Raw genomic sequence first — 56,075 nt, forward strand, 5'->3', positions numbered from 1 at the left:
AGATTCGGGTAGACCTCCGTCGGGGCCGGTGTCTGTGTCACGTTCCACGCGTACGTCGCTCGTCGGCTTGAGTCGTGTGTTCCGAACCCGCCAGCAGAGTTAACCCCCGACGCGGCGACGTGTGTTCCGATGGTGTTCAAGAAGATCACCCTGATCGGCCGGAGCGCAGAGAGCTTCGACGACGCGACCGACGACGCCGTCGACCGGGCAGAAGAGACGCTCCAGAACGTCCACTGGGTAGAGGTGGACGAGCTCGGCGTCGAGGTCGCCTCCGTCGAGGATCGGGAGTACCAAGCGGAGGTGACGGTCGCCTTCGAGTTGGAGGAGTGAGACGCCGAAAGCAACCGTAATTCGGGCTGCCGTGTCGCGCTTGCTCCGGCTATTCGGTCAGTCGGCGCACGGCTTCGTAGCCTCCCGCCGTGAGAAGTCCAGCGAGTACCGTTGCGCTCACCGCTAGGTCGGACGGGAGGACGCCCAATCCCAACTGGAGGGTGCCGATCGTCACCATCGTGTAGAACCCGACACTGGTCGACGGGCCGTACTGTCGATCGTCGCTCGTCTGCCCGTCACTTCCAACTGGGGTGGTCGGCTCGGTCGAACGACGTGCCGCGAGAACGACGCTCGATAGAACGACGAGACCGGTTGCTGCCTTCATCGCTCCGATGCTCGACATTCCCGACGCCGCGTTCACCACTCCAGCACCGACAACTGACAGCCCAGCTACGAGTACAACTGACATTCGAGCTTGTCGACCGTTAACTATCTCTTTGTTCATGTTTTGCTTTGTTAACGAAAATATATAAAGTTTTCTGACCTGTGCGGGTGGCAGACAGAGTCTACTCGCAGACGTTACACTCGATGCTGACGAGCCCGATAGCAGCACCGACACAGCAGACACACGCGGTTCCTGCGGATGCGGCTGCACCGATGGCCGACGAACAGCTCCCGCAACACCCGATTGTCGCCCCTCCAGCGGCAGCGATCGACCCGACGCAGGAGGTGTTCCAGGTGCAGAACGGCCACGTACCGGGAACCTCATAGTCGGCAGAGACATCCGACACTGCCTCTCTGAGGTCGTCACGAGTCACGGTCTGGTGATTGACTGTCACTTGACCCCGCTCGAACTCGTACCGTGTAAACTTCTGTGCGTTGTCGGTCTGCTCGCCGAACACGGCGAAGGAGTCGTCGTCGCCGTTGGATGTCCAGATGAGACCGCCCTTCCCGGACTCGTACTGTAGCGTGTACGTGTACTGAACGTCGTCCCCGTCGACGACGGTCTTCACGAACGCCTCGCTGTCAGAGGACAAGCCCTCGCGGCTCGGGCGTCGTCGGATCGTCTCGAACTCGTCTGCACCCCGTGCGCGCTGACGGATCGACTTCTTCAGTTCGCCGTCAGTGACGTTCACGATGTCGGCGGTTACGTCACTACCGGAGATCTCGGAGCTCTCTCCGGCTAGCGTGCTGCCCGACCCGACGCCGATGCCCGTGAGACCAACGGCAACCGCCGAGAGAGCACGCCGTCGCGTAGCAGAGGCCTCGGTGTCGTCTTCGCGCTCTGCACTGAGTGCCTCTCAGGCCTCTGAGCAGCCACCACCGTCGGCGACTTGATCGCTCAGTTCCTTCTGATGCGCCTCGACATCGATGTCCTGTTGGCTACTACCAGACATCAGGTCGTTGTGTATCTAGAATTTAATACTCCTGCAAAATCTTCTCTAGTACAACTATGACTAATCCCGATAATCGCGCGGTCATATACTCCTTTCCGAAGGCCGGTGCAACTCGGACGTGGATAAACTGTTATACCCCGCCGGGACGGAGACTGTGGTGTGACAGACGAACTTCGCACCACGATGGAGCGGGTCGGGGAGCGGTTCAACCTCGGTGAGTACGAGATCGACGCCTACCTGGCCGTGCTCGAACACGGTGAGCTGACGGCCAGTGAGATCGCCGCCGAGACGGACATTCCCCAGCCACGAGTGTACGACACGGTCAGGAGCCTCTCGGACCGTGGACTCGTCGAACTCCGGGAGTCACGCCCGATGAAGATCGTCGCCGTCGACCCCGGCGACGCCTTCGGCGACATCCGGTCGTCGCTCGCGGAGATGGTCGACGAGCTGGAGGCACGCTACACTGCGCCGGCCCGGGACACGGAGGCCGTCTCGCTCGTCAAGTCCCGGTCGACGATCCTCCGGTACCTGGAGGAGATCGTCGCCGACGCCGAGTACGAACTGGCCTTGTCGCTCACGCCGGACCTGTTGCGTCGGTTCCGCGACAGCTTAGAGGAACGAGTCGCCGCGGGGGTGAGCGTGGAGCTGCTCGTCACGCCCGCCTCGCGGGCCCCCTCGCCCGAGGAGTTCGACTACGAGTCCGTCGCCACGGAGGCGCGGGCCCGCCGCGGGATCACGACGCCCGTGATCGCCGTCGCCGACGGCGAGTACTCCATCTACGCCACCCAGGACGCGCTGCGGGACGACCGCGACCGCTACGGCGTGATCTTCAACCGGTCGGCCCTCGGCTTCTTGGTGTCCGGCTTCTACGGCACCGTCCTGTGGACGACTGCCGAGACGCTGGCCACGGACGGAGAGTCACGCCCGTTCCCGCGGACCTACGCCTCCATCCGACGGGCAGTCAAAGACGTCCACGAGCTGAGCGGAGAGTTCCACGTCGAGGTACGAGGCCGGGACGTGGCGACTGGCAACGAGATCCACCTGGAGGGTCCCGTGCTCGCCCACGAGTTCGACGCCTCCGAACAGGTGGCCTCCTTCTCCGTCGCCGGCGAGGACGGCGACCCGGTCAGTGTCGGCGGGCTCGTCGCGGCACTCGAAGACGTCGAGGCCCAGGAGATCGTTCTCGACAGGTCCTGACGACGCTCACCACTGTGCGACGAGCTGATCGACGATCCCCTCCTCCTCTTTGTAGTAGTTGCGGTGACACTCGACCTCGCTGGTCACGTCGAAGTCCGTGTAGTTGTCCGGCGCCTCGTACTGGATTCCCACCTCGCCGACCGCCTCCTCCGTCTCCCGCAGCCGGAACACGTTGTTGAGGATACCGTCCTCGTACGAGTGGAAGTTGTCGAGTCGGCCGACCGCGAACTCGATGTGGTCGCCGAACTCCTCGTCGAGCCAGCCGGCGTCCATCGACGGGGAGTCTTTCTCCACCGCCGCGCCGACCAACGAGACGGACGCCAACAGGTCGCGGGCGCCGTACGCCTCCTCCAACGTCTGGAGCGCGTACATCACGGTCCGGCCGCCCAGCGAGTGGGCGATCAGCCGGACGGTCGCGTCGTACTCCCCGGCGTACCACTGACAGAAGTTGGCGAGCTTCTTGCCGTTGCGCTCGGCGATGTCCTTCGCCGACGCCCAGCCGAGGTCGATGCTGTCTCCCTTGTCGGAGTCCCAGGAGTACACCGCCGTCGCACCGTCGTAGCCGGCCGCCCGGAGCGCGTTCGTGCACTCCTGGCCGGCGTCGATCGGCTCGTCGTCGTCGTCGGACGACCGCCACCCGTGGACGAACAGCGTCAGCTCGTCTCCCCACTGTGGCCACGACCCCTCCACGTCGTAGCTCCACTCCGTCTCCCCGTTGATGAGGTCGGCGTCCCCGTCGAAGTGGTCGCGAGTCGACACCCGCGGGAAGTCGTCGGGCGCCGCGACGTTCTCTGCGCCACACCCCTTGTTGCCGGCAGCGGCCGTCCCCGCTCCGCCGACGATCAGCCCGCCGCCGACCGCCGTCGCCGAGGCCGCACGCAGGAACGTCCGCCGCGTCTGTCTCCGTCCGCTGTGCCCCTGTGGGTCGTTGTCGTCACCCATACCCGGTCGAAATCACTGCACACGAATAAAACTAATCCAAAAACGTGAAATAGCCGGTCAGCGAGGCGCCTCGAACGGGGCGGCGGCAGGTGCGGCGAGGACGGCTTCCGCGAGTAGGTCCGCGGCGGCGACGAGGTCAGTCGTGTCGATCACCTCGACGGGGGTGTGCATGTAGCGATTCGGCAGCCCGACGTTGAGCGCGGGCGTGCCGCCGCGGGCGGTGAAGAAGGCGTCCGCGTCCGTCCCGGTGGCGGAGCCAGTCGCCTGGAGTTGGTAGTCGACGCCCGCCGTCTCGGCGGCCTCGCGGGCCAACGACACGAGCGCCGGGTGGTTGGCGGAGCCGCGGGAGACGACCGGACCGTCCGCCAGTTCGACGGGACCGCTCGCGGTCTGGGACACGTCCGGGTTGTCCGTCGCGTGTGTCACGTCCACTGCGACGATCGCGTCCGGGTCGAGATCGTAGCCCACCATCTCTGCCCCCTTCAGGCCGAGCTCCTCTTGCACGGTGGCGACGGCGTACACGGTCGCGTCGGCGTCACGCCGGCTGGCTCGGCGGAGCGTCTCGGCGGCCGTCCAGGTGCCGACCCGGTTGTCGACCCCGCGAGCCGCCAGCCGGTCGTCGGCCAGCTCCGCCGTCGTCGTGGCGAAGGTGACCGGGTCGCCGATCTCCACGAGCTCGCGGGCCGCCTCGCCGCTGTCGACGCCCACGTCCACGAACTGGGCGTCGATCTCCTCGTACTCCTCGTCGCCGTCCCGGAGGTGGATCGCCGTCTGACCGATCACGCCCGCGACCGGCTCGTCGGCGTGGACAGTGACGTGTTGTCCCTTCGACACCGTGCGGTCGGAGCCGCCGACGGCCGTGATTCGGAGGAACCCGTCCTCGGTCACGTCGCGTACCATGAACCCGATCTCGTCGGCGTGGCCCGCGACGGCGATCTCCGTATCGACGCTCGGGTCCCCTTCGTGGACGGCGACGGCGTTGCCGTAGGCGTCCGTCGAAACCTCGTCTGCGAACGACGCGACGTACTCCGTCCAGACCCGGCGACCCGGGCCCTCGAACCCCGACGGGGACGGTGTCTCCAACAGTTCCTCCAAGAACGCGCGTGGGTCGGATTCCATAGATACACTCCGGTAGCCGACAGTTTCAACGACACGGTGTCGGCCGGGCGCCGTGGTGGCTCGCACCACGGCGGTGTTCAAGACCCCTGCACGCGTAGTACGAGTATGGTAGAACTGACACTACTCGAGCTGCACGTGCACGACGGCGTCGACTTCTCCCCGCGCGGCGTGATCGGGGGCGACGACGGGGGCCACAGCGCACTGGCCGACGAGACGAGCGAGACCGACACCGACGCGATGGACGAGACGAGCGAGACCGACACCGACGCGATGGACGAGACGAGCGAGACCGACACCGACGCGATGGACGAGACGAGCGAGACCGACACCGACGCGACGAACCAGCGCTCCAGTCTGCTCCGACGGGGCGCCCGGACGGCAGTCGGGGTCGCGGCGGTCGGCACCGCGGCGTACGTCGTGCGACGGCGCCGCGCCGGGGACGACGAGGAGACGGACGTGGAAGTCGAGATCGAAGAGTCCGAGCCCGTCGCAGAGTAGCTACGACAACGACCCCAACCGGCTGGCGGCGTAGCCGAACACGTTCGTGTAGCCGTTCGCGGACATCAACACCGGGTAGAACTCCTCGTCTGCGGTGAACTCCTGGCCGTCGGCGACGGCGAACGTCTGCCCGGGCGCGACCCGTTCGAAGTTGTGGGCGAGCACTTCGTAGCTGTCGGCCGGCGGCTTCCCGATCTGCTCGACGAGCCGGAACACTCCCACGTCGTCCGTGCCGCGGGAGTGGATACGGTCGTCCGTCGTCGGCTCCGGGAGGACGTTCGTCGCCGACAGGAACGCCCGGATCAGCCAGTAGGCGTTCTCCGCGGCTGCCTCGCTCTTCTGGAGCCCACACTCCACCTCCAGCGTGTGTGCCTGTTCGATGAACCGTCCCTGTGAGAACGGCCCCGACTCGACGAGCTGTGTCACCGGGAGCCGTGGGACGACCGCCTGCGTAATCTCGTCGACGACGGACGTGATGGCGAACGGCTCCGCGTACGACTGTGTGGAGTGGAGCGACAGCGTGGTACACCCTTCCAGCTCCTGGCGCAGCGCCGCCGCCAGCCGCCCCTCGTGGGAGTCCGCGTCCGAGTCGCCGGGGTACGCCCGGTTGAGGTCCTCGTCGACGTACCGCACGTCCCGCTCGGCGGCCGCCTCGTTGGCGACGACGAACTTCACCGGTCGGTCGACGTCCGGCTCGTCGGCCAGGAGTCGGTCGATCGCGCGGCGGCCACACGGCTCGTCGCCGTGAATCCCGCCGACGACCGCGACCGCTGGCGCGCCTTCGCCGAGCTGGTACACCTGCACGCTCGGTTTCTCCGCAGCCCGTCTACTTCAGCTACACGGTCCACGGCAGCCGTCCCCCGACCGGAAGTAGACGACTCCACGTACCACAAAATGACCCGTAGATCGGACATAGAACTGTGTCAAACTGTGTGTATTCGCAGACCTTCCGTGTTAGCCTCGTAACAGAGATCCAAAATGAGTTACCGTTTGCAACAGATTTAATTCCTGGCTGTTCCACTCACCGTGTGCATGTCCGACACACGACGGGAGTTCCTGCGGCTGAGCGGCGGGGCACTGGGCGGGTTGTTCGTCGGTAGTTCGGTGACGGCAGCCGAACGGACGGATCGGTTCGTCGTGACGGGCGAGCAGGTGCCCGGTGACTTGGAGGTCGTCCACGAGATGCCGGGCGTGTCCGTGAGCGTCGTTCGGGGCACCGAGTCGGCGGTATCCGCCTCGAAGGACGTGAAGCAGTACGCGCCGGACGTGGAGATCAGCATCGACGAGCCGACCGCGGAGCCGACCGCGGCGCCCGCGGCCGCCGAACTGGAGGAGCCGTTGGCCGCGCTCCAGTGGGACAAACAGGTCCAGAACCTCGGAGCGGTCCACGAGCGCACCCGGGGTGAGGGGAGCCGCACGGCGATTCTCGACACCGGAATCGACGAGAACCACCCGGACTTCGGCAACCTCAACGAGGACCTGTCGCGCAACTTCGCGGCCGACGACGGCGACCACAGCCCGCCGGGAACGCGCTATCACGGCACACACGTCGGCGGAATCGCGGCTGCGACGGACGACGGCGTCGGGGTCGTCGGCACGGCGCCGGCGACGGACCTGGTCGACCTGCGGGTGTTCGGTCCCTCCGGCGGCGCCTCCTTCGGCGCGATCCTGGCTGCCGTCACCTACGCCGCGAACGTCGGCTGTGACGTCGCCAACCTCTCGCTGGGCGCGTACCCGTTCCCGCGGAAGGGCAACGGGAAGTTCTACGGTGGTGTCCTGAACGAGACGATGACGTACGCCAACGCCCAGGGGACGCTGTTGGTGATCGCCGCCGGCAACGACGGCGCCGACCTCCAGCACGACGGCAAGGTCATGTCTATCCCCGCGGAGGGGGCACAAGGGCTCGCGGTGTCTGCCACCACCTCCGTCGACTTCGATCCGTTCACGGGGACCGCGGACAACCCCGGCACGCAGCCGGCGAGCTACACCAACTACGGCACGAACGCGGTCACGTTGGGGGCCCCCGGCGGGGGCACTCCCCCCGGCGGCGGCGTCAGCGACCTCGTGTACAACGCCATCCCGTTGGCGACCGCCGAGGCGTTCGGCTTCCCGCAGCCGTACGCCTACCTCGCCGGCACCTCGATGGCGGCTCCACAGGTTGCCGGGGCGGCCGCGCTCGTCGCCGCCGAGAACCCGGACTACGACGCCAACCAGGTGGAGGCGGCGCTGAAGCAGGCGGCGTCCGTCCCGTCGGACTTCGACAAGGCGTACTACGGGGCCGGGTTCCTGGACGTCGAGGCCGCACTCGACGGGTAGCTACCGGCTGAACACCGCGGTGTTGCCGCGGGTACGGTACAGTTCCGCGCCCGCCGCCGCCGCGAGTTCGTCCGCGAGCGTCTCCGTGTCCGTCCCGCCGCGGGCAGACCGGAGGAACTTCACTTTCACCAGCTCCGCGTCGCCCAGCTGTCGGTCCAGTTCGTCGGCGACGCTCTCGACCCCCTTCTTGCCGACGCGGATCGTCGCGTCCAGTTCGTGTGCGCGTCGTGCAGTGTCGTCGTCGCTCACGCTCGCCGTACCCCGAGCACCGTGTTGAAGCCTGCGGTCCACGGCCTCACCGATCAGTACGGGTACCGATCCGTCGCTCCACAGTCACACCGGATCACGACGTGGCTCCCCTCCTGGAGTCGCACCCTGGCGTTCGCTCCGGGGACGAGGTAGGCGTCACACCGGTCACAGGCGAAGCGGTCCAACCGACGGGGGAGTGACAGCCGTTCCCGCTGTGCCAGCCGGCGGGCGGTGGCGACGTACGTCCGGCTCCGGTCTACTTCGCCCGCGCGGGTCGCCTCCGCCGCCAGCGCGGCCAGTCGCTCGATCCGTTCGGCCGCGATGCTCGCCATAGCCGGGTCTCGGGGGCGACCGCCCGAAAGCGGTTGCGGTTCGACCACTGCGTTCAAGCCCGCCGCCGCCGACCACGCGGTATGCGACACGCACGCATCCGCGACCCCGCCGGCACCGTCCGCACGGGCGTCTACCACGGCGACAGTGTCGTCGCCGCCGGCCGCGAGTACGACCTCTCGGCCGCGGACGTCGACCTCCTGGCGCCGTGTGAGCCGGAGAAGATCGTCTGTGTCGGCCGCAACTACGTCGCTCACGCCGAAGAACGGTCCGAGGCCGTCCCGGACCGACCGCTGTTGTTCCTGAAGCCCCCCAACTGCGTCGCCTCGCCGGGCGCGACCGTCCCGCTCCCGGCCGGCAAGACGATCGAACACGAGGCCGAGCTCGCGGTCGTGATCGGCCGTGAGGCACGGAACGTCGCCGCCAGCGACGCCGCCGACTACGTCGCCGGCTACACCTGTCTCGACGACCTCTCCAACCGCGACGACCAGGACCGCGAGACCAACTGGGTCCGAGGGAAGGCGTTCGACGGCGCCGCACCCCTGGGACCGTGTGTCGCCGACCCGGAACACGTCCCCGCGGACGCCGCCGTCGAGCTCCGAGTGAACGGTGACCGCCGCCAGTCCGGCTCCCGCGATCAGTTCGTCTTCTCCGTGCCGGCCCTGCTCGCCGAGGTGACGAGCTACCTCACGCTCTCGCCCGGCGACGTGATCTCGACGGGGACACCCGCCGGTGTCGCCCCCGTGACGGACGGCGATACTGTAGCGGTCGACGTGGAAGGTGTCGGAACCTTGGAGCACGGCGTCGCCCGCGTGGACGACTGAGACGCTCGCCGTGAGCCCCCTCGCCCGGCGTCACCTGGAGCCGGAGGGTGTCGCCGGCGGGCGCTCCCCGTCTGCAATCGCCCGGAGGTCCCGTTCGAAGCGAGCGATCGTCTCCTCGCGGCCGGAGGAGGCGAAGAACTCGTGACCGCCGTCGTACAGTCGGACGCGGTCGGCGGGCGCGTGGTCGCCGATTGCGCCCAGTCCGACCACCGTCTCCGACAGCGAGCAGTACACGACGCTCCCGTCGCGGAACGACGGCAGCGTCCGTTGGCCCTCGCGGACGGCACCGAGCCACGCCGGCGACAGCCCGCGGTCGGCCGCCCCCTCCTCGTCGGCCGGCTTCAGGTCGCCGAGCGCCGCCGGATCCGACTCCGACGGGACGATCCGGCGCGAGATCGGGAGCCGGGCGAGGGCCGGCGCCGCCAGCCCGGCCACGCCCGCCCGGTTCAGCCCCCAGAAGGGGCTGGAGTACACCCTTGGCTCCTCACCGGGGACGTGTGCCAGCGCCAGCCCGCCGAGACTGTGTGCCGCCGCCGCGTCCGGCTCGATCCTCTCGTGGATCCGGGTCAGCGGCGCCCGGTAGTCGCGGTCGAACACCGTGCCGTTCTCCGGCACGACGACGGCGTGGACCGCCCAGTCGTCGAACTGCGACACCAGCCAGTCGACCGGCTCGTGACCCGGGCGATTGCCCCACCCGAGCACGAACAGGAGGTCACGCTCCCCGTCGCCGTACGTGTGCCGTCGCACGGCTCACTCCGAGTCGCCGCCGTCGCTCTCTTCGCTGTCGCCGTCGTCGCCGCTGCCGTCACTCACCGTCACCTTCGCCGCCTCGATCACGGTGTCGTCCGTCTCGTAGCCGGGATCGTACACCTCGGCGACGGTGTCTTCGGGCTCCGGCGACGCCACGCGCACCATCACCTCGTGGCGCTCCGGGTCCACCTCCGTCCCAGGCTCCGGCTCGATGGGCGTGACCCCCTCCTCCTCCAGCACGCGGTCGAACGTCTCCAGCGTCGACTCGACACCCGGGCGGATGTCCGCGTCCGCCTCCTGGTCCAGCGCCCGCAGGAGGTTGTTGCGTACGTCTGTCAGCTTCTCCACGAGGTCGGCGGTCGCACGCGTCGCGGCCTGCTCGCGTCGCTTCTCGGCACGATCCTTGTAGTTCTCGAAGTCCGCGCGGGTGCGGGCCAGCGACGACTCCAGCTCCTCTGCCCGCTCGCGGGCGTCGTCCGCGGCCGTCTCCGCCTCCGTGATCCGGTCTTCCACCGCGGTCGCCAGCTCCTCGTCGTGTGCCGCCACGCGGGCGACCAGCTCCGACCGCTCGTCCTGCTCGTCGCCGTCTGCCTCTCGCTCGGTGTCCTGCTCCGTGCCGGCGTTCTCGCTCATACTCGAGTACAGCCGGCGGGGAGACATAAGCGTTGTAAACTCGCTCACTCGGCGACGCCGCCGAAAGCGTCCGTCGCGGCGTCCTCGTCGGCCCGCGACAGCCGCACCTCGAACACCGCTCCCCGGGGGTCGGCGTCCGTGACCGTGATCTCACCGTCGTAGCTGTCGACCAGCACTCCGACGAGGTAGAGCCCGAGCCCGGTCCCGGAGCTCGTCGATCCCTTCTGGCCGCGCTCGAACACCGTCTCCTTCTGTCTGTCCGGGATTCCAGGGCCGTCGTCGGCGACCCGGACGACGGCCGTCTCCTCGTCGACCTCGACGCTCACCTCGACGTGTGGCTCGTCCGTGTCGTTGTGCTGGACGGCGTTGTTGAGGAGGTTCCGGAAGACCGAGTCCAGCATCTCCGTCGCCCAGACGGAGACGGCCGGCGGCTCGGCGTCGATCTCGACGGTCGCGTGCGGGAACGACGACCGAGCGTTCGACAGCGCGTCGACGAGCACACCGTCCAACCGCACCGGCACCGTCTCCAGGTCGTCGCCGGACTCCACGGACATCGTCTCCGTGATGTTGCGCGCGGTGTGAGTCAGCTCGACGACGTGGTCCGCCCGCTCTCGCAGCGTGTCGAGGTGTGTCTGGCCGGCTTCGTCGACGTGCGGCTCCACCAGGTCCAGGTTGCCGCCGATCACCGCCATGTCGTTGCGGATGTCGTGTCGCAGGAGCTGGTTGAGCACCTCCATCCGTTCCGTCCGCCGCTCTAACGACTGTTCGTAGGCGACCCGCTCGGAGACGTCTTGGATCAGCCCGTCGAACACGGCCCCGTCGTCCGTCCCCGTCCGGATCGCCGAGACAGACGCCCAGAACGACTCCCCGTCGAGTCGGCGCAGCTCCACCTCGTGTTCCTCTACGACACCCGTCTCGAGCAGTTCCGCCGAGAACGCCGCTCGGTCGTCCGGGTCGACGTACAGATCGACGGGGGTGTGATCGAGCAACTCCGCCCGCGAGTCGGCACCGAACATCGACACCATCGCGGGGTTCACCTCGTCGAACTGTCCCTCCGGCCCCGGCCGAGAACGGAACAGTCCGACGGGGACGTTCTCGAACAGGTCGCCGTACCGCTCCAGCTCCGTCTCGTACTCCACCTGCTCGGTCACGTCGTGGATGACGGAGAACAACACCGGGCCGTCGGACAACGGAACCGGCGTCGAGTGAACCTCTACGGTCCGACGCTCGCCGGAGGCGAGCTCGTGTTCGAACAGGAAGTAGTTGCGTTCCTCCCAGCGGGCGAGACTCCGTTCGTCGGCCACCGCCTCGTCGGACGCGACGTTGATCGACTGGATGGACGTCCCGATCAGCTCCGAGGCGTCGTAGCCGTAGAACGTCATCGCGGCGTCGTTCGCGTCGACGATCTCTCCCGTCTCCGGGTCGATCAACAGCATCACCGCGTCGTGTCGGGCGAAAGCCGTCTGAAATCGGCCGTCGAACCCCTCCGGGCCGTCGTCCGCCAGAGCCCGGTGACGTCCGAGACTCCGAGCGGCCGTCACCAACGCCCGTTCGTCTGCCGACGTCGGGTCGGCGGCGTAGCCGACGGCGACGCCGTCCGGGCGGTCCGGCGTCTCGGCGTCCGGCTCCGGCTCCCAGAACGGGGCCACGAGCGTCGTAGTCGCCGTGTCGTCGACCCCCTCCGGGGCCGTCTCCGAACGGGCGACTTCCCCGGTCGTGACCGCGTCCGGGACGGCGCCGGCCGTCGACAACGACACCGTCCGACCCGACGGCGACACCGCTCCCGCCGCCGCCAGTTCGACGACGTGATCGCCGCTGACGGCACCGACCCACGCCGCCCGGAACTCGTCGGCGACGAGGTCCCGACAGATCCCTCGCTCCACCGCGAGACCACCGTCCGGGCAGAGGCGTCCGGAGCCGACAGCGCCATCGCGTTCGGGTCCCTGCATCTACTGGCTCCCGGCACCGCCAACGGGTAAAGAATACCGGAAACCCCGACGAACGCCGTTCGAGGCCGGCGAGTCGCCTCAGGGGACGCCGCTCGCCAGGTCCCGGAGGACGGCTCGCGGGTCGTCCGCCTTCGCTACCGCGGAGGCCAGCAGGACGCCGGTGGCACCCAGGTCGGCGGCCGCGGCCACGTCTTCGCCCGTCGACACGCCGGCGCCACAGTAGAGGTCGACCTCGTCGTCGACCGCTTCGACGGCGTCGACGGCGCTCGTGACGATCTCCGGGTCCGCGCTCGCGACGGACACGTCACCGCCGATCAGCGCCGGGGGCTCGACGGCGACCGCGTCCGGGCCCAGCGCCGCCGCCGCGCCGGACTGTCCCGGGTCGTTCGCGCAGACGACCGTCTCCAACCCGGCCGTGCGGGCGGCGTCCAGTCCTCCGTCGATGTCGGCCAGCCTGAGCCGTTCTTCCGAGTGGTTGAGGAGCGTTCCGGTCGCGCCAGTGTCGGCGACTGCGCCGGCGTGGACGCTCCCGGTGTGACTGCCGTGGTCGATGGCGTCGACGTGTTGCCCCCAGGTCTCGACGCCGGTATCGGCGACGCGGTCGAGGTGTGCCGGCTGGGGGGCGACGGCGATCCGGACGCCGGTCTCTTCGGCGACCTCGGCGGCGGCCGTCGCGATCTCGACGGGGTCACAGTCGTACGCCTTCAGATTCACCAAGACGAACATACCCGGTGGCGGAGCGCAGACACAAAGAGCCCACCGATGGCGACCGGTCAGCCGTCGTCTCGCTTCACCACGTCGCCGAGCGTCATCGACCCGGAGGAGTCGGACGACCACTCCTCTTCGTCGGCGCTGTCACCCTCCGTCAGAGAGACCTCGAGCGCCCCCTCCAGCTTCTGTTGGACGTCGTCGCTCGGGAGCACGTCGCCACGCTCCAGCTTGCGGATCAGACTCCGCTTCTCGTTGAGTTCGTTCGCCAGGTCCTCCTGGCTGAGCCCGCGGTCCTCGCGGGCCGATCGAATCCGTTCGTCGTAGTCGCTCGCCACGGTGTCCATCTCGTCGAACATGTCGTGTCGACGCGAGGAGGAAGAAGACGAGGAGCTAGAGGAAGACGACGACCCCGAAGACTCACCGGAGGACGACGAGGTCGAGTACTTCGTGCTCGTGGAGGACGACTCCGTCTGCCGCACCTCCGTCCCGAACTCCGTGCAGTCGTCACACAGCTCCAGCTCGGCACCTTCGACCTTCGTCGTGGTGAGCGAGGGCTTGTCCGCGCCGCACATCTCACACTGGGGCATACTCCGCTGTAGCGGAGGCGACCAGATAAATTGTGCGCCCCCCGCCGAGCGGTCGTGACGGCGATCGTACACGACCCTGCACAGATCCTCCCGTGTAGAGAGCAAGACTTACACCCTCGTGTGTACCGCCTCCGAACGTGACAGAGACAGTCCTGTTGGTCGGCGGCGGCGGCCGGGAGCACGCGGTCGCTCGCGCGCTGGCGGACGACACGGAGCTGTACGCCTGTGCGAGCAACCGCAACCCCGGGATCGCACGGCTCGCGGCCGACACGGCCGAGGTGACGGAGACGGACGCCGACGCGGTCGTCGACTACGCCGAGCGCGTCGGCGCGGACCTGGCCGTGATCGGCCCGGAAGCGGCGTTGGCGGCCGGCGTCGCGGACGCGCTGGACGCCGCAGGCGTGTACGCCTTCGGCCCGCACGCAGAGCAGGCGCGGGTCGAGACGGACAAGCAGTTCCAACGGGAGTTCATGCGCCGGGAGTCGATCCCGGGCTGTCCGGCGTTCGAGACGTTCGACGACGCGGACGACGCCGCCGACTACGTCGCCGAGACGGACCACGACGTGGCCGTCAAGCCGGCCGGCCTCACCGGCGGGAAGGGCGTCCGCGTCACCGGGGACCAGGTCACGACGAGCGAGGCCGTCGACTACGTCCGGAGCGCCGACTACGACGAGTGGGTGATCGAGGAACGACTCGTCGGCGAGGAGTTCACCGTCCAGGCGTTCGTCGCCGACGGCGAGGTTCGGGCGACGCCGGCGGTCCAGGACCACAAGCGCGCCTACGAGGGCGACGAAGGCCCCAACACCGGCGGGATGGGGAGCTACAGCGCCGCCGAGCGGGCGCTCCCGTTCACGACGGACGCCGACTACGAGCGGGCCGTGGAGATCTTGGAGGCCGTCGTCGACGCCATGCCGGCCTACGAGGGCGTGTTGTACGGCCAGTTCATGCTGACCGCAGAGGGGCCGAAGGTGGTGGAGTTCAACGCCCGCTTCGGCGATCCGGAGGCGACCAACACGCTGCCGGTGATGGAGACGCCGCTGATCGACGTGCTCACGGCCGCACGCGACGGGGAGTCGTTGCCGGAGCTGTCGTTCGAGCCGGCTGCGACCGTCTGCAAGTACGCCGTCCCGGAGGGGTACCCGACGGATCCGGACGGGGGGACCAGAGTTGAGGTGGACGAGTCGTCTGCGGGCGAGGCGCTGTTGTTCTACGCCAGCGTCGACGAGCGCGACGACGGGATCTACACCACGACCTCCCGGGCGTTGGCCGTGGTGGGGACGGGCGCGGAGATCGCGGAGGCGGAACGTGTGGCGAGTGACGCACTGGCCGCGGCGGGCGAGGGGCTGCGCTACCGCTCGGACGTGGGGACGGCGGAACTGGTCCAGCAACGGATCGACCACGTGGCGGAGTTGCGTGGGGAGTAGCGAGCAGGCGACACCTCGACACCGTGGCCGGTCGTCGGGCTCGCGGCGGCGGTGTCGCGCGACCGCTGCCCGCCGCGAGTCGTAGAGCGTGCGACGGGGGGCTTGGTCCCGTCCCGGTAGAAAAAGCTACTGTGCGGCGTCGGCCGCGAGTTCTTCCGCGACCGTCTCGGCGTCCAACAGCCGCGGGTCGACAGCTAGATCCGTGATCGGCTGTGCGAACTCCGGGAGCGTCTCGTCGGCGTACACCACCGCTCGAACGTCCGGGTTGCGTTCCTTGGCGACCGGGATCGAGGTGGCCTCGGCCGTGTCCGTGAGCACGTACAACACCGCGTCGTCGATGCCGGCCGCCGTCAGCGACTCACCCGTCGGAACACCGTCGACGTGCGTCACCGCGATCCCCTCGGCCGCGAGCGCGTCACCCAACCCCTCGGCGTCTGGGCCGGCGAGAACCGCGGTCGTCTGTGTCTCGGTCATACCGTCGACTCCGTGGCTCCGGGGTTAAAGCGTGTCGTGAGCCGTTCGCCGACAGACACCGGGAGCAATACACTCGTCGCGGCCGACGAGCGTGCCGTCGGGCTCGACTTCTCCCGCAGGCAGTTGGCGCTCGCTCGACGGCGGGTCGCCGGGAGTCTCGCGCAGGGGGACGAACCCCCCGTTCGTCGACGACAGCTCCGACGCGGTCGGCGCGACCCACTCGCTGATCCACGTCCCCTTGGACGACCACCGGACCGCCCTTGTGGAGTTCGCGCGAGTGCTCCGGCCGGGCGGGACGCTGTTGGTGACGGAGGGCGGCGTGGAGTGGCAGGGGTCGAACCCGACTGGCTCGGCAGCGGGACGGAGGTGCGCTGGTCCATCGCGGGTCGGGAGGCGACGGAACGACACCTCCGCGAGGCCGGGTTCACGCTCCGAGAAGTGTGGGGGATGCCCGACGACACGACAGAGGACAGCACGAAGCCGTTCTTCCTCGCGGAACTCGGGTGAGACGGGCGAGGCTGTCTCGCCCGCGCCGCGTTCACTCGTACTCGATCGTCGCCGGCGGCTTGTGAGTCACGTCGTACACCACACGAGCCACGTTCTCGTTGCTCCCCGTGATCCGCGACTGGATGCGCTGGAGCGTCTCCCACGGCAGATCCTGCGCTCGGGCGGTCATCCCGTCGCGGGACTCCACCGACCGCACCGAGACGATCCAGCCGTGGACGCGGTTGTCACCCTTCACGCCGGTACCCTTCCCGATCACCGCGGCGAACGCCTGCCACGGGTCGTGGTCGGCGGTCTCGTCTTCCACGACGTGACACGCCTCGCGGGCGACCGCCAGCTTCTCCTCGGTCACCTCACCCAGCACGCGGACGGCGAGCCCGGGACCGGGGAACGGCATCCGCTCGGAGACGACTTCGTCCAGTTCTAGTGCGCGAGCGACCTCCCGGACCTCGTCTTTGTACAGGTCCCGGACGGGCTCGACGATCCCGTCGAAGTCGATCGCCTCCGGCAGCCCGCCGACGTTGTGGTGGGACTTGATGTTCCCCTCCGACTCGATCCGGTCGGGGTAGATCGTCCCCTGGACGAGGTAGTCGGCGTCCGTCTCCCGGGCCTCGCGTTCGAACTCTCGGATGAACTGCTCGCCGATGACGTGCCGTTTCTCCTCGGGGTCGGTGACGCCCGACAGCGCGTCGAGGAACCGGTCGCGGGCGTCGACCACCCGCAGCGAGTCCATGTACGAGAACGTCTCTCGGATCTGTTCCGTCTCTCCTTTCCGCATCAGTCCGGTGTCGACGTAGACGGGAGTGAGCTGGTCGCCGACGGCGCGGTACGCCAGCGCCGCCGCGACCGAGGAGTCCACGCCGCCCGACAGCGCGATGATCGCGTTCGCGTCGCCCAGCTCCGACTCGATCTCGGCGGTCGCCTCCGTCAGGAACGACTCTCGGTCGACCATCAGGCCGTCACCTCCGTCTGGTCGTCGACGTCGCCGTCGTGGACCCCGGTTTCCTCGATCACGGTCTCGATCAGGCCGACGAACGGCGGCGACGCCCGGTCCGGTCGCGACCGGAACTCGGGGTGGAACTGTGTCCCGAGGAAGAACGGGTGGTCCTCGTGTTCCAGAATCTCCATCCGACGCCCGGCGCTGCCGGAGAACCGGAGCGATCCGGACTCCAGGTCGTCGATGTACGTCGGATTCACCTCGTATCGGTGGCGGTGACGCTCCGTACACCGGGTGTCACCGTACACCTCGGCCGCGAGTGTGTTCGCCTCGATCTCCGTGACGTGTGCGCCCAGCCGCATCGTCCCACCCATGTCCTCGCGGTCCGTCTGGTCCGGCAGGAGGTCGATCACCGGGTGCGGGGTGTCCTCGTCGATCTCGGCGGAGTGGGCGTCGTCCAAGTCGAGTACGTTCCGGGCGTACTCCACGACGGCCATCTGGAAGCCGAGACACAGTCCGAGGTACGGCACGTCGTGTTCCCGGGCGTAGCGGACGGCCTCGATCTTCCCCTCGGTCCCGCGAGAGCCGAAGCCGCCGGGGACGACCACGCCGTCGGCGTCCCGCAGTCGCTCGGCGTGGCGGTCCAGCATCTCGTCAGAGTCGACCCACGAGACGGAGACGTTGACCCCGCACTTCTGGCCGGCGTGTTTCAGCGCCTCGTGGACGGACATGTACGCGTCCTCCAGGTCGTACTTCCCGACGAGTGCGATCTCGACCTCGCCGGTCCGGTCGCGCGTGACGAGTTCCCGCCAACTGTCGTCGCGCTCGGCGGTCGGCAGCGCCGCCTCGGCCAGCCCCAACTGCTCCATCACGTACTGGTCTAGCCCCTCCTCTTCGACCATCAACGGGACATGGTAGATGTCCTCCACGTCCGGGTTCGAGAAGACGGCGTCCGTCGGCACGTCGCAGAACAGGGCAATCTTCTCGCGAGTGCTGTCCGCCAGCGAGTCGGTACACCGCCCGACGAGCACGTCCGGCTGGAGCCCGATCGACCGCAGTTCCTTCACGGAGTGTTGGGTCGGTTTCGTCTTCTGTTCCCCGTTCTTCGAGTACGGGACGAGCGTGACGTGGGTGAACAGGATGTCCTCGTCGTCCTCCTCGTGGGCGAACTGCCGCAGCGCCTCCAGGTACTGCATCCCCTCGATGTCGCCGACGGTGCCGCCCACCTCCACGATACACACGTCCGTCCCGGCGGCCGCCTCGCGGATGCGCCGCTTGATGTCGTCCGTGACGTGCGGGATGATCTGGACGGTGTCACCGAGGTAGTCGCCGGAGCGCTCCCGTTCGATCACCTCCTCGTACACCTTCCCGGTGGTGACGTTGTGGTCGGAGGTCATGTCGACACCGAGGAACCGCTCGTAGTTCCCCAGATCTAGGTCCACCTCGCCGCCGTCCTTCAACACGTACACTTCCCCGTGTTGGTAGGGGTTCATCGTCCCCGCGTCCACGTTGAGGTACGGGTCGATCTTCACCGCCGTCACGTCGAAGCCGGCGTCGGCGAGCAGCCGCCCGGTGGAGGCCGCGGTGATCCCCTTCCCCAGTCCGGACATCACCCCGCCGGTGACGAAGATGAACTTCCGACCGAGTGACGGGTCGTACCCCGTATCGGGTGTTGGCATACCGACGGTGCGACAGGAATCCAGAAGAACGTTTCGGAGCCGACGGCGCTCGTGCGGGTCCACCGTCGACCGCTGTCGTCCGGCGTCGAGGGCTGGTCGCTCACGCCGTCGGTGAGGGCGCGGTGAGGGAGACTGACCGGGCGTCGTCGGCAGCGTGTCGCGTCGGGCCCGTCACTCCGCGGCCGCCTACCGTCCGTACCATTTAGGTTCACCCCTCCACTCCGCCGAGGTATGGACGTACTCGTCGCCGGTGGAACCGGCTTCGTCGGGTCGTACCTCTGTCGAGAGCTGTCGGACCGCGGGCACGACGTGACGGCCGCCTCGCGGTCGCCCGGAGACGCGGACCTCCCGAGCGGGGTCGGCACCGTCAAACTGGACGTGACCGACGAGACGACGGTTCACGAGATCGTGCCCGGTCACGACGTGGTCGTGAACCTGGTCGCGTTGTCGCCGTTGTTCAAGCCGGACGGCGGTGACCGGATGCACGACGTGATCCACCGCGGCGGAACGGAACACCTGGTCGAGGCGGCCGAACAGTCGGACGTGGAGCGGTTCGTTCAGCTGTCGGCCCTGGGTGCGGACTCGGACGGTGACACGGCGTACATCCGCGCGAAGGGTACTGCCGAGGAACGCCTCCGGGAGTCGTCCGTCCCGGGGGTGATCTACCGCCCGTCCGTCGTCTTCGGCGACGGCGGGGAGTTCGTCGGCTTCACGAAGAAGCTGAAGGGGTGGTTCGCGCCCGGGCTCCCGCTGTACCCCCTGCCCGGCGGCGGGAAGACCCGTTTCCAACCGATCTGGATCGGCGACCTGGCGCCGATGGTGGCCGACGGGGTCGAAGACGCGAGCCACGAGGGAGAGACGTACGAACTCGGGGGGCCGGCGGTGTTGACGCTCCGAGAGGTCACGGAGAAGGTGTACGAGGCCGAGGGTCGGTCGGTCGGCATCGTCCCGCTGCCGATGGGGCTCGCCAAGGTCGGACTGAGCGTGATGGGCGCCGTCGGGGGGCCGATGGGCGCAGACCAGTACCGTTCGCTCCAGTTCGACAACACCACACGCAGCAACGACGTGGGCGCGTTCGGCGTCGAGGAGTCGGAGCTACGCACGCTGGGCGACTACCTGGGGCTGGCCGGCGCGGGCGCCACCGCGGCGCCAGCCTGACCGGGCGAGCACACTCTCGGACTCGAGGAGTCGTTCTCGAACTCGATAACTGGATCCCGCGCGAGCCGCGGGCGAGTGACCGTCGGGAGGCTTGCAGCCAGCCTTCACGTGAACGAAGCGACTGATAACGTCCACTGATACACGAGGTATTTAAACTTCTCCTATTCGTCCGATTCGTGTGAGAGGCTCACGCAGCCGAGCAGTCGACGGAGAATCCGTCGCCGTCTGTCGGTTTCTCGGAACACCGACGGACGGGCGTCGGACACTCGTCGTTCGGTCAACACAATCCTTTTATCTGTGGTCCGACTGGTTCCCCACCAATGGCGGGAGACGCATGAAACTGGCACTGATCGGGTTCGGACAGGCGGGGGGGAAGATCGTCGACCAGTTCGTCGAGTACGACGAACGGCAGGGAACCGACATCGTCCGCGCCGCGGTCGCCGTCAACACGGCGAAGGCGGACCTGATGGGGTTGGAACACATCCCGGAGAACAACCGGGTCCTCATCGGTCAGTCTCGCGTGAAAGGTCACGGCGTGGGCGCAGACAACGAACTCGGCGCGGAGATCGCCGAGGAGGACATCGACGAGGTACAGGGCGCGATCGACTCGATTCCGGTCCACGAGGTGGACGCGTTCTTAGTGGTCGCGGGGCTCGGCGGTGGGACCGGGTCCGGCGGCTCGCCGGTGTTGGCGAAACACCTCAAACGCATCTACACGGAGCCGGTGTACGGGCTGGGGATCCTGCCGGGCTCCGACGAGGGTGGGATCTACACCCTCAACGCCGCACGGTCGTTCCAGACGTTCGTGCGTGAAGTGGACAACCTCCTCGTGTTCGACAACGACGCCTGGCGGAAGACTGGGGAGTCCGTCTCCTCCGGCTACGAGGAGATCAACGAGGAGATCGTCAGGCGGTTCGGCATCCTCTTCGGTGCCGGCGAGATCGAGGAGGGCGGCGAGGTCGCAGAGAGCGTCGTGGACAGCTCCGAGATCATCAACACGTTGTCGGGCGGGGGTGTCTCCACCGTCGGCTACGCCAGCGAGGAGGTGGAGGCACCCTCCAACAACGGCGGTGGCGGAATCCTCTCTCGACTCAAAGGTGACGACGACGACGACGAACTCGACAGCGCACACACCACCAACCGGATCACGTCGTTGGTTCGGAAGGCCGCCCTCGGGCGGCTGACGCTGCCGTGTGAGATCGACGGCGCCGAACGCGCCCTGCTCGTGATGGCCGGTCCGCCACAACACCTCAACCGGAAGGGGATCGAACGCGGACGGAAGTGGCTCGAAGAGCAGACCGGGTCGATGGAGGTCCGGGGCGGTGACTACCCCGTCCGCGGCTCCGGCTTCGTCGCCAGCGTGATCCTCCTGTCGGGCGTGACGAACGTCCCGCGGATCAAGGAGCTCCAGCAGGTGGCGATCGAGGCCCAGGACAACATCGACGAGATCCGTGAGGAGAGCGAAGACAACTTGAACGATCTGATACAGGATGACGACGACGAGCTGGAATCACTCTTCTAGACTGACGGCCGCACTCGCGGTCTGTCTGTTGGTAGCGGCGGCCGTCGCGCCCGCCGCGGCCGTCTCCGTCGCGGAGACGGACGCCCCGGACAGCGCCGCAGTCGGCGAGGAGGTGTCGCTCACGATCACACTGTCTCAGCTGTACCAGGAACCCTCCTTGGAAGAGTGGGAGCTGGCCGGCGAGACGGCGCTGGAGACCCCCACGTGGACGGTAGTCTACTACGATCAGACGGGCTCGAAGGTGGGCCAGGAGTCGTTCGGCGGCCAGACGTTCGACGACGCGAGCGTCGTCGCCGACGACGACATCTCGGAGATAGAGGTACAGCTCACCGGGGTCGTGCCGGAGGTGTCGGAATACACGTACGACCCACAACAGACGTTCACCGCCGCCACGCTCCGGCAGGTGCCGCCGGGTGGCGGCAGCAACCAGCTGGCTACGGTGGAGCCGGCGTACTTCACCGACGCCTCCGACTCAGCCCGGGACGCACTGGACGCGGCGGCGACGGAAGTCGAGGCGGCCGGCAGCCCGCAGGCCGCGAGTGACAAGTTCGACCAGGCCGTCCAGGCGTACGAGAGCGGCGAGTTCGAGCTGGCGACGACGCTGGCCAACGAGGCCGAGAGCCAGGCCGAGCAGGTCCAGAGCAACCAGAACCGCAACCAACTCCTGCTGATGGGCGCCGGGGCGTTGCTCGTCGTCGGGGGCGCCGTGGGCGGCTTCTTCTACTGGCGGTCCCAGCAGGACAGCACGGACCGGCTGGGCTGATCCCGGTTCCGATGGAGGCCCTCGTCCCGTTCGCGGCCGACCGGCCGAAGACCCGTCTCGCGGACGTGCTGTCGTCGGCCGAGCGGCGGTCGTTCGCGGCCGCGATGCTGACCGACGTGCTCGCGGCCGTCCGCGGCGCCGGCCACACGCCGGTCGTCGTGACGACGGCGCCGTTGGAACGCGACGCCGCACAGGTCGTCGACGAACGACCGCTGGGGGAGGCAGTCGACGGCCTGCTGGCCGCCCGTGAGCCGGACCACGACAGCCCGCTGGCGGTGGTGATGGCGGACCTCGCGCTGGCGACGCCGTCGGCACTGACCCGACTGACGGCGCCACCGGACGACGGCCCAGCCGACCTGGTGTTCGCCCCCGGGCTCGGCGGCGGGACGAACGCCGTCGTCGTCAGAGACGCACGCTTCCGGACGGACTACCACGGCGTGTCGATCGGCGACCACCGGGCGCTCGCCCGCGAGCTGGGTGCCAGCGTCAGGGAAGTCGACTCTCGACTGTTGGCCACGGATGTCGACACCCCCGCGGACCTGGCGGAACTGCTCGTCCACGGCGACGGCGCCGCCCGCGACTGGCTGGAGGACGCCGGCTTCGAGCTCGACACGAGCGGCGGCCGGGTGACGGTCGACCGGTAGCCCCACGCGGTCGCCGGGCTCAAGCCGCTCGGACGCCTCTGCGCGACCGTGCAGGTCCGGCTCTGGTTCGCGGACGGCGGTATCAGACTCACCGTCGACGGCGGCGACGCGTGTGTCGGCGAGGTCGACACGAGCGGCGACGCAGGCGTCGACTTCGATCCGACGGCGCTCCCGGGCGTCGAGGCAGACGACCGCACCCCCGGCTACCGCGCGCCGGCGTACCGGTACGCCGCCGTCCGCGACGGCCTGGCCGACCGCCGTGTCGGCTCTGCCGCTACGACCGTCGACGACGACATCGCCGCCGGCTTCCCCGACCTGAGTCCGCTCGCGACCCGGTACGACCTCCGGCCGTACCAACGCGAGGCGCTGTCGGCCTGGCGTGACGACGACTGCCGTGGCGTCGTCGAACTGCCGACCGGCTCCGGCAAGACCGTGATCGGGCTGGCGGCGATCGCAGGCCGGGAGACTGCGACCCTCGTGGTCGTCCCGACGCTGGACCTCCTGGATCAGTGGCGCCGGGAACTGGCGTCGGAGTTCGACGTCGAAGTCGGCCAGTTCGGCGGGGGCGTTCAACAGCAGGCCCCGATCACGGTGGCGACGTACGACTCCGCGTACCTCCGTGCCGACGACGTCGGCGGCGACTTCGGGCTCGTCGTGTTCGACGAGGTCCACCACCTCGGCGGCCAGGGGTTCCGCGACGCCGCCAGACTGGTGGCCGCGCCCGCCCGACTCGGACTGACGGCCACCTTCGAACGCCCGGACGGGGCCCACGAGGTCGTCACGGAGCTGCTCGGACCGGTCGTCGCCCGAGCGAGCGTCGACGACCTCGCCGGCGACTACCTCGCCGAGTACGACGTGCGCCGGATCGAGGTGGCGTTGTCGGCGTCGGAACGCGAGACGTACGAGACCGCACAGGGCACCTTCGTCGACTACGTCCGCGAGAACGGCATCAGCTTCGACTCCGGGAGCGACTACCAGAAGCTCGTGAAACGGTCCGGCCGCGACCCCGCCGCCAGAGAGGCGTTGCTGGCCAAGCAACGAGCCCGCGAGGTGATGATGAACGCCGACGCCAAGCTCCGGGAGCTGGGTCGCATCCTGGAGCGACACGCCGACGACCGGGTCGTCGTGTTCACCGCCCACACCGACCTCGTCTACCGTATCTCCGAGCGGTTCCTGATCCCGGCGATCACCGCCGAGACCGGGGCGAGTGAGCGCCGCGAGATCCTCGACCGGTTCCGGGACGGCACCTACTCCAGAGTCGTCGCCGCGAACGTCTTAGACGAGGGGGTAGACGTGCCCGACGCCTCCGTCGGGGTCGTCCTCTCCGGCTCCGGCTCCTCCCGGGAGTTCACTCAACGGCTCGGCCGACTCCTGCGTCCTGGCGAGTCCGAACACGCCGTGTTGTACGAGCTCGTCGCCGCAGACACGGCCGAAGAACGGGTCGCCGACCGTCGGCGCTGAGCCTCACCCCTCGCCCGCCAGCCGCAGGTTCAGCGAGCCGTCGTTCAGGAACTCCTGGAACGAGACGCTCAGCCGGATCTCCACGCTCGCGGACTCGCCGGCCGGCACCCGCACCTCGCGTCGCACCGTCACCGACTCGTTGCCGACCTCCGCCTCGACTATCACCGCCCTGTCGCCGGCGGTCGGACCCTGGTTCTTCACCGTCACCGGGACGATCAGCCGGCCGTCCGTCCCGTTCGCCACGTCCCACGTCTCGACGACGATGCCGGTCGCCGGCGTCGCCGTCGGCGTCGGCGAGCCCGGCGGGCCGGTCGGTCCGGTCGGCTCCGACGAGGCGGTACAGCCGGCCAGGAGGACGAGCCCGACGACGGCGAGCCCGACGAGGAGTCCACGGCGTTGCACACCACACCGAACACCGGCGGTCGCCGAAAGCCTTGTCACTCCGGGCGGAGGGAACGACCGAAGAGAGTAACCGGAGGACCGAAGCGCCGTCAGTCGAGTCGCGCTTCGATCTCCGTCTGGAGATCCTCGCGGAGCTCTTCGACCTCGACTTCCTCCAAGACGGGGACGAAGAACCCCTCGACGAGCATGTTGCGCGCCTGCTCGGGGTCGATCGACCGAGAGGTCATGTAGAACAGCTCCTCGGCGTCCACCTGCCCCACGGTCGCGGAGTGTGACGCCTCCGTGTCGTGGTTGTTGATGATGAGCTTCGGCGAGGCGTCCGCCTCCGACTCGTCGGACAGCATCAGCGTGTTCTCGCGCTGGTAGGAGTTGGTGTCCCAGGCGCCACGACCGACGTCCTGGACCCCCTCGTAGACGGAGCGGGCCTCGTCGTCCAACACGCCGCGCGTGACGAGGTCGGCGGTGGTGTGTTCGCCGTGGTGCCACACTCGCGCGTTCAGATCGAGGTGCTGGTCGTTGTGACCGAAGAACGCCCCGACGATCTTCGTCTCCGAGGCGTCACCCTCCAGCTCCGTCTCGATGTCCGCACGGGTGAGCCGGGAGCCGAGGTTGCCCTCGATCCAGTCGACGGTGGCGTACGCCTCCGTCACGCCGCGCTTCAGCGAGAAGTTGTACACGTCCTCGTCCAACGTCTGGAGCGAGCCGTACTGGACGTAGGAGTTCTCGCCGGCGGACACCTCGACGAGGTTGCTGAAGTACCGGTCGCCGTCGACTTCGGCGGCTTCGCCGCCTCCGGAGGCGCTTCGCGCCTCACCGTTCTCGATCCGTTCGAGGATCGTGACGGAGCTGTTCTGCTCCGTGACGACCAGCGTCTGGGAGAACAGCGAGCGGCTGTTCATCTCCGCGCGGATCGTCACGTCCTCGGCGTCGACACCCTCGGGGACGTAGACGAACGTGCCCGTGGTGAACAACGCCGCCGACAGCGCCGTGAGGTAGTCGGTCTCCGGGTCCGTGACGGCGCCGAACTCCGCCTCGACGAGCTCGGGGAACTCCTCGATGGCCGTCTGGAAGTCCGTCACCGTCACCTCGTCGGGGCCGACCCGCTCCGTCTCGTCGGACTGGTTGTCCGGGTCGACGAGCGTCTCGTAGTCGAGCGCCTCCAGGTTCGTCCAGCGACGACCCGGGGTCTCGATCACGTCCGGCAGCTCCAGGTCGTCCAACGCGTCCAACGCGTCGAGACGCGTCTGGCGGAGCCACTCCGGCTCGTCGCGTGCGTCCGAAATCTCCCGGACCGTCTCCGGCGAGATCGTGAGTGGGACCTGCGTGCTCATGTTACCCGAGGCTCCCTTCCATCTCCAGCTCCACGAGCCGGTTGAGCTCCACCGCGTACTCGATGGGCAGCTCCTCCGTGATCGGCTCGATGAAGCCGCTCACGATCATCTGCTTGGCGTCGTCGTCGTCGAGACCACGCGACTGGAGGTAGAACACGTCCTCGTCGCCGATCTTGCCGACGGTCGCCTCGTGGGCCACGTCCACCTTCGACTCGTTGATCTCCATGTACGGCATGGTGTCGGAGGTGGACTCGTTGTCGAACATCAGCGCGTCACACTCGACGGCCGTCGAGGAGTTCTCGGCGCCGTCGGCGATGTGGACGAGCCCGCGGTAGTTCGTGCGGCCGCCGTCCTTGCTGATCGACTTCGACTCGATGGTCGACTTCGTCTCCGGCGCGTTGTGGTACACCTTCGCCCCGGTGTCGATGTTCTGCCCCTCGCCCGCGAAGGCGATGGTGATGTGGTTGTCGGAGGCGCCGCGACCCTTCAGCATGGTCGACGGGTACAGCATCGTCGCCTTCGACCCCATCGAACCGGAGATCCACTCCATCCGGCCGTTCTTCTCGGCGATGGCGCGCTTCGTGTTCAGGTTGTACGTGTTCTTCGACCAGTTCTGGACCGTGGAGTACTGGACGTGGGCGTTCTCGCCGACGAACACCTCGACACCACCACAGTGGAGGTTGAACGCCGAGTACTTCGGCGCGGAACAGCCCTCGATGTAGTGCACCTCGGAGTTCTCCTCGGCGACGATGAGCGTGTGCTCGAACTGGCCCATCCCCTCGGAGTTCATCCGGAAGTACGCCTGCACCGGCATCTCCACCGTCGTGTCCTCCGGGACGTAGACGAACGACCCGCCGGACCACACGGCGCCGTGCAGCGCGGCGAACTTGTTGTCGCTGGGCGGCACTGCCTTCGTCATGAAGTGCTCGCGGACGATCTCCTCGTGCTCCTGGACCGCCTTGTCCATGTCACAGAAGATGACGCCCTTGTCCTCCCAGCGCTCCTGCATGTTCTGGTAGACGACCTCCGACTCGTACTGAGCACCGACTCCCGAGAGGGCGTTCTTCTCCGCCTCCGGGATTCCCAGCTTGTCGAAGGTGTCCTGGATCTCCTCCGGGAGATCCTCCCAGTTCTCCGCGCCGCCGCGGGCTTCGACGTCCGGCCGGATGTACGGGACGATCTCGTCCACGTCCACCTCGGAGAGGTCCGGCTGACCCGGCCAGTCCGTCGGCATCGGCATCTCGTGGAACTGCTGGAGCGCACGCAGGCGCCGCTCCAGCATCCAGTCCGGTTCGTCCTTGTCCTCGGAGATGAGCCGGATCGTCTCTTCCGTCAGGCCCTTCTCCGTCTGGAACGCCGACTTCTCCTCCTTCTTGAAGTCGAAACGTGCCTCGGTGTCAGTCTGCTTGAGTTCGTCTTGTTCGGAGCTCATGTGTGTTGATGTGTGTCTCTACGCTCTTGTACCTGTGCCAACCGTTCGTGGTTACGCCGCTTCGTACACTTCCTCACGGACCCAGTCGTACCCCTGGTCTTCCAGCTTCTCTGCGAGTTCCGCTCCGCCGCTCATGGCGACCTCACCGTCCAGCATCACGTGGACGTGGTCGGGGTCGACGTAGTCGAGGATCCGCTGGTAGTGCGTGATCTGGAGGACACCGGTGCCCTGCTCGTCGCGCAGCGCCTCGATCCCCTCGGAGACGTCCTGGAGCCGGTCGATGTCCAGCCCGGAGTCGATCTCGTCGAGCACGGCGATCGACGGCTCCAGCACCGCCGCCTGGAGCACCTCGTTCTGCTTCTTCTCCCCGCCGGAGAAGCCCGCGTTGAGGTACCGCTCGGCGAACTCCGCGTCCATGTCCAACTGCTCCATCTTCTCCTGGAGGAGCTGTTGGAACTCCGCGACGCCGACCTCACCGTCGTCGGCGGGCCCCTCCATCGGGGAGGACTCGTAGCCGGCGGCGTCCTCGTTGGTGTCGTCGCCCTCGGCCGTCTCCTCGTCGGCCTCCTCGTCTTCGAACAGCTCCTCGCGCTCCTCCAGCTTGGCGTTCAGCGCCTGGCGGAGGAAGTTCACCATCGTCACGCCCTCGATCTCCGCGGGGTACTGGAACGCGAGGAAGATCCCGAGTGCGGCCCGCTCGTTCGGCTCCAGATCGAGCAGCTCCCACTCGTAGTCGTCCTCGTCCAGGTCCTCGTCGACGTCCGCGACGTCCGCCTCGTCCAGGTGGAGCGTCACGTCACCCTCGGTGACCTCGTAGGCCGGGTGACCGGCGATCACTTTAGCGGTCGTCGACTTCCCGGAGCCGTTGGGGCCCATCAGGGCGTGGATCTCGCCGCTCGCCACTTCCAAGTCGACGCCACGGAGGATCGACTCCCCCGTCTCGGCCACTTCCGCGTGTACGTTCGACAGTTCTATTGTTGCCATGATTGGTATCCCTCGTACTCTCACAGTGGGCGTTTCCACGCATAATGGTTTCGCATCCGCCCGAGTCCGGTTTCACAGAGGTGAAGATATCTTCCGCTTCTCACAAACGAGGGGGGCTCAGCCCCACTGACCGAGCCCGGTCTGTGTCTGGCCGCTCTCGATCTCGTCCCACGACAGCCCCAGCGACTCGGTGATCCGCTCGATGGGGCCTTTCAGCGTCTTCTCCAGCATCTTGTCGTAGTCCACGTCGAACTCCGGGGGGATCTCGTCGGCGAACTCGTAACAGATCACGTCCGGGTCGCGCTTGAACTCCGTGTAGAGGGCGTCGTCCTGGTCGCCCCCGTTCGGCTCCAGCCCCAGCTCCGACTCGATACGGTCGTAGAAGTCCGGGTGGACGTTGTCGAGGTACAGTCGTTTCGGCTTCGAACCGGACTGGAAGTTGGTGCCCAACAGGAGGTTGGCGTACTTCGCTCCGCGGACCTGGGCGGTGTCCGTCTCGTAGTTGTCGAGACTCTTCCCGATCCCGCCCGGGATGCCGATCTCGTCGACGTCTACGTCGCCCGCCTGGAACGCTTGGATCTCCTCGTGGAGGAACTCCTTCACGTCGTCGAGGTCTTCGCCGGTGACGATCATCTCGATCACGCGCTTCTGAACCCGTTTCGTGATCGGCGCGATGTCCGACCGGGTGTACTCGAACCCCGTGATGTCGATGTCGTCGACGTGTTTCCCCTCCTTCCAGACGATGTGGCCCGCGTAGCGCTTCTTCTTGCCCGCCTGGAAGAACCGCCGGTACAGCTTCTCGAACTCGATCTGGAACCGGTGTTCCTCGGCGTCCAACTCCTCGCTGGCGAACTCGTCGTAGCGGTCGTTGATGTACGACTCGATCTCCTCGCTGGCGTCGATCGCCGCTGCCAGCGTCTGTAACTCCGACTCCGACATTTCCGGGTGGGCCTCCCGGACCGGGTCGGGGACTTCGACCCCAGTTGTTTCCACATCTGAAAGAGATAACATTATAGAATCGGTATCTCCGTACGTAATATCGTAGTCAATTTCGGCGGCCGCCTCCTCCGTGAACTCGATTACGCGCCGGCCCATCGCCGTGATCGCCGCGGCGTTGTCCTTGTCGTACAACCGGAACTGCTCCCACCCCGACACCCCATACAAAGAGTTCATGATTACTTTTATTGAAGATTGTTGTCTGTCGAATTTTTCGTAGGCTTCGGTGTCGGGATCGTGTTCGTTGCGCTGTTGTTTCTTCTGTTCGCGCTCCGTCAGCAGCGCGTCCACCATCTCCCGCATCATCCCGTCCGGTTCCTTCCGGAACCGGGTACCGTTCGGGGCGCGGTACGTCTCCCCGTCGTACGCCTCCGGGTCGTCGACGATCGTCTCCGGGGAGGCGTTGATCGTCACCATACACATCGGGTAGAGGCTCTTCAGGTCGAGCACCGAGACGTTCTCCGCGACCCCGGAGATCGGCTCGAACACGGCCCCGCCCTCGAACTCCTCGCCGGCCTGTTGGCCCTTCGTCGGCAGGACGAACTCCCCGTACGCCTCGTGGAGGACGTACATGTCCACCACGTCGCCGGGGGTGGGGGCGTCCTCCAGCTGACAGCCGACGAACTTCCGGGTGTCGTCCCAGAAGTCGATCAGATTCTGCTGGCGGTCGATCTCGACACACAGCTCCACGTCCCGGAGGTTGTACTCCAGGAGACGCGTCGGGTCGTCCTCCCAGAGGTCGCCGATGTCGCCGGTGTACCGTTCCTTCCCGACGCCCAGTTCCAGCTCCGCGACCGCGTCCAGTCGGTACGAGTCCAACTCGGAGAACTGCGTCCGTTGGTAGGCGTACAACAGGTCGAACACGACACGGCCCTTCACGTCCGGGCCACCCCAGCCCGAGCGCCAGGTCTCCCCGACCCGGGAGGCACGGTCCGGCGCGAGGTCGTAGTCGCTGGCGCCGTTGAGCTCCTCCATCCGGTCGAGAAGGTACGGGGCGTCGAAATCCTCAAAATTCCAACCAGTTGTAACGTCCGGATTAGTCTTTTCCAAGTACGCAATAAATGCGTCCAGCATCGCGTCCTCCGCCGTGAACTGCTCGACACGGACACTCGCCCCTTCGGAGATGAACTCGTAGTCGTCGAAGGAGTCGTCGACGACGCCGTCGCCGACGGGGGCGTCGTACAGCCACAACACGTACTCGTCGCGGTAGGAGTCGTGACTCGTCAGACAGACGATGGGCTCGTCGCCGTCTTCCGGGAAGCCGTTGCGGTCGTCCACCTCGATGTCGAACGTGTTCACCCGGAGGTCGGCGTCCACGTCGGCGGCCTCCAGGTGGTCGGCGGTCACCTGGATCGGGGCGTCCGGGTCGTCGTCGACGCGGCGGGGCTCGACCCTGATCCCGGAGGTGACGCCGTGGTCGATCAGGAAGCGGTTCGGAAACAGAATGTCCGCCTCGTAGGTGGTCCGGAAGTCGTCGCGGATCTGCCCCACGTCCCGGGGGGTGCGGGCGGCGACCTTGGTGACGGGCTCGCCACGGATGCTCTCGAACCGGTCGTTGTCGGGGTCGCCGTGAGGGTGTTCGCGGGTGTCGACGACGACGTCGTACTCGGAGGTGAGGTCGCGGTCGGCGACGTGGTCCGTCGGGACGTAGAAGTACGGCTCCACGCCGACGACGCGGACGTGCTCCAGTTCGTTCTCCGGGGTCCGACCGAACACGTGGACGACCGGGTACTCGTCGCTGCCGCGCCCCTCGACGGAGTAGTCGACGGCGGTCACCATGATCTCGACTGTCGTCTCCGCGCGCGGGTCCGGCACCCGCACGTCGTCGCCCTCGATCACCTCGCTGACGTGTGTCCCGGTCTCCCCGGCGACGGCGACCGCCTCCGCGTCCGGTCGCTCCCCGCCGTCGTCGGAGACGGCGAGGTCGTCGAACGTCGTCTGATCCATGTGTTCGACTCCGTCTGCCGCGGTGAAGAACCCTCCCCTCTCGCCGCCCCGTCCGTCGGTCGGCAGGCACCGCCACGACGGCAAGAGCTTTACCTTGTGACGAATTACCAAACGCTGGAGACATGACCCACTCGACCGACCCCTCTACGGGCGCTCGGACGTCTGAGGCCGCCGAGAGTGACATCGCCGAGTCGATCGAGATGTACGAGGACGACGGTCGAGTCGTCCTCTTCGACGGCGAGAACCCGCTCGCGTGGCTGGAGGCCTCGCGCACGGTCACGCTCACCGACCTCGCTTAGGCTGCCGCAGTCGCGGCACGATCAGTCCCTTTTAACAGTCGCTCGTCGTAGCCTGCACCGTGAGTGACGGCGACGAGGAGACGGCCGGGCCGAACGAGGAGGAGACGGCGGCCGCGACCGGCGACCGCCTCTCCCGGAAGTTCGGCGAGCCCGCGGAGTTCGACCCCGCAGAGCGGTTCGGCGACCCCGAGGGTGAGGCGCCGACGACGGAGCCGCCGGACAGCCCCGCCGACCGACTCCCCGACCCCTCCGAGGTGGACAGCGACGTACAGAACGCCTTCTGGAGGGCAGTGCTGTGGACGAACGTCGCCGTCGCGGGCCTGACTCTCGGCCCGGCGTACGCGGTTCTCGACGGGGGAACCCGGGTCGGCGCCGCCGCGACCGTGATCGGCGGGGTCGCCGGCGTCCGGGTGTACCAGACCGTCCGAGCGTTCGAGCAGCGCGACCGCGACGGCGACGCAGACTACGACACGAGTCCCGACGACGGAGACACGGATGCCACGGACGAGCCGACGCCGTGAGCCGACTCCCACGGGCTTAAACTCGCGGACCGGCACGGCCGGACATGGACGAGACACCGGGTGGCCTCCGTTCCGGGCCAGCCTCGCCGAACGACGGCGACGACACGGTCTCACTGGCGGAGTCGTACACGGAGATGACGGAACTGCTGCTCCCGAACGACACGAACAACCTGGGACGCGCGCTGGGTGGCGCCGTACTCCACTGGATGGACATCTGTGGCGCGATCGCCTCCATGCGGTTCTCCTCGAAGCAGTGTGTGACGGCGTCGATGGACCACGTCGACTTCATCAGCCCCATCGACCTCGGCGAGGTGGCCGTCATCGAGGGGTACGCGTTCGGCACCGGACGGACGAGCATCGACGTGAAGGTGGACGTACGCGCAGAGAACCCCCAGACCGGCGAGGTTCGAGAGACGACCAGCTCCTTCTTCAGCTTCGTCGCCTTGGGCGAGGAGGGTCGCCCGGCGGAGGTGCCGGAACTCGGCTGTCCGACCGCCGAGGAGGCGGCGCTCCGCGAGGAGGCCATCGAAGAGCGCCGCAGCCGACTGGAGGACGTGGCCGACCGACTCGACGACTGAGCCTCGTTCCCGTTCGAGCCGACGACTGGCGGCGCTCGACTGACCGAGTCGGGGGCTGGTGCCACTCGACTGATCGAGTCGGCGACTGATCTCTCTCCTTCCTCCACCGCGTCGCTTCCGAGATTTGACCACCCCCTACCGAGATCTGGTATCCCCCTCCGAATCTGACTACCGGGTGGCGAGAACGACTGTCCGTTTCCCGTTCGTCGTCTATTACCGAGACGACAGTCCCATAATGAAAGCGGTCGTCTGTAGGGATGCGAAGAACTACGAGGCAGAAGACGACTGGTTGGACACCCCGAACGCGAGGAGAGTCGACGCGGACGCGGCCCCGTCGTGTGACTCGGTCTGTCGAACGGTCCGCGTCACCCCGACTCGCCCGGTCGCCGTCGCCCCACGGCGACCGGGCGCCGCCTGCGTCGGCGGTCCGTCGCCCCACGGACCGCCGCTCCGACAGGTTCGTGGCTCGGCCGCCGTCGCCCCACGGCGGCCGTGTTCTCTCTCAGATCAGCTCTCCGAGCTACGGCTGCGGTCGACGGCCGAGCGTCACGTCTACCGTCACCCGTTGGCCGTCGCGGACGACCGTCAGCGGGACGGTGTCTCCCGGGTCGGTCTCCAGTGCGAGGTAGTTCGAGAGGTCCGCCTGTGTCTCGACGTCTCGGTCCCCGATTCCGACGAGCACGTCCCCGCCGGTGGGGACCGCGACACCGCGGCGCACCTGGCGGTCGGTCGCCGGCTCCAGACTGCCGCCGGTGGGCCCGCCGGAGACGACTCTGGTGACGATCAGCCCGGCCACGTCGGAGAGCCCGTACACCTCGGCCGCGGTAGGGGTCACCTCCACGATCCCGACGCCGAGGTAGGCGTGTCGGAACTCCCCGTCGGCGATCAGTCTGGGGACGACCCGCTTCGAGAGCGCCGCGGAGATGCCGAAGCCGATGTTCTCCCCCCCGGCGGAGGAGGCGACCGCGGCCACCTCGCCGCCGGCGGTGACGATCGGACCGCCGCTGTTGCCGGGGTTCAACGCGGCGTCCGTCTGGACCGCGTCCGGAATCGAGAAGTTGTTGGGCGCGGGCAGCAGTCGGTCGACGCCGCTGACGATCCCGCGGGAGGCCGATCCGCCGAGGTCGAACGGCGAGCCGATGGCGAGCACCTCCGTGCCGACCGGCGGCTCCGGGTCCGTCTCCACCCACGGCAGCGGCGTCGCGGGGTCCGGGCGACTGGCGGGCCGCAGCACCGCCAGGTCGGAGTACACGTCCGTGCCGACGAGCGTCGCCGACCGCCACTCGTTGCCGCGAAAGCGGAGTCGGTACCGATCGCCGGGCGCCACGACGTGTTGGTTCGTCACGACGTGTGGTCCGCCGGGACCGAGTCCGGTGACGAACCCCGAGCCGCTGGCCGCCTGCCCGCCCGGGTCGTACACGAGCACCCCGACGACGGAGGGAACGGCCTGCTGGTACACCTCGGAGGCGGAGCCGGTCTCGGGCGCTGCCGAGTCGAACGCCGGGCCGGTGTCGCCTCCGGACGCCCCCGGCGCGTCGGCATCGCCCGTAGTGTCGGCCGCGCCGACGCCGGCGAGCCCGTCACGCTCCATCGCCGCGCAGCCGGCGGTACCGCCGAGGAGTCCCGCCCCCGCGGCCGCCAGGAACTGTCGTCGTCTCACGTCCGGTCCAGGGCGGCCACGAGCCTAAAACCCGCGCCGGTTGCCCGCTCGCCCGCCCTCTCGTCAGAAATAAACTGTAGCAAACGGACGTATTAGTGTGATTCAATCGCGCCGGCGTGTCCTGGAGGCCGGTGGCACACTCCTGACCACGGGGTTGGCGGGGTGTTCCGTCGAGAGTCGGTCGTCGGGAGCCGCCGGGCGACGGGGAGCGGACGCGACGGTGACCGTCGGCGCCAAGAACTTCGTAGAGAACCGAATTCTGGGCCACATCGCCGCGGTCGCTCTGTCGGAACTGACGGACACTCACGTCCTGCCGGACGTGCCGTCGAGTTACGAGCGGCGCAACTGGACCGTGCTCCAGTCCGGGCCGTTGGACGTGTACTGGGAGTACACCGGGACGATCTACACCAGCTTCGCGCCGACACACGAGACGCTCCCGGCGGACCCACAGGCGCTACACGACGCCGTCGTTCGGGAGGCGGAGGAGTTCGGCGTCGTCGTGTTCCCGCGGGCCCCGTTCGACAACTCCTTCGTGCTCGTGGCCGACCGGGCGTGGAGCGAGGCGACCGGCGTCCGGTCGCTGAGTGACCTCGCAGCCCACGTCTCCGCGGGCAACACTGGCTTCGGCGTCGCCGTCGGTAACGACTTCCGCGACCGTCCGGACGGCTGGCCGGGGTTGACGACCCACTACGGGTTCGACGCCGCGAAGTTGGACGCGCTCGAGGCCAACGTCCAGACGGTCCCGATCGGGATCACCTACGAGCTGGTGGCGCGAGACGACGCCAGCGTCGCGATGGGGTTCCGGACGGACCCACAGTTGGGCCGCGACTCGTTGGTCGTCCTCCGGGACGACCGCGACTTCTTCCCGACGTACAACCCCGTACCCGTCGCGGACGCGGCGACGGTGACCCGGGACTCGCCCGTCGGCGAGGTGCTGGCGCGGCTCGGCGGCCGCGTCGGCGACGAGGAGACGATCCGACGGCTGAACGGGCGTGTCGCCGACGGCACTCCCCCGGCACAGGTCGCCAGGGAGTTTCTAGAGGCACAGCGCGTGATCTGACCGGGGCCGCGGGTCGACGGCCGCCGACGGAGACGACGCCCGCAGGCAGACACCCGTTGACGACGACGCCCGCAGGCAGACACCCGTTGACGACGACGCCCGCGTGCAGACAAGAACACTCGTAGACAGAGACGACGCCCGTGGACGGCTACAGTGTTCCGACGCCACCCTCGGGAGTCGCTCTGTCGCTGTCGTCCCCCTCGTTGCCGGAGTCCCCGTCCCCACTGTCCGTCTCGCCGCCGTCGACACGCGGGAGTCGGACGACGGCGACAGTGCCGCGGGGGTCGCGGTCGTCGAACCGGAGCTGCCCGTCGAGCTCGGAGACGACCCAGTTGGTCACCCACAGCCCGATTCCGCTGGCGTGGCTGACGGCGGTCTCGTACCCGGCAGACAGCGTCTCCACCTCCGCGTCCGGGATCCCCGGGCCGTCGTCGGCGATCCGGACGCGGACGGCGTCGCCGTCGGCGGTCGCCCGCACCTCGACGGTCGGCGTCTCGCGGTCGTTGTGGACGACGGCGTTCTCCAGGAGGTTCTCGAACACGACCGCGAGGGTGTCGTGGCCCCGGACGAACAGGTCCTCGTCGACCGAACGGTGGACGGTCGCGTCCTCGAACGTCGACTCCAGGTGGTCCACCTCCGTCTGGAGGAGTTCGCCGGCGTCGATCCGCTCGCGGGCGGTGTCGTCGGTCGCCAGCGACTCGACGTACCGGGCCTTGTCCGCCTTCGTCAACAGCCCACGCAGTGTGTCCCGAATCTGTTGGCGGCGCCGCGAGCGCTCGTCGGGGGCGACGCCCGCCTCCAGGAGCTCGAGGTGTCCGATCACGACGTTGAGTCGGTTGCGGAGGTTGTGTCGGAGGAACCGGTTGAGCACGGAGATCATCGCCTTCTGGTTCTCGACGGCCTCGTTGCGGCGTTCCAGCTCCGCCCGGGCCGCCTGTGCGGTGGCGCCGGCGTCTTCCGCCACCCGGATCTGTTCGACCAGTCGGTCGCGCATCCGTCGGACGGCGGTGAACAGCTCGCCGATCTCGTCGTCGCGGTCGTTGTCCAGCCGCACGTCGTAGTCGCCGGCCTCGATCGCCTCCGCTCGCCGCGAGAGGGTGCGGACGGCAGAGACGGTGTCGCGGCCGGCGACGCCGCCGATGACGACGACACCCACGAGGGTGAGCACGACCAACAGGCCGATTCCGCGGGTGACAGTGCGCTCCAGTCGGTAGGCCTGGGCCGTCGGAGCGTGTTTCACCAGCACCCAGTCCGTCCCACTGACCGGAGCGTACGCCTGGACGTAGTCACCCTCGAGCGTCCGTTCCCTGGCGCCGTCGTCGACGATCCCCGACTCACCGTCGCGGCCGCGGGCGACGACCGGCGCGGTCGCGTTCGTCGCCATCTGGTACGGCCGGCCGGTCGCGGCGGCGTCACCGGCGACCACCACTCGTCCGTTGGCGGCGACGACTCGAGTGAAGCCGTCCTGGGTGACGGCCTGGAACGTCTCGTCGACGCTGTCGGCGCGGACGGTGAGGATCAACAGCGTCTCGGGCGACGCCGACACCGGGGAGACGAACCCGATCACCCGGGTCCCACGGGGGTTCTGGAACGGGTCCGTCACGTAGCTGTCCGTGAACCCGTCGAACGCGACCGTTCCGAGTCGGACGGCGGGGCCGAGCGGCTCACCGCGCGCGAGCCGGTCGTCCGTCGTGGCGACGACAGTCCCGTCTCGGACGGACACGAGGTGGAGGTTCGCGGTCGACGCCGGCAGCTTCGACAGCTTGTCGCTCAACAGCCGCGAGAGCCGGGCGGGGTCGCCGGAGAGTCCGGCGGTGTCGGACACCAACACGGCCTGTGACCGGCCGGCGGCGACGAACTCCGACAGCTCGTCGGCCTCCGACTCCGTCTGTGTCAGCAGTCGTTCGTCCACGTCCGCCTCCAACACGGACGACAGCTGTGCCTGGACGAGGACGCCACTGACCGCGACCACGACGACGATCAACAACAGGGCCACCAACAGCTTCGCCGAGTACGACTCCCGAACGCGGGCCGGCAGTAGTCTGACGACTACTCGGACGGCCCCGACGGCGCGCTCGCCACCCGGTCTGTCGTCACCCCCCGCCACGAACGCTTACCACCCCGTGTGCCCCCGCCGCTCGTCTGGCCCCAGTGACATATCGACGCAACTCAGTGTGGTTCGCCGTGGTTCATGAACCTTCGGTCACGTCCGTCGGCGACCCACGGGATTCTTCGGCTGTCCCGACGTTGTCCGGGTATGCGCCTGGCAGAGCAGACCTGGCCGGAGCTGCGCGACAGCTTGGACGGGGAGTCGCTCGCGGTCGTCCCCACGGGGTCGACGGAGCAACACGGGCCACACCTCCCGCTGGCGACGGACTACCTGATCGCGGAGTCGTTGGCCGAGGCGGCGACCGAGGAGACGGGTGCCGTGCTCACGCCGCCGGTCCGGATCGCAGTGTCGGAACACCACCGACAGTTCCACGGGACGATGTGGGTCGAGCCGGAGCTGTTCCGCGACTACGTCGAGAGCTTCGTCCGGAACCTCACCTACCACGGCTTCGACCGCGTGTTGTTCGTCAACGCTCACGGGGGCAACGTCCAACACCTCCGCGAGGTGGGTCGCCGACTCCGCCGCGACCGAACCGCCTACGCGATCGAGTGGATGTGGGACGAGTCGATTCCGGATCTGGTCGACGGCCTGTTCGAACAGAACGGCCCCCACGGCGGCCCAAAAGAGACGTCGATGATAATGCACGTCGCCCGGGAGCTCGTCCGCGAGGATCGGCTCGCAGACGCCCGGGACGGCGGGCTGACGGAGATGACGGCCGCCGACGCCCGGCAGTTCGGCGCGCGGACGTTCTACGAGTCGGTGGACAACTCCGACAACGGCGTGTTCGGCGACCAGACGGACGCCACCCCGGAGAAGGGCGCCCAGTTGTTCGAGGCGGCGACGGAACAGCTCGTCCACCTGATCGAGTGGCTGGACGACCAGCCGTTCGACGCGCTGATGCCGGATCCACACAAGTGACGTCCGAGGACGACGCGCCGGACGGTCGACCCGACGGGTCGGGCGAGGAACCCGCCGAGACGGAACGGCTCGGGAAGGTCGACGACGACTTCTTCGCCGACCTGATCGCGCCCGACCTCGGTGCCGACCGCGAGGACGTGTCGCTCGGCCCCGCACACGGTGTCGACTTCGGTGTGGTGGACGTGGGCGACCAGGCGCTCGTGACGGCGACGGACCCCCTTTCGGTCCTGCCCGCACTGGGGTTCGAGCGCGCCGGCCGGTTCGCCGTCTCGTTCGCGCTGTCGGATGTGGCCGTCTCCGGGATCGCCCCCTCGCACGTCGCCGTCTCGCTGTCGCTCCCGACCGAGATGGACCGCTCGGAGTTCGCGGCGTTCTGGGACGGACTCACGGCGGAGTGTGCCGACCTCGGCGTTGCGGTCGTCACGGGCCACACGGCACAGTACCCCGCAGCGTCGTACCCCTGGGTCGGCGCGACGACCGTCTTCGGCGTCGGCGACCACGCGGACGTGATCCGCCCGGACGGCGCTCGTCCGGGCGACGATCTCGTCGTCACGGAGGGGCCGGCCGTCGAGACTGCCGGACTCCTGTCGACGTTGTTCCCCGAGGAATTCGCCGCGTTGGGTGCCGAGACGGTCGCGGACGCGCAGGCGTGTCTCGACCGGACGGGCGTCACCCGCGACGCTCGGGCCGCCGTGACTGCCGCTCGGGAGGCGCACGGAGACACACTCGCTGCGCCGATCTCCGCGATGCACGACGCCACCGAGGGCGGACTGCGCGGCGCGCTGTGTGAGACCGCCGCCGCTAGCGGGGTCCGGCTCGACGTGACCCGCGAGCGGGTGCCGACCGATCCGGCGGCACTCGCCGTCGCGGACCACCTCGGGATCGACCCCTGGGCGTGTACGACGGCCGGGAGTCTCCTCCTGGCCGTCGACCCCGCCGCGACGGAGACTGTCGTCGCGGCGCTGGAGGATCGCGGGACGGCCGCCGCGGCCGCGGGGAGTGTGCGGGAGGGTGAAGGCGTCCGGATCGACGGCGAGCGTGTCGAGCCGCCCGACGAAGACCCGTCGTGGGACGCCTGGGCGACGCTCGACGGAGCGTAGTCAGAGTCGAGCGTCCACGTCTGCGAGGACGGCGTCGGAGGCTCGCTCGGCAGCCGGCACACCCGTCTCTTCTTCGCTCGCGTCGTCCGCGAACGAGACGAACCCGTGTGGCAGTCCCTCGGCGACGGTCTCGTCGACCGCCACGCCGGCAGCGCGCAGGCGGCGCGCGTACGCCACCGCCTCGGAACGCAGCGGGTCGTGACTCCCGACGGCGACGACCGCGGGCGCGACGCTCGACAGCACCCTCTCGTCGGCCTGCAACGGCACGGCGTAGGGGTTCGCGGCGTCCGCCGGGTTCGCCAGGTACGTCCGCCAGAACTCCCGCACGTCCCGGACGGTCAGCAACGGCCCGTCGGCGTGTTCCTGCCGCGAGTCGCCGTCGAAGCCGGGCGCGAGCATCGGGTAGAACAACGCCTGCACCGCCAGGTCCACGTCCAGATCGAAGCCGAGCGGGCGGTCGGCGGCGGCCGCGAGCGCGACCGCCGCCGCGAGGTTCCCCCCGGCGCTCGTGCCCGCGACGCCGACGCTGCCGTCGCCGCCCAGATCCGCCACGACGCCGTCGACCCACTCGACGGCCGCGACCGCGTCCGCGACGGCCGCCGGGAACGGGTGCTCGGGCGCGAGGCGGTAGTCCACGCTCACGACGACCGCGCCGAGCCGGCGGCAGAGCCGGCGACAGATCCCATCGGCGGAGTCGAGCGTGCCGAGCTGCCAGCCGCCGCCGTGGTAGAAGACCAGCGTCGGCGCGGGCGTCTCCTCGGGGCGGTACACCCGTACCGGGACGCGGCCGCCCGGGCCGTCGAACCCCAGGTCCGTCGCCCGCGCGACCGGGAGGTGCGCGTCCGTGGAGAACAGTTCGTCCTCGACGCGCCTGGCGTCCGCCGTGGCGAGCGCGTGCCACTCCGGGACGCCGAGGGCCTCGATCTCCGCGACCGCCTCGGCGAACGCCGGGTCGAGTGCTGCACGAGTCACTGTCTGTCGGTTTGTTTGGTGGGTGGAAAGGGTGTGTGGTGTGGGTGGGTGTGATTGGGTGACTGGTGGTATTATATTTGCTCGAATGTGATATGTGGTATGGGTAAAGTACCGGCAGAGTACTGTGGGTACGAGTGGCCGAGTGATTGTGACCGAGTTAATCACACAGAGCGGTCAGATTCGGACGAGAGAGACGTTCACAAACAGACGACTTGTATCCGAGAGCCACTTCCCGATAGTTCTCATTGTCCGTGGCACGCACTCCCCAGTGAGACAGACAAGGAAATCGAAACTAAACTATACAGTTCCAAAGCCACCAAGGAGCCGGGCACAGAGAACGATTACACCGAGGCTCTAGATGGAGCGACGGCTGTCGGTAAGGTGTTTAGTGACACGTTAGACCTCAGCAGAATGCGTCTTCGAGGCGCAAATTTTTCCGGAGCAAGTTTTCAGAATACTGACCTGTCAGAATCGAATCTCCGAAATGCGGACTTATCTGGTACAGATTTTAACAATGTAGACCTTTCTGGTGCAGATCTCTCTGGGTCAGACCTTCGAGAATGTAACTTATCCAAGTCCAAGCTTCAACACAGTGATCTATCCAGAGCCTACCTCCCAAAAGCTAAAATTTCTGAGTCCAAAGTACACGAGACAAATTTTCTCGATTCCAACTTAGAGAGAGCAGACCTCAGTCAGACAGAGGTCGACAAGACCAATTTCACGGACGCGAATTTACATGACGCAGATCTTACCGGAACTCAATTTTCAAGTACAGTATTTAAAGGTATAGATCTTTCGGAGGCAGATCTCATGTACGCTGATCTATCTAATCTAGATCTGTCACACATAAACCTACGTGGTTGCGATTTGTCACACGCCAAATTAATAGGAGCAGATTTGTCTAACTCTAATATTTCAGGTTCAAAAATTTGTAATGCAAAGCTTGTGAATGCTACGCTGAGAGATGCTTCTTTACAAGAAAGTGATCTGTGGAATACCACATTCCACAATGCCAATATGCAAGGAGCAGCCCTCTCATCTTCTGATCTTCCTCGATCAGATTTTTCTAGTGCTAACCTAAAAAGTGCTAAATTTGTCGATTCCAACTTACCGTATTGTGACTTTCGGTGTGCCAACCTCTCGGATGCAGATTTAGAAAAGTGTTCACTCTGGAAGGCCGATTTTCGGGTTGCTACTGTAAGGAATACGGACTTTCGAAGGGCTGATCTCTCGAAGGCGAGCCTTCGGAAATCTGATCTTTCACAAGCCCATCTCCGTTATGCGGACCTCTCGAAGGCGAATCTCGAGAACGCCAATCTTTCAAGCCGAGATCTCCGCGGAGTAGAATTCGATGATACGAACCTTGCTGGAGCAATACTCTCTGGCTTGAGTGTAAATAGCACTACAAGTGTTGAACGGTTAGCGGAGCCGAATTCGCCTCTTTCGATCAAGGTTCGACAAACCATATTTTTCCTAGAAAGCACAAAAGAAAATTACTGGGAACCGGACGACTGGGACCGCACAGCACAAGCATACCACGATCTTAAAACTGAATTTCACGACAATGGTTTCATTAGGCAAGCGCGCCGTCTGCACATTTGGGAGCGTCAGGCGCGTCGTCAGGAGACGGTTGTTGATTCGGGTTGGCTTGCGAGCCGGCAGCTCACTCAGTTCGTCTCGGGACTGTTCACCGACTATGGAGTCGGAGTACTGAAGCTTTTAAAAACGATGATTGCACTGTACACTGTTTCAGTGGTCATCTACGCCGCTGCCGGCGTCGCCGACCCTCTCACCTACAGCACAATCACGTTCGTCACCGCGCCACCAAAGGGAGCCGATAAACTCCCACTCTGGGCGCGCTTCGTCGCCAACGTCGAGACGTTCTTCGGCACACTCCTGATCGTCTCGCTGGGCTTCGTGCTCGGCAACCGCGAGCAGTTCTGACGGGCTCGCTCACCACCCGATTCGCTGTCACCTCGATCTCGACGATCCGGTCGGAAAGAACGTCTAGACGGACGCGAGACGGTCAGCGCCCCCGGCGCCCGCCGCTACGCGTCACTCCGGCCCGGCGTACCCCGCCGCTTCGAAGCTGCGGCCTGTGTCGGCGTTCGAGGCGTCTGCGTCGCCGTCGCTGGCGCGAGTCTCGCTATCGTCGCCGTTGCGACCGCTGTCGCCGTCGTGGCTCTCGCCGCCACTCACCCGCCGTCGATCCGCCTGCGTCGGCGTCTCGACGACGGTGAACAGCAGTTCGATCAACACGCCCGTGATCTCCTCCTGCTCCGCGGCCGTGACCTCGTAGGCCGCGCCGGTGTCGCCCGCGCCGGGCACCGCCGCGGACAGATCCCGCCCATCGGGCTCCGCGACGACCGCCGCGCCCCGCACGTCTGCCAGCGCCTCCGTCACCACGGACAACAGCCGCTGGAGCTGGCCCGCGCCGGCGACCCCCTCGCCCGCGAGCGAGCCGCGCACCGCCTCGACCCGGGCGCGCAGTTCGTCCGCGCGGTAGCCCGGCAGCGGCTGTTCGTCGATGTCCAGTAGAAACTCCTCGTAGTCTGCCGCGAGCGTCGCTGCGTCCGTCGTGCCGTCAGGTTTTACTGACGGTGAAGCGTTCGAACACATGTCGTGTGATGGACCGCACGACACTGCGATGGGAGGGCGTTCCAGCGCCCTGCCGTTTTTCACGGCGCCCACCACAGCGTCGTAGTTCGATGTGTGGAGAGTGCGGGTACTAAATGTTACGGCGGCGTTGAACTAGTGACAATTCGTGAACATAGAGTTATTGATAGTTTGAAACGAACAGGCCGAAGACAGTCCGCGACGAGCGAGCAATCGAGAAGCCCCAATCCGTCGCCGGGTGGCGTGGCGTGCGCCAGGGGCCACCGTTGTCGCCGTCGGCAACTGCCCTCGGCGGGACACTGCTACTCGTCTCACTGGTGTTCGTGTTCCACAGCAGCGGGCGGTTCTGACCCGACGGCTCACCGTGCTTTACTCAGACTCGTCAGATTCAGTAGTTCCGCGAGAACCGTCGTCTCGAAGTCGTCGTCCGTGACGACGAGTTCGTCCCCCGTGGATCGCGCAGTCGCAGCGACGATCAGATCCCGTGGTGCCATCCGTTCGCCGGCACTCATCAGTCGGTCCTGAATCCGCCCCGCCTCCAGAGCGATCCGCTCGTCGCAGTCGATCGCTCGAACGCCGTCGAACTCCTGTCGAACCCCGACGACATCCGTCTCCCCGCCGCCGACCCGCCCGTTCACCACCTCGAAGACGCATATCACTGAAGTGAAGTACGGCTGTCCACGGTCCTCCACGTAGCGAACCACCTCTGGAACGTCTTCGATCATGTCGACGATGACCGACGTGTCGAGGAACGTCACCGTTCGAAACTCTCCCGAGAACGCTGGATCGACTCGCGGACGCGGTCTGCCTCCTCCTCGCTCCACGCGCCGACGTTGATCGGCTCTTCGACTTCCATCAGACGAGTCAGCAACTCGTCGAACGTCTCGCCGTCCTCTTTCAACAGTTCGAGTGACTGCTTCGTGTCCTCCGAGACCTGAATCGTGCTCACGGGTGTACGATCCGCTTGCACCAACAATCACCTTTCGGTGGTAATCGTTGCACCGCGGACCAAACGCCACGCCAGCCACACCAGCCGGTAGTCGTTTTATCCGTCTCAACGCCGAACCCACCGCCGTGGACGGAGCGCCAGCAGGACGCTGCGGCTACGAGTGGCCCGCAGACTGTCCGTCGTTCGACTACGACGACTACTGGCTCCTCCAGCCGGGCGCCAGCCACGGCCAGACGACCTGCATTCGCGCGTCGCTGCCGGACACCGACCGCTGCGTGTGGCACGCCCGCCCCGACGAGACGAGCCGGAAGACCGCCGACCGACTGCGGGACAGTCGCGCAGCCACGTCGCCCGAGACGGATCACGCTCCGACACTCGACGGCGCGGTGCTCGCCGGCGTCGCGGTCGACGGCCCCCTGGACCTCCGCGGCGCGTCGCTCCGAGACGCCGACTTCTCGGGGGCGACGCTGACGAACGTCGACCTCGCCGACGCGAATCTCCGGAGCGCCGACCTGTCGGGGGCGACACTCGCGGACACGACCCTCGCGGGCGCGAATCTCCAGTCTGCCGACTTCTCGCGGGCGACGTTCGTGAACGCCGACCTCTCGGAGGCAGCGCTTCTCGCCGCCGACTTCTCCGAGGCGGAGACCGCTCGGAGCGGGGCCAGCCAGAGCGACACCGACGGAGACGACACCGACGGAGACGACACCGACAGGAGCGACACCGACAGGAGCGACACCAGTCGCGCCAGTGACGACACGAGCCGCCAGAACGGCGACCCCTCACCTCTGACACTCACTGGGGCGAGTATGTCGAACGTGGACCTCCAGTCGGCCGATCTCTCGAGAGCCGACCTGTCGGACGCGACCCTCACCGAGGCGAAGCTGTTCCGGACGACACTCGCGGGGGCGACTCTCCGCGGGGCCGACCTGTCGCGAGCGACGGTCGGCGAGGGCCGGTACGTCGCCGGGCTGGCCGTCGAGTACCCGAACCCGAACCCCCAGACTGTCGACCTGTCGGGGGCGGACCTCCGGGACGCAGATCTCGTGGAGGCGGATCTCCGACGCGCCGACCTCTCGGACGCGCGACTCCAACGCGCGAACCTCTCGCTGGTGGAGCTCCCGGGCGCGGATCTCGCTGGCGCGGCACTCGGCGACACCGACCTCTCGGGGACGAACCTCCAGGGGGCCAGCCTCCGCGAGACAGCCTTCGCGGCGACCGACCTCTCCGGTGCGGATCTCTCCGAGACGGACCGCTCGGGGGTGAGTTTCCGCGGCGCGGAACTCGCTGGGGTGGATCTGTCCGGCGCGGATCTCTCAGAGACGGATCTCTCGGGGGTCGTCCTCCAACGCGCCACCCTCTCGGGAGCGACACTCCACGGAGCCGACCTCTCGGAGGCGACCCTCACGAGAACGGATCTCTCCGACCTGGATCTCTCGACGACGGCGTTGTCCGGTGCCGACCTCTCCGAGACTGATCTCCGGGACACAGATCTCTCCGGGTGTGACCTGTCTGGGGTCGCACTCGACGGCGCGAATCTCGCCGGCACGGATCTCTCGGGCGTTACGGTCGACGACACGACGACCGCCGGCGGGGTCGTGGAACAGCCCACAGCCGCGGCGTGGGGGGAGCTGGCCGACGCCTACGCCGACCTCGCTGCGGCGTGCCGTGCGGCCGGCTCCGAGGAGGCGGCGCGTCGACTGGCGACGAGTGAACGTCGGGCCCGGCGCCGCGAGGCGGCCGCCGCAGACGGGTGGCTCTCGCGGCGACACCTCTCCTCGTTCGCTCGCGATCGACTCGCCGCGTGTCGGGCGACCGTCCGTCGTCGCCTCTGAGCTCCCGTTCGACGACCGCGGGTGACGCCGACTACACTGTCCCGGCTCAGTCCGGCCCAGACACCGCGTCGGTCGGCTCTCTCGCCTCACTCGCCGCAGTGTACTCCGGCGGGCTGGGGGCGGCGACGCCCGACAGCTCCGAGAAGTCCGGGACTCGGTAGTCCGCCCGCACACAGCGCCCGCGGCGGGCGTGCCCGTGCCGTTCGACGTGGACGGCGTCCAAGCCGGCGTTCCAGGCGGCGCCCACGTCGCTCTGGCCGTCGCCGAGCAGCACGCCGTCGACGTCACCCTCGAATCCCAGCTCCGAGAGCACCTGGCGGACGGGCGCGGGGTCGGGCTTGTACCCCGTCTCCCGGTCACACGAGAGGAAGGCGTCGAACCACTCGTCGATCTCCAGCGTCTCGACGACGGGGTACGCCAGGAACGCGGCGCAGTGGGTGACGACACCCACCGGCACGTTGGCCTCGCGGAGTCGACGGATCAGTCGGGCGGCGTCGTCGTAGACGTACGACGCCGCGGCGCGGGCCTGGGGGTCCTCCGCGTCGTGGAACACCTCCCAGAAGCGCTCCGGGTCGATCCCCCACTCCCGGAGGTGTTCGTTCCGGGTTCGCGTCAGCCCGTGCCAGAGGTCCTCGGCCTGGCGGTCGGTGAACTCGTAGTCGAGTCGGTCGCCGGTGCGGTCGAAGACGGCCCGCGTGTACGCCCACTCCGCGTCGACGACCGTCCCGTCCAGGTCGAACAGCCACACGTCGTACTCCTCTGGGCCCATCGGAACGACGAGTAGACGGTCCGTGTGGGTAAACCCCCGGACCGTGTCTGGGGGTGTGACTGTCTCGGGGTGTGACCGTGCCGACGTGCGACGGTCCCACTCAGGTCTCGAAGTGGAACGCCGCGCCGCCGGCCGACGACTCGTCGAGGTCGACACTCCAGCCGTGAGCCTCGGCGATTCGGCGGACGATGGGCAGCCCGAACCCGGTGCCGTCCTCGCTGTGGGTGACGCCGGCGTCGAACACCTCGTCGCGCTCTTCTTCCGGCACCCCGGGACCGTCGTCGGCGACGACGAACCCCGACTCCGTCCGGGCGACCCGGACGGCCACGTCCGGCCCACCGTGTTCGACGGCGTTGCGGTAGAGGTTCTCGAACAGCTCCGACAGCCGGTCGGCGTCCGCTTCGACCGTCAGCCCGTCGGTGTCGCCGGTGTCGAGCGTGGCGTTGGCGGTGTCGACGTGCCCCCAGGCCGACTCCGCGACGGCCGCCAGTTCGACGGGCGCCGCGTCGCCGACGACCTCGCCTTCCCGGGCGAGCGTGAGCAGATCCTCGACGAGCGCCTCCATCCGGTCGATCGCCTCCTGCACCCGGTCGAAGTGGTCCGGGTCGCCCGTCTTGCGGGCCATGTCGAGCCAGCCGTCGGCGATGGAGATGGGGTTGCGGAGGTCGTGGCTGACGACGGAGGCGAACTCGTCGAGCCGTTCGTTCTGGTGGCGGAGCTCCCGTTCGCGTTCCTTCCGCTCTGTGATGTCGGAGTAGATGGCGTAGCCCGCGACGTTCTCCGTCCCCAGCTCCAACGGGACGACGTACATCAGGAAGTCCCGGAGCCCGTCGGCCGTCTGCCGACGCCCCTCGTGGCGGACGTTCTCGCCGGCCCGGAGTCGTTCGTTCAGTCGACTGGTGTCGCGTTCGACCTCCGTCTCCGCCTCCGGGACGAGGTACTCGTCTAAGTTCTCGCCGACGAGGGCCGACTCGTCGTAGCCGAACGTCTCCTCGAACGCCTCGTTCACCTGGCCGACGATGGGGCCGTCGGCCGTCATCTCGAAGGAGACGACGGCGTCCGGAATGTTCTCGAACAACGCCGACAGCCGGTCGCGTTCGTCCCGGAGCCCGGCCTCCGCTCGGACGCGCTCCAGAGAGACGGCGACGTGTGCCATCAACAGCTCCGCCCGCTCGACGTCGTCGGAGTCGAAGGCGGCCGTCTCCGTCGACACGGCCTGGAACACGCCGACGTCGCCGAGCGGGAGGCTGATCGCCGCGCGGTACTCCTGTTTCGTCGGGTCGGCGTCCGACTCGGCCGCCAGGTCGTCGACGACGATCACCTCCCCCGTGCGGTACGTCTTGCTCGCCAGGTTCTCGTCGTCGACGCTGCGGGGCTCGGACTGGACCGTCTCGTCGGAGATGGCGGCCGGAATCAGCCGCCGGCCGTCCTCGGAGACGAGGTCGATCGACGAGAGGTCGAACGCCAACACGTCCTTGGCGGCCGCCATCGCCCGCTCGATCACCTCCGACTCGTCGTCGGCGGCGGCGACGCGGGTCGCCGCCTCGTGGAGTCGTTCGGTCGTCTCGCGGGACTCCCGGAGCGCCTGCTCGGACTCGATCCGCTCCAGCGTCGTCGTCGCGTACGACACCAGGAGCTCCGCCAGTTCGAGATCCGTCTCGTCGTAGGCGTTCGGCGCGGCCGACACCGCCTGGAACACCCCGTTCTCGCCGAACGGGACACTCACGCCCGACCGGTAGCTGTCGTCGCTCGGTGTCGCCCGGTCGTCGTCGGTCACGTCGTCGACGACGATCGACTCCCCGCTGGTGTACGTCGCCTCCATCACGCTGTCGCCGTGGCCACGGACGATCTCGCCGGGGGCGCCGATGTCGGCGGCGTCCGCGAGCACGCGGAACCCGGCGGGCGTCGCCTCGACGAGCGCACAGCCGTCGAACCGGAGCACGTCCGCCGCGATCTCGACCGTCCGGTCGTACAGTTCGTCGGGCGTCTCGGCGTCGATCAGGTCCGTCGCGGCGCGGTGGAGGGCAGTGATCCGCTCTCGACGACTCCGGGCGTCCGCCTCCGCCGACAGCCGTTCGCGCGTCTCTTCGACGTGAGCCGCCAGCAGCTGAGCGATCTCCACGTCCGGCGCGGTGAAGGCGTTCGGCTCCGTCGCGCCCAACTGGAGCACGCCGTCGTCGCCGATCGGGACGGACAGCACGGAGACCGTCTCCGTCCCGTGAGTGGTCGCTCGCTCGTCTGTACGAACGTCGTCGACGAGGCGCGGAGCGCCGGCCGCGAGGGTCGCGCCCGCGAGGCTGTCCGTCGACTCCGACTCCGGCGCCCAGTCACCCTCCGTGCTGGCGACCGTCTGGAGGCGGTCTCCCTCCCGGAGCAGGACCACTGCGTGGTCGAACCTGACCACTTCGGCTGCGACCTCCAGGCACCGATCGTACAGCTCTGCCGTCGACCGGACGGCCGCTAGCTCCGTCGTCCCGTCGTGGAGCCTCGCCAACTGACGGCGGCGTTCGCGGAGTTGGAGTCTGGTCTGCCCCTCTGCCGCGTGGCGAATCTCGTCCGCGAGGTGGACGGCGTCGTCGCCGTCGGTCCGGCGAACGAACCCGGACAGCCAGGCGGCCGTCGGCGGCTCCGTCGCGTACGCGACGACCGGAACCCCGGCCGCACGGACGGCCGACAGCGCCGTCCCGTCCAACAACGGTGCGCCGACGAGCACGACCACGTCGTACGCCGGGCCGACTGTCGTCGAGAGCGTGTCGCGGTCCGTGCTGTCGACCGAGAACCCGTCGGAGCCGGCGAGTCGCCTCGCCGTCTCGTCGTCGCCGACGACGAGCAACGTCAACGTCAGTTCCGGGCCCATGTCCTGGTCAGCACTACTCGTAGTAGCGACACGACTTCACAAAAAACTGGCGAGACGGCCGGCCTCTGCGGGTTGGGCCGGCGACAACTCCCGGAACCCTTTTGCGGAGAGCCGGACCAAACAGGCACGAATGAGTGATCTCACCGAAGCCTACCGACTGGACTACTTCGAGGCGGAGGGCTTCCACCGGATGGAGTGTTCTTCCTGTGGGACCCACTTCTGGACCCGTGACGGCGACCGCGAGCTGTGTGGGGAGCCGCCGTGTGAGGAGTACAGCTTCATCGACGACCCCGGTCTCGACCGCGAGTACAGCCTGAGCGAGATGCGGGAGGAGTTCCTCTCGTACTTCGAGGAACACGACCACGAACGGGTCGACCCGTACCCGGTCGCGGCCAACCGGTGGCGCGACGACGTGCTCCTGACACAGGCGTCCATCTACGACTTCCAGCCACACGTCACGAGCGGGGCGTCGCCGCCGCCGGGCAACCCCCTGGCCGTCTCCCAGCCGTGTATCCGGATGGGCGACATCGACAACGTCGGCCGGACCGGGCGCCACACGATGGCGTTCGAGATGATGGGCCACCACGCGTTCAACGCCGACGAGGGGACGGACTACGCCTACGAGGGTGAGGTGTACTGGAAAGACGAGTGTGTGGAGTTCTGTGAGGGGTTCTTCGAACGGTTCGGCGTCGACTTGGAGGAGCTGACGTTCATCGAAGACCCGTGGGTCGGCGGCGGCAACGCCGGCCCGGCGTTCGAGGTGATCTACCGCGGGGCAGAGCTGGCGACGCTCGTCTTCATGTCGATGGAGCGGGACCCAGACGGGGAGTTCGAGATGAAAGACGGCAACCGGTACAGCCGGATGGACCGCCGGGTGATCGACACCGGCTACGGGCTCGAACGGTGGACCTGGATGAGCCAGGGCACCCCGACCGTCTACGAGGCGGTGTACCCGGAGACCATCGAGTTCCTGCGAGACGCCGCCGGGATCGAACACACCGAGGAGGAACGACGGCTCGTGGCCCGAGCCTCCCGGCTCGCCGGCAAGCTGGACATCGACGACGTAGAGGACTTCGCGGCCGCTCGCCGGGAGGTGGCAGACGAGCTGGGCGTCGACGCCGACCGACTGACGACGCTGTTGGAGCCGTTGGAGGACATCTACGCCGTCGCCGACCACTGTCGCACCCTGGCGTACATGTTCGGCGACGAGATCGTCCCGTCGAACGTCGGCACCGGCTACCTCGCACGGATGGTGCTGCGCCGGACGAAACGGCTCGTCGACCGGGTCGGCGTGGACGCTCCGTTGGACGAGCTCGTCGACATGGAGGCCGAGCGGCTCGGGTACGAGAACCGCGACCTGATCCGTGACGTGGTGCGGACGGAGGTGCGGAAGTACCGCGAGACGCTGGAGCGGGGCCGTCGACGAGTCCGTCAGCTCGCCGAGGAGTACGCCGACGCCGACGAGCCGGTGCCGACGGAGGAGCTGATCGAGCTGTACGACTCACACGGCATTCAACCGGACACGGTCGTCGAGATCGCCGACACGGAGGGGGCAGACGTGGACGTGCCGGACGACTTCTACGGGCTCGTCGCCGAGCGCCACGACACGGCCGACGGCGACGAGACGGCCGCGGAGACGGACGACCGGGTGGTCGACCTCCCGGAGACGGATCGGCTGTACTACGACGACCAGGAACGGACGGAGTTCGAGGCGGTCGTCCTGGACGTGTTCGAGCGGGGCGACGACGGAGGCTACGACGTCGTCTTAGACCAGACGATGTTCTACCCGGAGGGCGGCGGCCAGCCGGCCGACCACGGGACCCTCTCGACGGACGAGAACACGGTAGAGGTGACGGACGTCCAGATCCACGACGGGGTCGTACTCCACCGCACGGACGGCGATCCGGGGAAGGGTGACTTCGTCCGTGGCCAGATCGACGTCGACCGCCGTCGTCGGCTGATGCGACACCACACCGCGACCCACGTCGTCGGCCACGCCGCCCGCCAGGTGCTCGGTGATCACGTCCGTCAGGCCGGCGCCCAGAAGGGACTCGACTCCTCGCGGCTGGACGTGACCCACTACGCCCGGATCTCTCGTGAGGAGGTCGAGGAGATCGAGCGCGTCGCCAACGAGCTCGTCCGGGAGAACGTCCCCGTCACACAGTCGTGGCCGGGACGCAACGAGGCGGAAGCGGAGTACGGCTTCGACCTCTACCAGGGTGGGATCCCGCCGGGCGAGGAGATCCGCGTGATCGAAGTGGGACCGGACGTTCAGGCGTGTGGCGGGACCCACGTCGCCCGGACCGGCAACATCGGGACGATCAAGCTGCTGTCGACGGAGCCCGTCCAGGACGGCGTCGAACGGCTCGTGTTCGCGGCCGGCGAGGCGGCGATCGAGGCGACCCACCGCGAGGAGAACGCGCTGTACGAGGCCGCCGAGGCGTTGGACGTCGACCCGCAGGACGTGCCCGAGACCGCACGTCGTTTCTTCGGCGAGTGGAAGGAACGCGGCAAGGAGATCGACCGGCTGCAGGAGGAACTGGCGGAGGCACGCGCCGCCGCGACCGGCGACACCGTCGACGTGGGCGGGGTCGAGGCCGTCGTCCGGCGGGTCGACACCGACACGGACGAGCTCCGAGCGACCGCCAACGCCCTCGTGGAGGAGGGGACGGTCGCGGTCCTCGGCTCCGGCGCCGACGACTCCGCGACGTTCGTCGTCGGCGTGCCCGAGACGGTCGGCGTCGACGCCGGCGAGGTGGTGTCACAGTTGGCCCGCCGAGTCGGCGGCGGCGGCGGCGGCCCGCCGGACTTCGCCCAGGGCGGTGGGCCGGACGTATCGGCGCTGGACGACGCCTTAGACGACGCGCCGGACGTGTTGGCGCGGGTCGTCGACGCCTGAGCCCGTGACGGACGCCACCACACGCCAACGGCTCGCCGACCGGCTCCGGGAGGCGCCGGCGACGGCCGGCCAGCTCGCGGCGGCAGAGGAGCTACCGGAGTCCGTCGTGTTCGACCACCTCCGACACGTCGCCCGGTCGGTCGGCGACGGCGAACAGTTCCTCGTCGCCCCGCCGGAGTGTCGAGACTGCGGCTTCGACGACTTCGACGACCCGATCAACGACCCGTCGCAGTGTCCGGACTGCCGGAGCGGCAACCTCGCGTCCGCCCGGTTCCGGATCGACCGCGACTAGGGCCAGTCGTCGCGCTCGTCTTCCTCGAACGGGTCGCCCGTGTCACCGCCGACCGCCTGCTCCCAGCCGGCCGCCTCCGCGGCCGTCTCGACGTCGACGTACTCCCAGCCGATCCCCTCCGCCACCTCCCGGTCGTCGTCGGTCGTGCCGAGGAAGACGTGCCGGTCCGTGTCGAACTGGTCGCTGACGTTGTCCAACGACTCCGAGACGCCGCGTGGGCCCGAGAAGAAGTCCTGCCGGATGCGGTGTTTCCGGGTGAAGTTCGTGACGACGTACGTCGGCTTCTCCGACACCACGCCGACGTACTCCGTCCACTGTCGCGCGTCGTTGAACACCGCGTTCGGGTCCGCCAGCGACTTCAGCGCTTCCAGCTCGAACGCGAGCGTCATGTCCGAAGAACGGTCGCCGTTCATGTCCCACGGTCGGCGCGAGTCGCCGAAAACGGTGTCGGTCCTACACCTGGACCCGGCTCGTCTCTCGTTCGTCTGCCGCCGTCTCCGCCTGGACGACCCGGAAGTAGGAGTGAGCGACCACGATCTCGCCGGGTTCCAACCCGGCGACTGCGCGCGTCTCGCCGATCGTCAGCGCCTGGAGGCCACGGCGTGCCGACGGAGACAGCTGATCTACGTGCCGCACCGTCGCGTCCTCGGCCACCGCCGTCACTCCTCGCACCGTCAGCTTGGGGCCGTCGTCTGTCACACGCTATCATACACCAAGGTACTACTTCAGTCTTTTCCCGACGACGGACGGCCGGGGGCCACACGCCGCCGGCCGCGCGGCCGGGCCGTGTCGCCGGTGAACTCGAGCCCACGGTGTCGAGCTCGAACGGCTGTCCGTCGGCGTGGCGACGGCACTCGTCGGCGACGAGCGACAGAAGTGAGAGGGACCGTCTCCGGCGTTCGCGTCAGTTCTCGACGGCCTGTTCCGTCTTCACGTCGTCCGCGGAGAACTCCTCACGCAGCAGCGCCTCCTCCTGGCCCGTGACGTCGACGCGCTCGCGCATCAGCTCCTTGTAACCGGACTGGGGAGCGAGGTCGCCGATCAGGACACCGCCGACGATCCGGCCGTCCTTGATCGCGAGCCGCCGCCACTCCGTGTCGGAGTACTTCCGTTCGACGTGGTCGTCGCCCAGCGTCGGGTGGCCGAACGAGAGGAACGGGAAGTCGAAGTGGGTGATGGAGTAGGAGGTGACCCACTCGAACTGTTCGGTGCCGTGGTCCAGCATGTTCTTGGCGGCGATCGCACCCTGTTCCTTCGCGGAGCCCCAGGCACCGTTCTGGGCCTGTTCGCCCAGGATCACGTCGTGGAACTGCGTGATGTCGCCGGCCGCGAACACGTCCGGGTGGGAGGTCTGCATGTACTCGTCCGTGACGATCCCGCCGTCGATCTCCACGTCGAGGCTCTCCAACAGCTCCGTGTTGCGGTCCAGGCCGATGGCGACGCCAGCGAAGTCACACTCGTAGCGGTCCCCGTTCGGGTCGACCGCAGCCGTGACGTTGCCGTCCTCGTCCGTCTCGAAGTGGTCGACGCCGGACTGGAACACCGGCTCGACACCCTTGTCCCGCATCGCGTCGTGCATGATCTCTGCGCCCTCCTCCGAGAGCGCGTACCGCCACCAGCAGTCGCCCCGCATGAGGTACTTCCCCTCGACCCCCTGAGCGCCGCAGACGGCCGCGAGGTCGATCCCCAGCAGCCCCGCGCCGACGATCACGCCCTCGTCCGCCTGGCTGGCGGACTCGTTGATCCTGCGCGCGTCCTGGAACGTCCAGAAGTGGTGGACGCCGTCCGCGTCGGAGTTGTCCACCGGCAGTTGGTTGGGGGTCCCGCCGACGGCCAACAACAGCTTGTCGAACTCGTACACCTCGCCGCCGTGGGTCTCCACCTCGCCGTCGTCCGGTCGTACCTCTGTCACGTACGTGTCCAGCTCGAGGTCGATGTCGCGGTCGGCGTACCAGTCCTCGTCGTGGATCGAGATGGGCGCCTCCGGGAGTTTCCCCTTGGCGTACTCTTTGATCAGGATGCGGTTGTACAACGCCTCGCCCTCGTCGGTGAGCACCGTGATGTCGGCGTCCGTGGCCTCCTCGCGGAGGGTCTCGGCCGCAGAACTCCCGGCGATTCCGTCACCGACGATCACGAACGACTCCGTCATGACCGCGGGTTCGTGTTCGGGGGTAAAGTGGATTGCTGTTCGGACATTTCACCGTCAACGCCTCACACGGGACACGGGGCCAAACCCCCCGAGAGGAGAGACTTCGGGTGTGGCGGCGGTGGCCGCGGGACGGGACGACACCGACGCGGCGCCCCGTTGCCGCGTCAGAGAACAACACTCCCGCGGCGCCCCGCTGCCGCGTCAGAGAACAACACTCCCTTCAAGTCTGTCCGGCACCGACTTCGACTCGATGAAGCTCCGTCAGAACGTCCGTCACTGGGCCGCCAAGCGCGCGCTGACGACACCGGTGCTCGGCGGTGTCGTGAACGACAAGCTGGTCGACCTCCACACCCGGGTGTTCGCAGAGAAGGCGCCGGAGTCGCGCCGCGAGGAACGCCGCGATCACCTGGACGACTTCTTCGACGCGACGATGGACACCTACGTCGCCGCCTTGGACGCCGGCTACCCGGAGGCCGAGGCACGCGAGATCACTCACCTCCAGGCCAACTTCGACTTCTTCGAACACGGCTGGGCGTCGATGATGGAGATCCCGGCCGACGAGCTGGAGGCGCACTACCGCCGGTACGAGTCGTTCTTCCGGGAGTACGGGATCACCATCGACGACCCACTCGGGGAGTTCCGCCCCGCCGACGGAGTCGCCGACGCACCCGCGACGCCGGAGGCGTTGGACGACGGCGTCTTCGAGAACGCCGTGGCCGGCTTCGCCGACGACGTGTACGTCGAAGACGAAGACGGCGACCTCCAGCAGGGCAGCGCCACCGAGCCCGACGACGTGGACGTGTCCCGGGCACCCGGCGTCTCCGCGGACGGAACGGACGACGAGGCCAGCGCCGACTGACCCCCGGCGCTCGGGGACACCTGTCACGCGAACAGAAACTACTTCGCGTTCCGGCCACCCACGCGAAGCGTGCCAGGCAGCCGCCTCACCCACGACCCGGAGACGGGTGTCGGTCTCCGGACGGTAGAGCCCACAGACGCGCAGTTTCTCCAGCAGTGTAACGCCCGGCCGGCGCTGCGGTACCCGCTCGGCAGCCGGGTGC

The 56,075-nt window shown here is 67.8% G+C and carries 56 protein-coding genes and 1 pseudogene (2 of these 57 only partly in view); 25 read left to right on the forward strand and 32 right to left on the reverse strand.

Going from position 1 to position 56,075, the window contains the following annotated elements:
- Positions 1-41, reverse strand: the beginning of a protein-coding gene (locus tag RYH79_RS09005) for a nucleoside deaminase (RefSeq protein ID WP_370898305.1). Its footprint begins 460 nt before the window's first position; the window shows 41 of its 501 coding nt (coding positions 1-41); the start codon lies at positions 39-41; its stop codon lies beyond the left edge, outside the window.
- Between the two features lie 88 nt (positions 42-129).
- Between RYH79_RS09005 and RYH79_RS09010 the strand changes: the two genes are divergently transcribed.
- On the forward strand, positions 130-330 hold the full coding sequence (locus RYH79_RS09010) for a dodecin (RefSeq protein ID WP_370898307.1): 201 nt from the start codon (positions 130-132) through the stop codon (positions 328-330).
- Positions 331-379: 49 nt separating this feature from the next.
- Here RYH79_RS09010 and RYH79_RS09015 read toward each other — a convergent pair whose 3' ends face one another.
- Together RYH79_RS09015 and RYH79_RS09020 are read right to left on the reverse strand one after the other, a co-directional pair.
- Positions 380-775, reverse strand: coding sequence for a hypothetical protein (locus RYH79_RS09015; RefSeq protein WP_370898309.1), 396 nt, complete (start codon positions 773-775; stop codon positions 380-382).
- Positions 776-836: 61 nt separating this feature from the next.
- Entirely contained in the window at positions 837-1,406 is a 570-nt protein-coding gene (locus RYH79_RS09020; protein ID WP_370898311.1) for a hypothetical protein, read from the reverse strand.
- 420 nt (positions 1,407-1,826) lie between these two features.
- On the opposite strand from RYH79_RS09020, the gene trmB reads away from it, so the two are divergent.
- The gene (trmB, locus tag RYH79_RS09025) at positions 1,827-2,864 is read left to right on the forward strand and encodes an HTH-type sugar sensing transcriptional regulator TrmB (protein WP_370898313.1); all 1,038 of its coding nucleotides are present in this window, start codon (positions 1,827-1,829) and stop codon (positions 2,862-2,864) included.
- A gap of 6 nt (positions 2,865-2,870) precedes the next feature.
- Here trmB and RYH79_RS09030 read toward each other — a convergent pair whose 3' ends face one another.
- Both RYH79_RS09030 and RYH79_RS09035 read right to left on the reverse strand, forming a co-directional pair.
- Positions 2,871-3,806: a lipase family alpha/beta hydrolase gene (locus RYH79_RS09030; RefSeq protein WP_370898314.1), complete on the reverse strand. Its 936-nt coding sequence runs from the start codon at positions 3,804-3,806 to the stop codon at positions 2,871-2,873.
- 57 nt (positions 3,807-3,863) lie between these two features.
- Positions 3,864-4,925, reverse strand: a complete 1,062-nt coding sequence (locus RYH79_RS09035) for a M20/M25/M40 family metallo-hydrolase (RefSeq protein WP_370898316.1) — start codon at positions 4,923-4,925, stop codon at positions 3,864-3,866.
- A gap of 105 nt (positions 4,926-5,030) precedes the next feature.
- On the opposite strand from RYH79_RS09035, the gene RYH79_RS09040 reads away from it, so the two are divergent.
- Positions 5,031-5,423: a hypothetical protein gene (locus tag RYH79_RS09040; RefSeq protein WP_370898318.1), complete on the forward strand. Its 393-nt coding sequence runs from the start codon at positions 5,031-5,033 to the stop codon at positions 5,421-5,423.
- Here RYH79_RS09040 and RYH79_RS09045 read toward each other — a convergent pair whose 3' ends face one another.
- Positions 5,424-6,227 (reverse strand): M14 family metallopeptidase, encoded by an 804-nt coding sequence (locus RYH79_RS09045; protein ID WP_370898320.1) that lies wholly within the window; start codon positions 6,225-6,227, stop codon positions 5,424-5,426. It lies immediately after the preceding gene.
- Between the two features lie 228 nt (positions 6,228-6,455).
- Here RYH79_RS09045 and RYH79_RS09050 point away from each other — a divergent pair, with 228 nt between their 5' ends.
- On the forward strand, positions 6,456-7,739 hold the full coding sequence (locus RYH79_RS09050; RefSeq protein ID WP_370898322.1) for a S8 family serine peptidase: 1,284 nt from the start codon (positions 6,456-6,458) through the stop codon (positions 7,737-7,739).
- On the opposite strand, the gene RYH79_RS09055 is transcribed toward RYH79_RS09050, so the two are convergent.
- Both RYH79_RS09055 and RYH79_RS09060 read right to left on the reverse strand, forming a co-directional pair.
- Positions 7,740-7,988: a YhbY family RNA-binding protein gene (locus RYH79_RS09055; RefSeq protein ID WP_370898324.1), complete on the reverse strand. Its 249-nt coding sequence runs from the start codon at positions 7,986-7,988 to the stop codon at positions 7,740-7,742.
- A gap of 53 nt (positions 7,989-8,041) precedes the next feature.
- On the reverse strand, positions 8,042-8,320 hold the full coding sequence (locus RYH79_RS09060; protein WP_370898326.1) for a ribonuclease P protein component 4: 279 nt from the start codon (positions 8,318-8,320) through the stop codon (positions 8,042-8,044).
- An 81-nt stretch (positions 8,321-8,401) separates the two neighbouring features.
- Between RYH79_RS09060 and RYH79_RS09065 the strand changes: the two genes are divergently transcribed.
- Positions 8,402-9,142 (forward strand): fumarylacetoacetate hydrolase family protein, encoded by a 741-nt coding sequence (locus RYH79_RS09065; RefSeq protein WP_370898328.1) that lies wholly within the window; start codon positions 8,402-8,404, stop codon positions 9,140-9,142.
- A gap of 30 nt (positions 9,143-9,172) precedes the next feature.
- Here the strand turns inward: RYH79_RS09065 and RYH79_RS09070 are convergent, their stop codons facing one another.
- From RYH79_RS09070 to RYH79_RS09090, 5 genes are all read right to left on the reverse strand, one after another.
- Complete coding sequence (locus tag RYH79_RS09070) at positions 9,173-9,889, reverse strand: alpha/beta hydrolase (RefSeq protein WP_370898330.1); 717 nt, start codon at positions 9,887-9,889, stop codon at positions 9,173-9,175.
- Between the two features lie 3 nt (positions 9,890-9,892).
- Positions 9,893-10,525 carry a nucleotide exchange factor GrpE gene (locus tag RYH79_RS09075; RefSeq protein WP_370898332.1) on the reverse strand — a complete coding sequence of 211 codons (633 nt, stop codon included), beginning with the start codon at positions 10,523-10,525 and terminating at the stop codon, positions 9,893-9,895.
- A gap of 44 nt (positions 10,526-10,569) precedes the next feature.
- Positions 10,570-12,474 carry a PAS domain S-box protein gene (locus tag RYH79_RS09080; RefSeq protein WP_370898334.1) on the reverse strand — a complete coding sequence of 635 codons (1,905 nt, stop codon included), beginning with the start codon at positions 12,472-12,474 and terminating at the stop codon, positions 10,570-10,572.
- 78 nt (positions 12,475-12,552) lie between these two features.
- A complete protein-coding gene (gene tpiA, locus RYH79_RS09085) occupies positions 12,553-13,200 on the reverse strand; it encodes a triose-phosphate isomerase (protein ID WP_370898336.1) in 648 nt (215 codons plus the stop codon).
- Between the two features lie 47 nt (positions 13,201-13,247).
- Positions 13,248-13,772 (reverse strand): multiprotein bridging factor aMBF1, encoded by a 525-nt coding sequence (locus RYH79_RS09090; protein WP_370898338.1) that lies wholly within the window; start codon positions 13,770-13,772, stop codon positions 13,248-13,250.
- 137 nt (positions 13,773-13,909) lie between these two features.
- Here RYH79_RS09090 and purD point away from each other — a divergent pair, with 137 nt between their 5' ends.
- Positions 13,910-15,196, forward strand: a complete 1,287-nt coding sequence (gene purD, locus RYH79_RS09095) for a phosphoribosylamine--glycine ligase (protein WP_370898340.1) — start codon at positions 13,910-13,912, stop codon at positions 15,194-15,196.
- 126 nt (positions 15,197-15,322) lie between these two features.
- Here purD and RYH79_RS09100 read toward each other — a convergent pair whose 3' ends face one another.
- Positions 15,323-15,670, reverse strand: a complete 348-nt coding sequence (locus RYH79_RS09100; RefSeq protein ID WP_370898342.1) for a DUF7126 family protein — start codon at positions 15,668-15,670, stop codon at positions 15,323-15,325.
- A 91-nt stretch (positions 15,671-15,761) separates the two neighbouring features.
- On the opposite strand from RYH79_RS09100, the pseudogene RYH79_RS09105 reads away from it, so the two are divergent.
- Positions 15,762-15,962, forward strand: a pseudogene (locus RYH79_RS09105) (class I SAM-dependent methyltransferase); the annotation flags it as partial.
- Between the two features lie 32 nt (positions 15,963-15,994).
- A complete protein-coding gene (locus tag RYH79_RS09110; protein WP_370898344.1) occupies positions 15,995-16,177 on the forward strand; it encodes a hypothetical protein in 183 nt (60 codons plus the stop codon).
- Between the two features lie 31 nt (positions 16,178-16,208).
- On the opposite strand, the gene guaA is transcribed toward RYH79_RS09110, so the two are convergent.
- Both guaA and pyrG read right to left on the reverse strand, forming a co-directional pair.
- Complete coding sequence (guaA, locus tag RYH79_RS09115) at positions 16,209-17,126, reverse strand: glutamine-hydrolyzing GMP synthase (protein WP_370898346.1); 918 nt, start codon at positions 17,124-17,126, stop codon at positions 16,209-16,211.
- Positions 17,126-18,790 carry a CTP synthase gene (gene pyrG / locus RYH79_RS09120; protein WP_370898348.1) on the reverse strand — a complete coding sequence of 555 codons (1,665 nt, stop codon included), beginning with the start codon at positions 18,788-18,790 and terminating at the stop codon, positions 17,126-17,128. The genes guaA and pyrG overlap by 1 nt, the downstream gene beginning before the upstream one ends.
- 231 nt (positions 18,791-19,021) lie before the next feature.
- Here pyrG and RYH79_RS09125 point away from each other — a divergent pair, with 231 nt between their 5' ends.
- The 5 genes from RYH79_RS09125 (at position 19,022) to RYH79_RS09145 (ending at position 24,338) form a co-directional block, all read left to right on the forward strand.
- Positions 19,022-19,948, forward strand: coding sequence for a complex I NDUFA9 subunit family protein (locus tag RYH79_RS09125; protein ID WP_370898350.1), 927 nt, complete (start codon positions 19,022-19,024; stop codon positions 19,946-19,948).
- 334 nt (positions 19,949-20,282) lie between these two features.
- Positions 20,283-21,470, forward strand: a complete 1,188-nt coding sequence (locus tag RYH79_RS09130) for a tubulin/FtsZ family protein (RefSeq protein ID WP_370898352.1) — start codon at positions 20,283-20,285, stop codon at positions 21,468-21,470.
- Positions 21,439-22,233 carry a hypothetical protein gene (locus RYH79_RS09135; RefSeq protein WP_370898354.1) on the forward strand — a complete coding sequence of 265 codons (795 nt, stop codon included), beginning with the start codon at positions 21,439-21,441 and terminating at the stop codon, positions 22,231-22,233. The genes RYH79_RS09130 and RYH79_RS09135 overlap by 32 nt, the downstream gene beginning before the upstream one ends.
- Before the next feature lie 11 nt (positions 22,234-22,244).
- A complete protein-coding gene (gene cofC, locus RYH79_RS09140; RefSeq protein ID WP_370898356.1) occupies positions 22,245-22,877 on the forward strand; it encodes a 2-phospho-L-lactate guanylyltransferase in 633 nt (210 codons plus the stop codon).
- 48 nt (positions 22,878-22,925) lie between these two features.
- A complete protein-coding gene (locus RYH79_RS09145) occupies positions 22,926-24,338 on the forward strand; it encodes a DEAD/DEAH box helicase (protein ID WP_370898358.1) in 1,413 nt (470 codons plus the stop codon).
- A 3-nt stretch (positions 24,339-24,341) separates the two neighbouring features.
- On the opposite strand, the gene RYH79_RS09150 is transcribed toward RYH79_RS09145, so the two are convergent.
- The 5 genes from RYH79_RS09150 to RYH79_RS09170 form a co-directional block, all read right to left on the reverse strand.
- Positions 24,342-24,740, reverse strand: a complete 399-nt coding sequence (locus tag RYH79_RS09150) for a hypothetical protein (protein WP_370898360.1) — start codon at positions 24,738-24,740, stop codon at positions 24,342-24,344.
- Between the two features lie 89 nt (positions 24,741-24,829).
- A complete protein-coding gene (gene sufD / locus RYH79_RS09155) occupies positions 24,830-26,071 on the reverse strand; it encodes a Fe-S cluster assembly protein SufD (protein WP_370898362.1) in 1,242 nt (413 codons plus the stop codon).
- A 1-nt stretch (position 26,072) separates the two neighbouring features.
- Positions 26,073-27,503, reverse strand: coding sequence for a Fe-S cluster assembly protein SufB (gene sufB, locus RYH79_RS09160; RefSeq protein WP_370898364.1), 1,431 nt, complete (start codon positions 27,501-27,503; stop codon positions 26,073-26,075).
- A 51-nt stretch (positions 27,504-27,554) separates the two neighbouring features.
- Positions 27,555-28,487, reverse strand: coding sequence for an ABC transporter ATP-binding protein (locus tag RYH79_RS09165; RefSeq protein WP_370898366.1), 933 nt, complete (start codon positions 28,485-28,487; stop codon positions 27,555-27,557).
- Between the two features lie 117 nt (positions 28,488-28,604).
- Positions 28,605-31,430 (reverse strand): DNA-directed DNA polymerase, encoded by a 2,826-nt coding sequence (locus tag RYH79_RS09170; protein WP_370898368.1) that lies wholly within the window; start codon positions 31,428-31,430, stop codon positions 28,605-28,607.
- A gap of 122 nt (positions 31,431-31,552) precedes the next feature.
- Here RYH79_RS09170 and RYH79_RS09175 point away from each other — a divergent pair, with 122 nt between their 5' ends.
- Genes RYH79_RS09175 through RYH79_RS09185 form a run of 3 tightly spaced genes read left to right on the forward strand, consistent with a single transcriptional unit; the run spans position 31,553 to position 32,828 of the window.
- Positions 31,553-31,729, forward strand: coding sequence for a DUF7331 family protein (locus RYH79_RS09175; protein ID WP_370898370.1), 177 nt, complete (start codon positions 31,553-31,555; stop codon positions 31,727-31,729).
- 59 nt (positions 31,730-31,788) lie between these two features.
- Positions 31,789-32,250, forward strand: coding sequence for a DUF7322 domain-containing protein (locus tag RYH79_RS09180; RefSeq protein ID WP_370898372.1), 462 nt, complete (start codon positions 31,789-31,791; stop codon positions 32,248-32,250).
- Between the two features lie 44 nt (positions 32,251-32,294).
- A complete protein-coding gene (locus RYH79_RS09185) occupies positions 32,295-32,828 on the forward strand; it encodes an acyl-CoA thioesterase (protein ID WP_370898374.1) in 534 nt (177 codons plus the stop codon).
- Between the two features lie 520 nt (positions 32,829-33,348).
- On the opposite strand, the gene RYH79_RS09190 is transcribed toward RYH79_RS09185, so the two are convergent.
- Positions 33,349-34,488 (reverse strand): S1C family serine protease, encoded by a 1,140-nt coding sequence (locus RYH79_RS09190; protein ID WP_370898376.1) that lies wholly within the window; start codon positions 34,486-34,488, stop codon positions 33,349-33,351.
- Between the two features lie 97 nt (positions 34,489-34,585).
- Here RYH79_RS09190 and RYH79_RS09195 point away from each other — a divergent pair, with 97 nt between their 5' ends.
- Positions 34,586-35,548 carry an ABC transporter substrate-binding protein gene (locus RYH79_RS09195; RefSeq protein WP_370898378.1) on the forward strand — a complete coding sequence of 321 codons (963 nt, stop codon included), beginning with the start codon at positions 34,586-34,588 and terminating at the stop codon, positions 35,546-35,548.
- 148 nt (positions 35,549-35,696) lie between these two features.
- On the opposite strand, the gene RYH79_RS09200 is transcribed toward RYH79_RS09195, so the two are convergent.
- Entirely contained in the window at positions 35,697-37,655 is a 1,959-nt protein-coding gene (locus RYH79_RS09200) for a sensor histidine kinase (protein ID WP_370898380.1), read from the reverse strand.
- A gap of 150 nt (positions 37,656-37,805) precedes the next feature.
- Here RYH79_RS09200 and RYH79_RS09205 point away from each other — a divergent pair, with 150 nt between their 5' ends.
- Both RYH79_RS09205 and RYH79_RS09210 read left to right on the forward strand, forming a co-directional pair.
- Entirely contained in the window at positions 37,806-38,576 is a 771-nt protein-coding gene (locus RYH79_RS09205) for a creatininase family protein (RefSeq protein WP_370898382.1), read from the forward strand.
- A complete protein-coding gene (locus RYH79_RS09210) occupies positions 38,573-39,676 on the forward strand; it encodes an AIR synthase-related protein (protein ID WP_370898384.1) in 1,104 nt (367 codons plus the stop codon). Before RYH79_RS09205 ends, RYH79_RS09210 begins: the two co-directional genes overlap by 4 nt.
- Here RYH79_RS09210 and RYH79_RS09215 read toward each other — a convergent pair whose 3' ends face one another.
- On the reverse strand, positions 39,677-40,648 hold the full coding sequence (locus RYH79_RS09215; protein WP_370898386.1) for an alpha/beta hydrolase: 972 nt from the start codon (positions 40,646-40,648) through the stop codon (positions 39,677-39,679).
- A 381-nt stretch (positions 40,649-41,029) separates the two neighbouring features.
- On the opposite strand from RYH79_RS09215, the gene RYH79_RS09220 reads away from it, so the two are divergent.
- Positions 41,030-42,592, forward strand: coding sequence for a pentapeptide repeat-containing protein (locus RYH79_RS09220; protein WP_370898388.1), 1,563 nt, complete (start codon positions 41,030-41,032; stop codon positions 42,590-42,592).
- Positions 42,593-42,703: 111 nt separating this feature from the next.
- Here the strand turns inward: RYH79_RS09220 and RYH79_RS09225 are convergent, their stop codons facing one another.
- From RYH79_RS09225 to RYH79_RS09235, 3 genes are all read right to left on the reverse strand, one after another.
- Positions 42,704-43,267 carry a hypothetical protein gene (locus RYH79_RS09225; protein WP_370898390.1) on the reverse strand — a complete coding sequence of 188 codons (564 nt, stop codon included), beginning with the start codon at positions 43,265-43,267 and terminating at the stop codon, positions 42,704-42,706.
- A gap of 356 nt (positions 43,268-43,623) precedes the next feature.
- Positions 43,624-44,022, reverse strand: coding sequence for a PIN domain-containing protein (locus RYH79_RS09230; protein ID WP_370898392.1), 399 nt, complete (start codon positions 44,020-44,022; stop codon positions 43,624-43,626).
- Positions 44,019-44,213 carry a DUF7557 family protein gene (locus RYH79_RS09235; RefSeq protein WP_370898394.1) on the reverse strand — a complete coding sequence of 65 codons (195 nt, stop codon included), beginning with the start codon at positions 44,211-44,213 and terminating at the stop codon, positions 44,019-44,021. The genes RYH79_RS09230 and RYH79_RS09235 overlap by 4 nt, the downstream gene beginning before the upstream one ends.
- 125 nt (positions 44,214-44,338) lie before the next feature.
- Here RYH79_RS09235 and RYH79_RS09240 point away from each other — a divergent pair, with 125 nt between their 5' ends.
- Positions 44,339-46,048 (forward strand): pentapeptide repeat-containing protein, encoded by a 1,710-nt coding sequence (locus RYH79_RS09240; protein ID WP_370898396.1) that lies wholly within the window; start codon positions 44,339-44,341, stop codon positions 46,046-46,048.
- Between the two features lie 46 nt (positions 46,049-46,094).
- Here the strand turns inward: RYH79_RS09240 and RYH79_RS09245 are convergent, their stop codons facing one another.
- Positions 46,095-46,817: an HAD family hydrolase gene (locus tag RYH79_RS09245; RefSeq protein ID WP_370898398.1), complete on the reverse strand. Its 723-nt coding sequence runs from the start codon at positions 46,815-46,817 to the stop codon at positions 46,095-46,097.
- A 100-nt stretch (positions 46,818-46,917) separates the two neighbouring features.
- A complete protein-coding gene (locus tag RYH79_RS09250) occupies positions 46,918-49,674 on the reverse strand; it encodes a GAF domain-containing protein (RefSeq protein ID WP_370898400.1) in 2,757 nt (918 codons plus the stop codon).
- A 130-nt stretch (positions 49,675-49,804) separates the two neighbouring features.
- On the opposite strand from RYH79_RS09250, the gene alaS reads away from it, so the two are divergent.
- Together alaS and RYH79_RS09260 are read left to right on the forward strand one after the other, a co-directional pair.
- Positions 49,805-52,573, forward strand: coding sequence for an alanine--tRNA ligase (gene alaS / locus RYH79_RS09255; RefSeq protein ID WP_370898403.1), 2,769 nt, complete (start codon positions 49,805-49,807; stop codon positions 52,571-52,573).
- A 4-nt stretch (positions 52,574-52,577) separates the two neighbouring features.
- Positions 52,578-52,865 (forward strand): transcriptional regulator, encoded by a 288-nt coding sequence (locus RYH79_RS09260; RefSeq protein WP_370898405.1) that lies wholly within the window; start codon positions 52,578-52,580, stop codon positions 52,863-52,865.
- Here RYH79_RS09260 and RYH79_RS09265 read toward each other — a convergent pair.
- The 3 genes from RYH79_RS09265 to RYH79_RS09275 form a co-directional block, all read right to left on the reverse strand.
- A complete protein-coding gene (locus RYH79_RS09265) occupies positions 52,862-53,278 on the reverse strand; it encodes a DUF7124 domain-containing protein (RefSeq protein WP_370898407.1) in 417 nt (138 codons plus the stop codon). The two genes, RYH79_RS09260 and RYH79_RS09265, sit on opposite strands and share 4 nt — an antisense overlap.
- A 40-nt stretch (positions 53,279-53,318) precedes the next feature.
- Positions 53,319-53,564 (reverse strand): hypothetical protein, encoded by a 246-nt coding sequence (locus tag RYH79_RS09270; protein WP_370898409.1) that lies wholly within the window; start codon positions 53,562-53,564, stop codon positions 53,319-53,321.
- 205 nt (positions 53,565-53,769) lie between these two features.
- Complete coding sequence (locus RYH79_RS09275; protein ID WP_370898411.1) at positions 53,770-55,014, reverse strand: NAD(P)/FAD-dependent oxidoreductase; 1,245 nt, start codon at positions 55,012-55,014, stop codon at positions 53,770-53,772.
- 250 nt (positions 55,015-55,264) lie between these two features.
- On the opposite strand from RYH79_RS09275, the gene RYH79_RS09280 reads away from it, so the two are divergent.
- Together RYH79_RS09280 and RYH79_RS09285 are read left to right on the forward strand one after the other, a co-directional pair.
- Positions 55,265-55,873 (forward strand): DUF6149 family protein, encoded by a 609-nt coding sequence (locus RYH79_RS09280; protein WP_370898413.1) that lies wholly within the window; start codon positions 55,265-55,267, stop codon positions 55,871-55,873.
- Between the two features lie 69 nt (positions 55,874-55,942).
- A protein-coding gene (locus tag RYH79_RS09285) for a GNAT family N-acetyltransferase (protein WP_370898415.1) crosses the window boundary here: on the forward strand, positions 55,943-56,075 show its 5' portion. Its footprint extends 464 nt past the window's final position; only the first 133 of its 597 coding nucleotides appear in the window; the start codon lies at positions 55,943-55,945; its stop codon lies beyond the right edge, outside the window.

The organism is Halobaculum sp. MBLA0143, from assembly GCF_041361465.1.
GTDB lineage: Archaea > Halobacteriota > Halobacteria > Halobacteriales > Haloferacaceae > JAHENP01.

What these genes read in the sequence shown, in the direction of transcription:
- RYH79_RS09010 (WP_370898307.1), top strand. Translation starts at nt 130, where the DNA reads ATGGTGTTCAAGAAGATCACCCTGATCGGCCGGAGCGCAGAGAGCTTC.
- RYH79_RS09015 (WP_370898309.1), bottom strand. Translation starts at nt 775, where the DNA reads ATGAACAAAGAGATAGTTAACGGTCGACAAGCTCGAATGTCAGTTGTA.
- RYH79_RS09030 (WP_370898314.1), bottom strand. Translation starts at nt 3,806, where the DNA reads ATGGGTGACGACAACGACCCACAGGGGCACAGCGGACGGAGACAGACG.
- RYH79_RS09035 (WP_370898316.1), bottom strand. Translation starts at nt 4,925, where the DNA reads ATGGAATCCGACCCACGCGCGTTCTTGGAGGAACTGTTGGAGACACCG.
- RYH79_RS09040 (WP_370898318.1), top strand. Translation starts at nt 5,031, where the DNA reads ATGGTAGAACTGACACTACTCGAGCTGCACGTGCACGACGGCGTCGAC.
- RYH79_RS09050 (WP_370898322.1), top strand. Translation starts at nt 6,456, where the DNA reads ATGTCCGACACACGACGGGAGTTCCTGCGGCTGAGCGGCGGGGCACTG.
- RYH79_RS09060 (WP_370898326.1), bottom strand. Translation starts at nt 8,320, where the DNA reads ATGGCGAGCATCGCGGCCGAACGGATCGAGCGACTGGCCGCGCTGGCG.
- RYH79_RS09065 (WP_370898328.1), top strand. Translation starts at nt 8,402, where the DNA reads ATGCGACACGCACGCATCCGCGACCCCGCCGGCACCGTCCGCACGGGC.
- RYH79_RS09075 (WP_370898332.1), bottom strand. Translation starts at nt 10,525, where the DNA reads ATGAGCGAGAACGCCGGCACGGAGCAGGACACCGAGCGAGAGGCAGAC.
- RYH79_RS09080 (WP_370898334.1), bottom strand. Translation starts at nt 12,474, where the DNA reads ATGCAGGGACCCGAACGCGATGGCGCTGTCGGCTCCGGACGCCTCTGC.
- tpiA (WP_370898336.1), bottom strand. Translation starts at nt 13,200, where the DNA reads ATGTTCGTCTTGGTGAATCTGAAGGCGTACGACTGTGACCCCGTCGAG.
- RYH79_RS09090 (WP_370898338.1), bottom strand. Translation starts at nt 13,772, where the DNA reads ATGCCCCAGTGTGAGATGTGCGGCGCGGACAAGCCCTCGCTCACCACG.
- RYH79_RS09100 (WP_370898342.1), bottom strand. Translation starts at nt 15,670, where the DNA reads ATGACCGAGACACAGACGACCGCGGTTCTCGCCGGCCCAGACGCCGAG.
- guaA (WP_370898346.1), bottom strand. Translation starts at nt 17,126, where the DNA reads ATGGTCGACCGAGAGTCGTTCCTGACGGAGGCGACCGCCGAGATCGAG.
- pyrG (WP_370898348.1), bottom strand. Translation starts at nt 18,790, where the DNA reads ATGCCAACACCCGATACGGGGTACGACCCGTCACTCGGTCGGAAGTTC.
- RYH79_RS09125 (WP_370898350.1), top strand. Translation starts at nt 19,022, where the DNA reads ATGGACGTACTCGTCGCCGGTGGAACCGGCTTCGTCGGGTCGTACCTC.
- RYH79_RS09130 (WP_370898352.1), top strand. Translation starts at nt 20,283, where the DNA reads ATGAAACTGGCACTGATCGGGTTCGGACAGGCGGGGGGGAAGATCGTC.
- RYH79_RS09135 (WP_370898354.1), top strand. Translation starts at nt 21,439, where the DNA reads ATGACGACGACGAGCTGGAATCACTCTTCTAGACTGACGGCCGCACTC.
- cofC (WP_370898356.1), top strand. Translation starts at nt 22,245, where the DNA reads ATGGAGGCCCTCGTCCCGTTCGCGGCCGACCGGCCGAAGACCCGTCTC.
- sufD (WP_370898362.1), bottom strand. Translation starts at nt 26,071, where the DNA reads ATGAGCACGCAGGTCCCACTCACGATCTCGCCGGAGACGGTCCGGGAG.
- sufB (WP_370898364.1), bottom strand. Translation starts at nt 27,503, where the DNA reads ATGAGCTCCGAACAAGACGAACTCAAGCAGACTGACACCGAGGCACGT.
- RYH79_RS09165 (WP_370898366.1), bottom strand. Translation starts at nt 28,487, where the DNA reads ATGGCAACAATAGAACTGTCGAACGTACACGCGGAAGTGGCCGAGACG.
- RYH79_RS09170 (WP_370898368.1), bottom strand. Translation starts at nt 31,430, where the DNA reads ATGGATCAGACGACGTTCGACGACCTCGCCGTCTCCGACGACGGCGGG.
- RYH79_RS09175 (WP_370898370.1), top strand. Translation starts at nt 31,553, where the DNA reads ATGACCCACTCGACCGACCCCTCTACGGGCGCTCGGACGTCTGAGGCC.
- RYH79_RS09185 (WP_370898374.1), top strand. Translation starts at nt 32,295, where the DNA reads ATGGACGAGACACCGGGTGGCCTCCGTTCCGGGCCAGCCTCGCCGAAC.
- RYH79_RS09205 (WP_370898382.1), top strand. Translation starts at nt 37,806, where the DNA reads ATGCGCCTGGCAGAGCAGACCTGGCCGGAGCTGCGCGACAGCTTGGAC.
- RYH79_RS09225 (WP_370898390.1), bottom strand. Translation starts at nt 43,267, where the DNA reads ATGTGTTCGAACGCTTCACCGTCAGTAAAACCTGACGGCACGACGGAC.
- RYH79_RS09245 (WP_370898398.1), bottom strand. Translation starts at nt 46,817, where the DNA reads ATGGGCCCAGAGGAGTACGACGTGTGGCTGTTCGACCTGGACGGGACG.
- RYH79_RS09250 (WP_370898400.1), bottom strand. Translation starts at nt 49,674, where the DNA reads ATGGGCCCGGAACTGACGTTGACGTTGCTCGTCGTCGGCGACGACGAG.
- alaS (WP_370898403.1), top strand. Translation starts at nt 49,805, where the DNA reads ATGAGTGATCTCACCGAAGCCTACCGACTGGACTACTTCGAGGCGGAG.
- RYH79_RS09265 (WP_370898407.1), bottom strand. Translation starts at nt 53,278, where the DNA reads ATGAACGGCGACCGTTCTTCGGACATGACGCTCGCGTTCGAGCTGGAA.
- RYH79_RS09275 (WP_370898411.1), bottom strand. Translation starts at nt 55,014, where the DNA reads ATGACGGAGTCGTTCGTGATCGTCGGTGACGGAATCGCCGGGAGTTCT.
- RYH79_RS09280 (WP_370898413.1), top strand. Translation starts at nt 55,265, where the DNA reads ATGAAGCTCCGTCAGAACGTCCGTCACTGGGCCGCCAAGCGCGCGCTG.